The sequence below is a fragment of the Streptomyces sp. NPDC006393 genome, from assembly GCF_040628575.1.
Taxonomy (GTDB): Bacteria; Actinomycetota; Actinomycetes; order Streptomycetales; family Streptomycetaceae; genus Streptomyces.
In genome coordinates this window covers 1-56,311 of sequence record NZ_JBEXZD010000026.1, presented here as the reverse complement: position 1 = coordinate 56,311, position 56,311 = coordinate 1, and the positions used below count along the sequence as shown (strand labels likewise).

The window sequence follows — 56,311 nt, the reverse complement described above, 5'->3', positions numbered from 1 at the left end:
GGCCTGCACCGCCAGCTTCAGCGCCTCGGCCAGCGTCATCCCGTCCCGGTGGCGCTGGTCGAGATAGCTGCTGATCTGCTCGGCGTTGCCACCGACCGCGACCGAGCCGTGCTCGTCCACGATCGACCCGTCGTGCGGAAGCCGGTAGATCTGGTCACCCTCCGGGGTCTCCCCCACCTCGGCGACCACCAGCTCCACCTCGTACGGCTTCTCCGCCGCGCTGGAGAAGATCGTGCCCAGCGTCTGGGCATAGACGTTGGCAAGCCCCCGGGCCGTGACGTCGTCCCGGTCGTAGGTGTAACCCCGCAGGTCGGCGTAGCGGACACCGCCGATGCGCAGGTTCTCGTACTCGTTGTACTTGCCCGCCGCGGCGAACCCGATCCGGTCGTAGATCTCGCTGAACTTGTGCAGCGCGCGGGACGGATTCTCACCGACGAACACGATTCCGTCGGCGTACTGCAGCACGACCAGGCTGCGGCCTCGGGCGATGCCCTTGCGGGCGTACTCCGCCCGGTCGGCCATGGCCTGCTGAGGTGACACATAGAACGGCGTCGACACCGGTTATCCGTCCCTTTCTGTAGAAGTCACTCGATCACCCTGGACAAGAGCGCCCACCGGCTACAGCAGCGCCGCCCGCGGGCCGTCGGGCTGCTCCAGACGCCGCTGGAGCACCGAACGGGCGATCTCGGAGGACTCGTCCTCGGTCAGCCGGCGGAAACCGTCCTCGGTGATCACGGTGACGATCGGATAGATCCGGCGGGCGACATCGGGACCACCGGTCGCCGAGTCGTCGTCTGCCGCGTCGTACAGGGCCTGCACCACCAGCGTCGTGGCCTCGGCCTCGCTCAGGTCCTCACGGAAGAGCTTCTTCATCGCTCCGCGCGCGAAGATCGACCCGGAACCGGTCGCCGCGAAGCCGTGCTCCTCGCTGCGGCCGCCGGTGACGTCGTAGGAGAAGATCCGGCCCTTCTCGCGGTCCAGGTCGTACCCCGCGAACAGCGGAACCACGGCCAGGCCCTGCATGGCCATGCCCAGGTTGGAGCGGATCATGGTCGACAGCCGGTTCGCCTTGCCCTCCAGCGACAGCTGCGCCCCCTCGACCTTCTCGAAGTGCTCCAGCTCCAGCTGGAACAGCTTCACCATCTCCACGGCGATGCCGGCGGTGCCGGCGATACCGACGGCCGAGTACTCGTCCGCCGGGAACACCTTCTCGATGTCCCGCTGCGCGATGACGTTCCCCATGGTCGCCCGGCGGTCACCGGCCAGCACGACGCCCCCCGGGAACGTCGTGGCGACGATGGTCGTGCCGTGCGGAGCCTCGATCACGCCCTGCACGGGCGGCAGCTGCCGCTTGCCCGGCAGCAGCTCCGGCTGGTGCTCGGAGAGAAAGTCCATGAACGAGGAGGACCCAGGCGTCAGGAAGGCAGCCGGTAGACGCCCGGTGCTACGAGTGTTGGCTTCCACGCGTTTCCTTCCAGGTAGTCGGCAGCTCGGTACGCGGCTCCGGGATCGTCCCGCAACAGGCCGAGGCCGGAATTGCAGTTGAAGCACAGTACGCCACGGACCCTACCCGCCTTGTGGCGGTGATCCACATGAACGGCGGAAGCCTGCGGGCGGCTCCCACGGAGCCCTCGCCGAACCCCCGCGCACGGTGGCGCCGCCCGGAAGCGAAGGCTGCGCGCGGTGTGGCCTCACCGCACCGCACGCAGCGCTTCGCCGACCGGATCGTCCGCCGCCGCTCCGCCCACCCTCCTTCGATTCGAAGGAGGAAGCGGCCTACTGCCCGCCCTTTTGAACGAATGACCTCACGAAATCCTCTGCGTTGGACTCGAGTACATCATCGATTTCGTCGAGGACGTCGTCCACGTCGTCGCTCAGCTTCTCGTGGCGTTCCTTGAGGTCCTCGGCGGCCTGTGCGTCCTGGACCTGCTCCTCGACCTCCTCGGTCGAGTGCGTGGCCTTCTGCTGCCCGCCGCCGGTGTCCTTCGTTGCCATAACCCTCACCCCGCTCAGTTCGCCCGACATGGTCGGCATTACGGCCGATCGGTGATGATCAGACCCTACAAGCCGGGTCCGACATCGGCCCCGTGGTTTCTCCAACGTACGGGGGCCGTCTCGATGATTCCCGGCCGGAGGGATTTCCACCCCGTCCGGCCGGTCCGCCTCCGGGTACCCGCTCAGCCGCCGGACAGGACCCTGACCAGGTCCTCCGCGGTGCGGCAGCGGTCCAGGAGCTCCTTGACGTGATTACGCGTTCCGCGAAGCGGCTCCAGGGTTGGGACGCGCTGGAGCGAGTCCCGGCCCGGCAGGTCGAAGATGACCGAGTCCCAGGAGGCGGCGGCGACGTCGTCGGCGTACTGCTCCAGGCAGCGGCCGCGGAAGTAGGCGCGGGTGTCCTCCGGCGGCTTCCTGCGGGCCCGGTCGACCTCGGACTCGTCCAGCAGGCGCTTCATGCGTCCGCGGGCCACCAGACGGTTGTACAGGCCCTTCTCGGGGCGTACGTCCGCGTACTGGAGGTCCACCAGGTGCAGGCGGGCGGCGTCCCAGTCCAGGCCGTCGCGGCGCCGGTAGCCCTCCATGAGCGACCGCTTGGCGACCCAGTCCAGCTCGCCGGCCAGGCTCATGGGGTCGTTCTCCAGCCGGTTGAGGGTGTCCTCCCAGCGGGCCAGGACGTCCTTGGTCTGGTCGTCGGCGTCCGCGCCGAAGCGCTCCTCGACGTATTTGCGCGACAGCTCGTAGTACTCCATCTGGAGCTGGACCGCGGTGAGTGTGCGGCCGCTGCGGAGCGTGATCAGGCGCTTGAGGGACGGGTCGTGCGAGACCTGGTGGAGGGTGCGTACGGGCTGGTCGACGGCCAGGTCGACGGCGATGAAGCCGTCCTCGATCATGGACAGGACCAGGGCGGTCATGCCCAGCTTGAGGTAGGTCGAGATCTCGGAGAGGTTCGCGTCGCCGATGATCACGTGCAGCCGGCGGTACTTCTCCGCGTCGGCGTGCGGTTCGTCGCGGGTGTTGATGATGGGGCGCTTCAGCGTCGTCTCCAGGCCGACCTCGACCTCGAAGTAGTCCGCGCGCTGGCTGAGCTGGAAGCCGTGCTCGTGGCCGTCCTGACCGATGCCGACGCGGCCGGCGCCGGTGATGACCTGGCGGGAGACGAAGAAGGGCGTGAGGTGGCGCACGATGTCGGAGAAGGCGGTCTCCCGCTTCATCAGGTAGTTCTCGTGCGTGCCGTAGGAGGCGCCCTTGTTGTCGGTGTTGTTCTTGTAGAGGTGGATCGGCTGGGCGCCGGGCAGCTGCGCGGCGCGTTCGGCGGCCTCGGCCATGATCCGTTCGCCGGCCTTGTCCCACAGGACGGCGTCGCGCGGGTTGGTGACCTCGGGGGCGCTGTACTCGGGGTGGGCGTGGTCGACGTAGAGCCGCGCGCCGTTGGTGAGGATCACGTTGGCCAGGCCGATGTCCTCGTCCGTGAGCTGGCTGGCGTCGGCGGCCTCGCGGGCGAGGTCGAAGCCGCGGGCGTCCCGCAGCGGATTCTCCTCCTCGAAGTCCCAGCGGGCCCGGCGGGCCCGGTGCATCGCCGCCGCGTAGGCGTTGACGATCTGGGACGAGGTGAGCATGGCATTGGCGTTGGGGTGACCGGGGACGGAGATGCCGTACTCCGTCTCGATGCCCATTACTCGCCGTACGGTCATGCGGCCCTCCTTGCCCGGCGGCGCCCTCGGTCGTGGGCGGCGCTCAAGTACCGCTGGTGCTCGGGTGCCTGTGCGGTGCCCGTCCCCGCACTGCGCGACCCGGCGGTACGAAAGAGCCTAGAACGCCTTTGCGCTGGTGGGGAGATCATTTGCGTCATTGCCTGCTCCGTGCGTGGGCCCCGAAAAACAGGTCGGCTGCGGGTACCCGCCGAGGGCACCCGCAGCCGCCCTGCTTTTACAGGTACTGTCCGGTGTTCGCCACCGTGTCGATGGAGCGTCCGGTGTCCGCGCCCTGCTTTCCGGTGATGAGGGTGCGGATGTAGACGATCCGCTCGCCCTTCTTTCCGGAGATCCGGGCCCAGTCGTCCGGGTTGGTGGTGTTGGGCAGGTCCTCGTTCTCCTTGAACTCGTCCACGCAGGCCTGGAGCAGGTGGGAGACGCGGAGACCCTTCTGGTTCTTCTCGAGGAAGTCCTTGATCGCCATTTTCTTGGCGCGGCCGACGATGTTCTCGATCATGGCGCCGGAGTTGAAGTCCTTGAAGTAGAGGACTTCCTTGTCACCGTTGGCGTAGGTGACCTCCAGGAAGCGGTTCTCCTCGGTTTCGGCGTACATCTGCTCGACCGCGGTCTGGATCATGGCCTGGACCGTGGCGTCCTTGTCGCCGCCGTGTTCCGAGAGGTCGTCCGCGTGCAGCGGAAGGCGCTCGGTGAGGTACTTCCCGAAGATGTCCTGGGCCGCCTCGGCGTCCGGACGCTCGATCTTGATCTTCACGTCGAGCCGGCCGGGGCGCAGGATGGCCGGGTCGATCATGTCCTCGCGGTTGGAGGCGCCGATCACGACCACGTTCTGGAGGCCTTCCACGCCGTCGATCTCGGCGAGCAGCTGGGGGACGATGGTGTTCTCCACGTCCGAGCTGACGCCGGAGCCGCGGGTGCGGAAGAGGGATTCCATCTCGTCGAAGAAGACGATGACGGGGGTGCCCTCGCTGGCCTTCTCGCGGGCTCGCTGGAAGACCAGGCGGATCTGCCGCTCGGTCTCGCCGACGTACTTGTTCAGGAGCTCGGGGCCCTTGATGTTGAGGAAGAAGCTCTTGCCCGCGGCCTGGCCGGTGACCTCGGCGACCTTCTTGGCCAGCGAGTTGGCGACGGCCTTGGCGATGAGCGTCTTGCCGCATCCGGGGGGGCCGTAGAGCAGGACACCCTTCGGCGGGCGCAGTTCGTGCTCCTTGAACAGGTCCGGGTAGAGGTACGGCAGCTCGACGGCGTCGCGGATCATCTCGATCTGGTTGCCGAGGCCGCCGATCTGGTCGTATCCGATGTCGGGCACCTCTTCGAGGACGAGTTCTTCGACCTCGCTCTTGGGCACGACCTCGTAGACGTAGCCGGACCTGGGCTCGAGCAGGAGGGCGTCGCCGGCGCGGATGGTCACGTCCAGCAGCGGCTCGGCGAGCCGTACCACCCGTTCCTCGTCGGTGTGCCCGATGACCAGGGCGCGCTCGCCGTCCTCGAGGATCTCCTTGAGGGTGACGATGTCGCCGACGCTCTCGAACTCCATGGCCTCGACCACGTTGAGCGCCTCGTTGAGCATCACTTCCTGGCCGCGCCGGAGCTCGTCGAGCTCGACGCTGGGGCTGACGTTCACCCGCAGTTTGCGGCCGCCGGTGAAGATGTCGGCGGTGCCGTCCTCGTTGGCCTGCAGGAAGACGCCGAAGCCGGCGGGCGGCTGGGCGAGCCGGTCGACCTCTTCCTTGAGGGCCACGATCTGGTCGCGGGCCTCACGGAGGGTGTTCGCGAGGCGTTCGTTCTGCGCGGACACGCCGGCCAGGTTGGTCTGCAGCTCGACGATCCGCTCTTCGAGAATCCTCGTGTGTCGCGGAGAGTCGGCGAGCTTGCGTCGCAGGACGGCGATCTCCTGCTCAAGGTAGGCGATCTGCCCGGCCGGGTCTTCGGACCCTCGTCCCGGGCGGATGCCGCGGTTCATGTCGTCGTCGTGGGCTGCCACGGTCCTCACCTCCTCCAAGGGGAGCTGGACGCTTCCAGACCCTACCTGGGTGGGTGTCGATTGAAACCCCTAGATCACAAAGACGGTCGGGGTGTGTCCGATCTTCACCCTTGCGCTCTCCCTCACGCCAGGGGAATACCCACCGAACATGATTGGAAAGCGAACAGAGATAGGGTCGAGATGTTCAACACCCGTCAGAGCTGGCCTGATTCCCGCCGGCTCGACGAGACACGGCAGGAGAGACGAACGTGCAGCAGCGGACCGCGGACGGTGGCGAGGCACTGGAGGTCTGGATCGACCAGGACCTGTGCACCGGTGACGGCATCTGCGCACAGTATGCGCCGGAAGTCTTCGAGCTGGACATCGACGGCCTGGCCTATGTGAAGGGCGCGGACGACGAGCTCCTCCAGGAGAAAGGGGCGGCAACGCCCGTGCCGCTGCCGCTTCTCACGGACGTCGTCGACTCGGCCCGGGAATGCCCGGGCGAGTGCATCCATGTGCGGCGGGTTTCGGACAGGGTCGAGATGTACGGACCTGACGCGGGGTGACCGCGCGAGCGCCTGCCGTCACTACTGTCTGATTTCTCACACCCCTGGCGGGCCCGGTGTCAGACGCCGCGCGCCTGGGCGGGCGTGGAGCGGACGAACGCGCCGTTCTGCCACCGCCACTTCACGCCGTCCTTCACGTCGGGGCAGCAATTGGGCACGTCGGGCGAGGAGTAGCCGAGGAGGGTGGCGGTTATGTCGCCGGCCCGCACGGCGAAGTCGGTGACGGTGTACCGGTCCTTGGGGTCGACCAGGGTGGCCACCACGCGCGGGGCCTTGGCTCCTTCGGCCTGGGTGAGGACGTAGACGGCGTCGGGCGGGGTGCCCATGGAGGCGTCGCAGTGCACGACGGCCACGGTCTCCGGCCGGCCGTCGCCGTCGAGGTCCCCGGAGGCCTTCTTCGCCACGACGGCCTTCACGGGTCCGCACTGGAGCGGGAAGGTCACGCCGGTGGTGGCGGGTGTGGCGGCGCTCTTGGCCCGGGTGCCGCCGTCGGCGGTCTGGGCGGCGGTGGCGGAGCCGGGCTGGAGGGCCGAGGAAAGGGCGATGACACCGGCGACGGCCGTGGCGGTGGCCACCCAGTGGATGGGCCGGGTGTGCGTGTGTGCCAGTTCCGGAACGGCGGGGTGCTGCACTAGGAGTGTCTCCTGTGAGGGCTGTGCCGGTGGGGGTGGCCAGCATCGTGCCACACGTCACACCGCGGGGGAACGGTGGGGTGGGTACTTGTGACCGGCCCGGGCCGCCGCCGTGCGGCGGCGGCAGGTTCCCGGTGCGGGTTCAACGCGGGGGCGCCGTGGCGGAGTTCCCGGTTCGGCAGGGGGAACTGAGCCACGGCGCCCGTTCGTTGGCTGCGGCAGGGGGCCGCGTCAGCGGCCGGTGCCTCCGTCTGCGTTGGGGCCCTCGTAGTCCTCGCCGTAGGCGCCCTTGGCGGGGCGGCGGCGGCGCATGGGCGGCTCGACGCCGTCCGCGAGGCGGCGGGCGGTGAGCAGGAAGCCGGTGTGCCCGATCATCCGGTGGTCGGGGCGGACGGCGAGGCCCTCGATGTGCCAGTTGCGGATCATCGTCTCCCAGGCGGTCGGCTCGTTGAAGCAGCCGATCTCGCGGATGGACTCCACGGTCCGGGCGAGCTGGGTGGTGGTGGCGACGTAGCAGCACAGGATGCCGCCGGGGACGAGCGCCTTGGAGACGGCCTCGAGGCACTCCCAGGGGGCGAGCATGTCGAGGATGACGCGGTCGACGTCGGTGTCGGACAGGTTGTCCTGGAGGTCGCCGACGGTGAGCTGCCAGGCGGGGTGCGGGCCGCCGAAGTAGCGCTCCACGTTGGCCTGGGCGATCTCGGCGAAGTCGGCGCGGCGCTCGTAGCTGTGCAGCATGCCCTGGTCACCGATGGCGCGCAGCAGGAAGCTGCTGAGCGAGCCGGAGCCGACACCGGCCTCCACGACGCGGGCGCCGGGGAAGATGTCGGCGAAGGCGAGGATCTGCCCCGCGTCCTTGGGGTAGACGACGGCTGCCCCGCGGGGCATGGACAGGACGTAGTCGGGGAGCAGGGGACGCAGCGCGAGGTAGGCGACGTTGCCGGTGGTGCGGACAACGCTGCCCTCGGGTGCGCCGATCAGTTCGTCGTGCGGGAAGGAACCCTTGTGGGTGTGGAAGTTCTTCCCGGCCTCGAGCGTGAACGTGTAGTGGCGGCCCTTGGGGTCGGTCAGCTGTACCTGGTCCCCGACCTTGAAGGGCCCGCGGCGGCGGGCGGCACCGGTCGGTTCGGACATGTGACCAGCCTACCGGTCCCCGAGGGGGCCGCCGACCACACGAACAGCACGGTCTAGGCGGACGCGGACGGCCGGGCCATGGCCTTCACGAAGGCCCGCTCGACGTCGGCGGCGGACAGCACGCCGTAGATCTCCCCGGTCTCCTCCACCACGAGGTACTCGGTGGCCGGGGTGGCGCGCAGCACGTCCAGGAGCTCCTCTCCGGCCAGCTCGGCCGAGACGCGCATGCCGTCGGTGAGGTCCTGGGCGAGCTCGCTGGCGTAGACCCAGGGGCGGCGGTGTTCGGGTACGCCGACGATGGCGGACTCGCGGACCAGGGAGAGCGGCTCGCCGTGGCCGTCGACGACGACGAGGGCGCGGGCGCCGGCGGTGTTGGCGCGGCGCAGGGCCTCGGCGAGGGAGGTGTTGGTCTCGACGGGGACCGCGCGGCGGGTGAGGGTGCGGGCGCGCAGTTCGGGGAGGTGTTCGCGCAGGCGGGCCATGCGCAAACTGTTGCCGGCGCCGGTCCAGATGATCGCGGCGATGATGGCGGCGAGCAGGGCGTCGGTGACGGTGTCCATGCCGACGCTGTCCTCGGCGGTGGAGCCGAGGGCGCCGGACTGGGTGAGCAGGGGCAGGCCGATGAGGACGGAGACGGCGAGGAGCCGGCCGATCCAGGCGGCGGCGACGGTGCCGCTCATCGGCCGGCCGGTGATCTTCCAGACGACGGCGCGGAGCATGCGGCCGCCGTCGAGGGGCAGGCCGGGCAGCAGGTTGAAGGCGGCGACGATGAGGTTGGAGACCATCAGGGCGGCCAGCAGCACGCCGGGGACCGTGCCGCGTTGGACGGGCTGGAGGGCGAGGTAGAAGACGCCGGCGAGGACCAGGGAGAGCAGGGGGCCGACGAAGGCGAGGACGAACTCGCGGCCGGGGGTCTCGGCCTCCTTCTCGATCTCCGAGACACCGCCGAAGAACTGAAGGTGGATGCGGCGGACGGGGAGCTTGAAACGGATCGCGGCGAGGGTGTGGGCGAGCTCGTGGACGAGGACCGAGCCGTAGAAGGCGACCGCGAAGAAGAGGGAGACGAGGTAGCGGGCGGCGCCGAGTTCGGGCAGCACGCGGTCGAGCTGGCCGCCGAAGACCCAGGTGATCAGCGCGGCGACGAGGAACCAGCTGGGCCCCACGTAGACGGGTACGCCGAAGGGCCGCCCCATGAGCAGCCCGCCTCCGGGCTCCCGGGGCCGCCGGGGCGGCGGGGGCTGGCCGGCACCGCCGTGGGCGTGGGCGCGGTCGGGGTGGGTGTCGTGCTCGGCGGGGCCGTGCGCGGTCGCGGGGTCCTTACCCGTCCCGGGGCCGGCGGCGCTGTCCCGGACGGGCTCGTCGGCGGTTTCGGCCGAGTCTGCGGGATCGGCCGGGTCGGCCGGGTGGTCGCCTCGGTCGTCGGGGGCCGGGGAGTCCGCGCCGGGAGGTCCGTTCTCGTCGGGGGCGTGCTCGTCTCCCGCTCCGGGGCCGGGGTCGTGGCCGGGTGACTCCGGGCGGGCGGTGCCGTCGTGGGGTGCCGGGGCCGAGGGGCCCGTGCGGGGTTCGGTCGGCTCGTCGTTGCCGGACCGCGGCTGCCCGCTCCCGCCGCTCACGTCCACGGTGTCCCCTCGTTCGAAGCGCGTCTTCCGTGCCTGTCGGCCGGAACGTCTCGGGTCGATGGTATGCGGCCGTGGCGAACGGTTCCGCCCGGCACCCCTGTGTTCTGCCCGCTGTCGTGCCGGTCGTCACCCCGGGCGGGGGCCGCGCGGCTGGGTCACTGTCAGTGGCGGGCCGTAAGGTCTGTGGCATGGAGACGAGCACGGCGGACGGGACGGAACCCGACGGCGCCGAGACCGCACCGGCCGCTGAAGGCACCCCGGCACCGCCACCCGCCCCGGACCGGACACCGGCCGCGACGGCGGACGCCCCGATGCCCGGAGCGGTATCGGCCGCCGCCCGCCGGGCCGCGCGGTCGGCGCGGCCCGCGGCGACGGAGGCAGCGGGGACCGGCCCGGCCGCGCGCGGCACGGCGCAGGCGCCCGCCGCGGACCCGCCCGCCTCCGAGCCGGGGTCCGCCGCCGTAGCGGGCATGACCGCGGAGGGCGGCGACTCGGGCGTGGGCCCGGCGGCGGGGGCGGTCGGCGCCGTAGCCGTGATCACCGCCCACGCGGCCGGCGGCGAAGCCGCCGTGACCGCGGAGGGGACGCCCACCGGAGTCGACATGAGCGAGGACGCGGCCGGCGCGGACGCCGTCACCACGGACGGGGGCGACGCGGTCACCACGGCCGGGGCCGACGCAAGGGCCCCCGTCACCGCGCCCTCGACGGACCCGGACGCCGGTACGGACTCGGACGCCGGTACGGTCTCGCACGCCGCCGGTGCGGACACTGCCGTCGCCTCGTGCGCCGCCGGCAGGGACGGCGTCGCCCCCGCCCAGGTGGGGCGGGTGGCGGTGGCGCCGGTCTCGTTGTCGCCGTCCCGGGCCGGGGACTTCATGCAGTGTCCGTTGCTGTACCGGTTCCGGGTGATCGACCGGCTGCCGGAGAAGCCGAGTGAGGCGGCCACGCGGGGCACGCTGGTGCACGCGGTGCTCGAGCGGCTCTTCGACGCGCCGGCCGCGGAGCGGACCGCGCCCCGGGCCAAGGCGCTGATCCCCGGCCAGTGGGACCGGCTGCGGGAGTCCCGCCCGGAGCTGGTGGAGCTGTTCGCCGGTGACGTGGACGGCGAGCGGCTGGCCCGCTGGCTGGCGGAGGCGGAGCAGCTGGTGGAGCGCTGGTTCACGCTGGAGGACCCGACCCGGCTGGAGCCGGCCGAGCGGGAGCTGTTCGTCGAGACGGAGCTGGACTCGGGGCTCAGGCTGCGCGGGATCATCGACCGGGTGGACGTGGCGCCCACCGGCGAGGTGCGGATCGTCGACTACAAGACGGGCAAGGCGCCCCGGCCGGAGTACGCCGAGGGCGCGCTGTTCCAGATGAAGTTCTACGCCCTGGTGGTCTGGCGGCTGAAGAAGATCGTTCCGCGGCGGTTGCAGCTGGTGTACCTGGGCAGTGGTGACGTGCTGACGTACGACCCGGTCCCGGCCGACCTGGAGCGGGTGGAGCGCAAGCTGCTGGCGCTGTGGGAGGCGATCCGGCTGGCCACCGAGACCGGTGACTGGCGGCCGCGTCCGACCAAGCTGTGCGGCTGGTGCGACCACCGGTCCCACTGCCCGGAGTTCGGGGGCACTCCCCCGCCCTACCCCCTGCCGCTGCCCCAGGGACGGACCGCCGAGCAGGCGCAGGGCAGAATGGGGCCGGAGTAGGGCCCGAGCGAAGGAGACTCACGTGGCCATCCGCGTCCTGCTGGTCGACGACCAGCCGCTGCTGCGCACCGGGTTCCGGATGATCCTGGAGGCGGAGCAGGACATCGCGGTCGTGGGCGAGGCCGGGGACGGCCTCCAGGCCCTGGACCAGGTGCGGGCCCTGCAGCCCGATGTGGTGCTCATGGACATCCGCATGCCGCGGATGGACGGAGTCGAGGCGACCCGGCAGATCACCGGGCCCGGGCGGGACGGCCCGGCAAAGGTGCTGGTGCTGACCACCTTCGACCTCGACGAGTACGTGGTGGAGGCGCTGCGCGCGGGCGCGAGCGGCTTCCTGCTGAAGGACGCCCCGGCCAACGAGCTGGTGCAGGCGATCCGGGTGGTCGCGGCCGGCGAGGCGATGCTGGCGCCGAGCATCACGCGCCGGCTGCTGGACAAGTACGCCACGCACCTGCCGTCCGGTGAGGAGCCGGTGCCGGACACCCTGCACACCCTCACCGAGCGTGAGGTCGAGGTGCTGAAGCTGGTGGCGCGCGGGCTGTCGAACGCGGAGATCGCCGCGGACCTGTTCGTCAGCGAGACGACGGTCAAGACGCATGTCGGGCATGTGCTGACGAAGCTGGGGCTGCGCGACCGCGTGCAGGCGGCGGTGTACGCGTACGAGAGCGGTCTGGTGCGGCCCGGGGCGCAGTAGGGCGGCGCGGCAGGAACACTTCCTGCGGGCGGCACTTCCTGCGGACAACGCTTCCCGCGGACAGCACTTGTTGCGGACAGCGCTTCCCGCGAACACCTTCTACGACGCGAGGCGCCCCTCCCGAAGTTCCGGGAGGGGCGCCTCGTCGTACCGCCGGGGGCGGTGTGGCTCAGTCGCTCACGCCGCGGCCGAGCATCCACAGCTGGAGCGTGGAGGAGGAGTTGAGCGCGTACGCGGCGCCCGTGATGTCGTCGCGGGCGGCGACGTACTGCTTGCCCTGCCACAGCGGGATCACCGGGACGTCGCGGGCGACGATGTTCTGGATGGTCGTCAGGCTGGAGGAGCCTCGGTCGGACTCACGCCGGGACTGCGGGATCAGGGTGTTGCGGATCTCGCTGTTGGCGTACGGCGAGCCGAGGAAGTTGTCCTTGTCGAGGAACGGCGCGAGGAAGTTGTCGGCGTCCGGGAAGTCCGGGAACCAACCCATGCCGTAGACCTCGTACTGGCCCTTCTGCTCCGCCGGGCGGAACTTCCCCCACGGCGTTCCCTGGATGCTGACGTCGAACAGTCCGCTGGAGTTGAGCTGCTGCTGAAGGATCTCGAACTCCTTCTTGGTGGCGGAGCCGTAGTGGTCCGTCGTGTAGTGCAGCGTCAGCTTCACCGGGGTGGTGATGTCCGCCTCGTTCAGCAGGGACTTGGCCTTGGAGACGCTCGGGTCGCCGTACTTGTTGAAGAACGAGTTGGAGTGGCCGGTGATGGTGGCCGGGACCAGCGAGAACAGCGGTTCGGCCTGCGTGCCGTAGACCTTGGCGACGAGTTCGCTGCGGTTGATGACCTGGGCCATCGCCTCGCGCACGGCCTTGCTCTTCACCGACGGGGCGTCGGTGTTGAAAGCCAGGTAGCGGATCTCCAGGCCGGGCATCTCGACGAGGTCGACGCTGCCCTCACCGGCGTTGGACATCTTCTGGATCTGCTCCGGCGACATGGTGCGGGTCATGACGTCGATGTCGCCCTTGTCCAGGGCGGCGCCCATGGCATCCGCGTCGGCGAAGGAGCGGATCTCCACCTTGTCGTTGTTGAGCTCCAACGTCCCCTTGTACCGGGGGTTCTTGGTGAAGACGGCGTCGACCATCTCGCCGTTCTTGACGTCGGCCTTCATGGTGTACGGACCGGAGCCGTCCACGGCGAAGCCCTCGCGCAGCTTGTTCTTCTCGTAGTCCTTGGGGTTGACGATGCCCGCGACGGGCGTCGTCAGCTTGTACGGGAAGGTGGCGTCCGCGGTGTTGAGGTGGAAGATGACCTCGCGGTCGCCCTGCGTCTCGACGGTGTCGATGGTGCTCAGCAGGCCGGCCACACCGCTGTCGCCCTTGATGGCGCGGGCGCGGTCGATGGAGTACTTCACGTCGGCCGCGGTGACCGGGTCGCCGTTGGCGAACTTCAGGCCCTCGCGCAGGGTGCAGGCGAAGCGTTCGTTGCCGCTGTCGGTGAATCCGCACTTCTCGGCAGCCTCGGGGACGGGGTTGCCGTCGCCCTTGGGCATGATCATCAGGGTCTGCACCGTCTGGCGCAGGACGTTCCAGAGGCCGGCGTCGTAGGCCCACGCCGGGTCGAGAGGCGCGGGCGCTTCCTTGGAGGCGGCGAACCGGTCCGTGGTGCCGACGACGATGGCGTCGTCACTCTGGCTGCCGCTGTCGGACCCACCGCAGGCGGCGAGTACCGGCGCGAGCAGACCGGCCACGGCCGGCAGCACCAAAGTCTTGCGGTTCATGCTCGAGTTTCTCCAGGGCTGTCATGTCCGTGTACCCGGCATGCAGGGGTGGTGCGGCCGTTCACGGGAGTGGGGGCGATGTTCTCGCGACGAGATTAGTCCGCGCCCGCAGGAGGGTTCGCGGCCACCGGAGTTGAGTCGCCATCACGCAGCGGAATCGGGTGTGGACGCACCGAAAACGCGCCACTGGAATGATTCGTGCAGCCTCTCATCAATCGGGACACAAAGGCGCGCGGACGGCGCCCGGCGCGAGGGGGGCTGCACACGCCGACGCCCCTGTCGACCCCACATCGAGTGGCGAACGTCACACCATGAACTCGACGCGGGTGTATCAGGATCCGGCCACCGGGCGGACGGGACCCGGCCTGATCCGGCCTGATCCGAGCGGGAGTCCCTAGCCCAGGAACGTCATCAGCCCTTGCAGGAACGGCAGGTCGACCTCTTCGAGCGAGGTCACGACGGTGCGCCGGGGTGCCGGGGCGATGGGGGCCACGGAGGGCACGGCGACCACACGGCAGCCCGCGGCCTCGGCCGCGGCGACGCCGGTGGCGGTGTCCTCGACGACCGCGCACCTGGCCGGATCCACTCCCAGGCGGGTGGCGGCCAGCAGATAGGGGTCCGGGTACGGCTTGGTGCGCGCCACCTCGTCGCCGGCCACCGAGAAGGAGAAGTGCTCGGGGCCGAGAGAGGTCATGACGCGGTCGATGATGCGCCGGTGGGAGGCGGAGACCAGGGCGGTGGGGATCTCGTGCGCCGACAGCTCGGCCAGCAGCCGCGCCGCGCCCGGCATCAGCGGCAGGGCGCGGTCGATGCGGTCCTCGAAGCCCTGGTTGAGCAGCACCGTCAGCTCGGCGAGGGTGATGGCGGCGCCGGTGGCCTCGATGAGGAAGCCGGCGCTGCGGGTCATGGGGCCGCCGACGACGACATGTCTCCAGGCGTCGTCGAGCGTGTGGCCGAGGGCCGCGAACACCTCCACCTCGACGTCCCACCAGAAACCCTCCGTGTCCACCAGGGTTCCGTCCATGTCGAGGAGCACGGCTTGCAGGGCGGAGCCTTCGGCCGTGCGGGTGCCTAGCGCGGGGACCGTACTGGTCATCCGGCGTACCTCCTTGAGGGACGATCAGGCCGGTTCCCGCGCGGGGAACCGGCCTGCAGTGGACCGACCAGTGTACGACGTGGCAGGGACAAACGCCTCGTCGAGACCGCGCCAGGCCGGGACATCGCCTGTTCGGCGGCCTCAGCGTGCGTTGAAGTACTTGGCCTCCGGGTGGTGGATCACGATGGCGTCGGTGGACTGCTCGGGGTGCAGCTGGAACTCCTCGGAGAGGTGCACACCGATCCGCTCGGGCTCCAGGAGCGCGGCGATCTTGGCGCGGTCCTCCAGGTCGGGGCAGGCGCCGTAGCCGAGGGAGAAACGGGCGCCCCGGTACTTCAGGGCGAACATGTCTTCGATGTCGCTCGGGTCCTCCCCGGCGAAGCCCAGCTCGGCGCGGACGCGTGCGTGCCAGTACTCGGCGAGCGCCTCGGCCAGCTGCACGGACAGACCGTGCAGCTCCAGGTACTCACGGTAGGAGTCGGACGCGAACAGCCGGGCCGTCTCCTCACCGATCTTCGAGCCGACGGTGACGACCTGGAAGCCGACGACGTCGCGCTCCCCGGACTCCTCCGGGCGGAAGAAGTCCGCCAGGCACAGCCGGCGGCCGCGGCGCTGGCGCGGGAAGGTGAACCGGGTGCGCTCGTTGCCCTCCTCGTCCAGGACGATCAGGTCGTCGTCCTTGGACACGCACGGGAAGTAGCCGTGGACGACGGCCGCCTCCAGCAGGTTCTCCGTCTGGAGCCGGTCGAGCAGGCCGCGCAGCCGGGGCCGGCCCTCGGTCTCCACCAGCTCCTCGTACGTCGGCCCGTCGCCGGTGCGGGCCTGGCGCAGCCCCCACTGGCCCTTGAACAGGGCGCCCTCGTCCAGCCAGGACGCGTAGTCCTTCAGCGGGATGCCCTTGACCACCCGGGTGCCCCAGAACGGCGGCTGAGGGACCGGGTTGTCGGTGGCGACGTCCGAGCGGACGTGACCCTCCTGCGGCCGCTGCTCCTCCTCCACCACCGCCGCGGTGGCGCGGACGCGCCGCTGCCGCAGTTCGGGCAGCTTGGCGCCGGGCACGCCGCGCTTGACGCCGATCAGGGCGTCCATCAGGCGCAGGCCCTCGAAGGCGTCGCGGGCGTAGCGGACCTCGCCCTGGTACAGGTCGTGCAGGTCCTGCTCCACGTACGCCCGGGTCAGCGCGGCGCCGCCGAGGATGACCGGGTAGCGGGCGGCCAGCCCGCGGGCGTTGAGCTCCTCCAGGTTCTCCTTCATGATCACCGTGGACTTCACCAGCAGTCCGGACATGCCGATCACGTCCGCCTTGTGCTCGTCGGCGGCCTCCAGGATCGCCGAGACAGGCTGCTTGATGCCCAGGTTGACCACGTTGTAGCCGTTGTTGGACAGGATGATGTCGACCAGGTTCTTGCCGATGTCGTGCACGTCGCCGCGCACGGTGGCCAGCACGATGGTGCCCTTGCCGGCCTCGTCGGTCTTCTCCATGTGGGGTTCGAGGTGGGCGACGGCGGCCTTCATCACCTCGGCGGACTGGAGCACGAACGGCAGCTGCATCTGCCCGGAGCCGAACAGCTCACCGACGACCTTCATGCCGTCCAGCAGGGTGTCGTTGACGATGTCCAGTGCCTTGCGGCTCTGCAGCGCCTCGTCCAGGTCGGTTTCCAGGCCGTTGCGTTCGCCGTCGATGATCCGTCGCTTCAGCCGCTCCTCCAGCGGCAGCGCGGCCAGCTCCTCGGCCTTGCCCGCCTTCAGGGACTTGGCGGTGGCGCCCTCGAACAGCTGCATGAGCTTCTGGAGCGGGTCGTAGCCCTCGCGGCGCCGGTCGTGGATCAGGTCCAGGGCCGTGGTGACCTGCTCCTCGTCGAAGCGGGCGATCGGAAGGATCTTGCTCGCGTGGACGATCGCGGAGTCCAGGCCGGCCTTGACGCACTCGTCCAGGAAGACCGAGTTCAGCAGGATCCGGGCGGCCGGGTTCAGGCCGAAGGAGATGTTGGACAGACCGAGGGTCGTCTGCACCTTCGGGTGCCGCTTCTTCAGCTCGCGGATGCCCTCGATGGTGGCCAGGCCGTCCTTGCGGGACTCCTCCTGGCCGGTGCAGATGGTGAAGGTCAGACAGTCCACGAGGATGTCCTCCTCGCGGATGCCCCAGTTGCCGGTCAGGTCGTCGATCAGCCGCTCGGCGATCTCGACCTTCTTCTCGGCCGTACGGGCCTGGCCCTCCTCGTCGATGGTCAGCGCGATCAGCGCCGCACCGTGCTCCCGGGCGAGCTTGGTGACCTTCGCGAACCGCGACTCGGGGCCGTCACCGTCCTCGTAGTTGACGGAGTTGATGACCGCGCGGCCGCCCAGCTTCTCCAGCCCCGCCTCGATCACGTCGACCTCGGTGGAGTCCAGCACGATCGGCAGCGTGGAGGCGGTGGCGAACCGTCCGGCCAGCTCGGCCATGTCGGCGACGCCGTCCCGGCCGACGTAGTCCACGCACAGGTCGAGCATGTGCGCGCCCTCGCGGATCTGCTCCCGGGCCATCTCCACGCAGTCGTCCCAGCGGCCCTCGAGCATGGCCTCGCGGAACTTCTTCGACCCGTTGGCGTTGGTCCGCTCCCCGATCGCCAGATACGACGTGTCCTGGCGGAAGGCGACGGTCTGGTACAGGGAGGCGGCGCCCGGTTCCGGGCGCGGGCTGCGCTCCACCGGGGTCAGGTCCCGCACCCGCTCCACCAGCTGCCGCAGATGCTCCGGCGTCGTGCCGCAGCAGCCGCCCACCAGGGACAGGCCGTAGTCCCGGACGAAGTTCTCCTGCGCGTCCGCCAGACCCTCCGGGTCCAGCGGGAAGTGCGCGCCGTCCTTGGTCAGCACCGGCAGACCCGCGTTCGGCATGCACAGCAGCGGGATGCGGGAGTGCCGGGTGAGGTAGCGCAGGTGCTCGCTCATCTCCGCCGGGCCGGTGGAGCAGTTCAGGCCGATCATGTCGATGCCGAGCGGCTCCAGCGCGGTCAGCGCCGCGCCGATCTCCGAGCCCAGCAGCATCGTGCCGGTCGTCTCGAACGCCATCGACACCAGCAGCGGCACCTCGGCCCCGGTGGCTTCCATGGCCCGCCGGGCGCCCAGCACCGACGCCTTGGTCTGCAACAGGTCCTGCGTGGTCTCCACGATCAGCGCGTCCGCGCCGCCCGCGAGCAGACCCTCCGCGTTGGCCTGGTAGCCGTCGCGGATGGTGGTGTAGCCGACGTGGCCGAGGGTGGGCAGCTTGGTGCCGGGGCCGATCGAGCCGAGCACCCAGCGGGTGCGGCCGTCGCGGGCGGCGTACTCGTCGGCGACCTCGCGGGCGATGCGGGCCCCCGCCTCGGACAGCTCGTGGACCCGGTCGGAGATCTCGTACTCCGCCGCCGCCGTGTGGTTGGCGCCGAAGGTGTTGGTCTCCACGCAGTCGACGTCCGCCGCGAAGTAGGCGTCATGGACCGAACGGACGATGTCGGGCCGGGTGAGGTTCAGAATCTCGTTGCAGCCTTCCAGGTCCTGGAAGTCCTCGAGCGTGGGCTCCTGGGCCTGGAGCATGGTGCCCATCGCTCCGTCGGCCACCACCACTCGGGTGGCGAGCGCCTCGCGGAGGGCGGACACACGGGTCCGGCTGTCGGCGGAAGGGGTCGGCGGCAACGAGGCCATGAAGGGGCTCCCTTAGGTGCGACGGCTGTCGGCTTTGCGCCTTCCCTGATGGTTCGCGAGGACTCACACCGGAGCCTCCCGGGGAAGGCGCACGCGGCAAGCCTAGCCGGGTCCGGCACCCGATGGTCAGGGCGTCCACCACGCGGACGAGGATGACCGCCGGGCCACCGGCGTGAGGCCCGGCTCGTAACAGGTGTCGACCGACCATTAGCGGAGAGTCGACATGGACCGGTAGTGTTCGACATTGCCGAACGGCGGAGACCGAGATCGACCGCCGACGGTCGAAGGGGACGGAGGCAGGACGGCGATGGCACGGAACATCCAGTCGCTCGAACGGGCGGCCGCGATGCTGCGCTTGCTCGCGGGCGGCGAACGACGGCTCGGCCTGTCGGACATCGCCTCTTCTCTGGGCCTCGCCAAGGGCACCGCCCACGGCATACTGCGCACCCTCCAGCAGGAGGGGTTCGTCGAGCAGGACGACGCCTCCGGCCGCTACCAGCTCGGCGCGGAGCTGCTGCGCCTGGGCACCACGTACCTCGACGTCCACGAGCTGCGGGCACGCGCCCTGGTGTGGACGGACGACCTGGCGCGCTCCAGCGGTGAGAGCGTCTACCTGGGGGTGCTGCACCAGCACGGCGTGCTGATCGTGCACCACGTCTTCCGCCCGGACGACAGTCGGCAGGTGCTGGAGATCGGGGCGATGCAGCCCCTGCACTCCACCGCCCTGGGCAAGGTCCTGTCGGCGTACGACCCGGTCGCGCACAGCGAGGCGGTGGAGGCCGACCGCAAGGCGTTCACGGACCGGACGGTGTGCGACATGGAGGACTTCGAGCACATCCTCGACCTCACGCGCGCGCGGGGATACGCGGCCGACGTGGAGGAGACCTGGGAGGGCGTCGCGTCCATCGCGGCGCCCATCCACGACCGGCGCAGGATGCCGGTCGGGGCCGTCGGGATCACCGGCGCCGTGGAGCGGGTGCGCCGGGACGGCGAGCTGCGCCCCGAGCTCATCGCGGCCGTGCGGGACTGCGCCCGCGCGGTCTCGCGGGACCTGGGCGCCGGGCGGTTCTGAGCGCCGCGGGAAGACCTCCGAAGGCCGGTACGCCGTCGGCGTGCCGGCCTTTCGCATGCCCGCGGTGAACGGGCTCCGACCCTGCGATCAGTAACGATCGTGCTTTCGACTACAGAACTCTTGACGCCCGTGTCACAGCGAGGTGAGACTCGCGTCCATCGGTCGGCATTGTCGAACACCTTGCGGCAATACGCGTTAGAGTGTGGCAGCGCCAAGGGCCGGCATCGCTCTCACCCCCGAGGGCGCCAGACCCCCGGAGGGACCCGGGGTTCGGCTACCCCTGGACGAAGGACAAAGGAGTCGCGGGTGTCCAGCTCCGACATCTTCATCGGCGAGACCATCGGTACCGCCATACTCATCCTGCTCGGCGGCGGCGTGTGTGCCGCCGTCACCCTGAAGGCCTCCAAGGCCCGTAACGCCGGCTGGCTCGCCATCGCCTTCGGGTGGGGTTTCGCCGTGATGACGGCCGTGTACGTCTCGGGCCCGCTGTCCGGGGCCCACCTGAACCCGGCCGTGACGGTGGCCCTCGCCATCAAGGACAGCGACTGGTCGGACGTTCCGACCTACTTCGCCGGTCAGCTGCTCGGCGCCATGATCGGCGCGGCCCTGGTGTGGGTCGCCTACTACGGCCAGTTCCACGCCCACCTGACCGACAAGGAGATCGTCGGCGGTCCGGGTGCGCAGGCCACCGCCGCCAAGGCGGTCGAGGCCCAGGAGAAGGGCGCCGGCCCCGTGCTCGGCATCTTCTCGACCGGCCCGGAGATCAGAAACGCGGTGCAGAACCTCGCGACCGAGATCATCGGCACCGTCGTGCTGATCCTGGCGGTCCTCACCCAGGGCCTCAACGCCAAGGGCGACGGCCTCGGTGTCCTCGGCGGCCTGATCACGGCGCTCGTGGTGGTCTCGATCGGTCTGTCGCTCGGCGGCCCCACGGGTTACGCCATCAACCCGGCCCGTGACCTCGGCCCCCGCATCGTGCACGCGCTGCTGCCGCTGCCCAACAAGGGCGGCTCCGACTGGAGCTACGCCTGGATCCCGGTGGTCGGCCCGCTGATCGGCGGGGCGATCGGCGCCGGCATCTACAACCTCGCGTTCGCCTGACGACCGCCGCGCTCGCGGCCCCCGGGCGGCGAGCGCCGCGGCCGGCCCCACGCGTCCGCACCACCGCGCCGTACCCCAGCACCACCGACCACGGACCACGGACCTTCAGGACCTCAGGACCTCAGGACCTTCAGGAGCTCACAGTGACCGACGCCCACACCGCCGGCATCGCATCCCACGGGCACGGCCCGTTCATCGCCGCCATCGACCAGGGCACCACTTCCTCGCGCTGCATCGTCTTCGACCGGGACGGCCGGATCGTCTCCGTCGACCAGAAGGAGCACGAGCAGATCTTCCCCAAGCCGGGCTGGGTCGAGCACGACGCCGCCGAGATCTGGACCAACGTCCAGGAGGTCGTCGCCGGCGCCGTCGAGAAGGCCGGCATCACCCGCGACGACATCAAGGCCATCGGCATCACCAACCAGCGCGAGACCACCGTGCTGTGGGACAGGAACACCGGTGAGCCCGTCCACAACGCCATCGTGTGGCAGGACACCCGCACCGACGCCCTGTGCAGGGAGCTCGGCCGCAACGTCGGCCAGGACCGCTTCCGCCGCGAGACCGGCCTTCCCCTCGCCTCCTACTTCGCCGGTCCCAAGGCGCGCTGGCTGCTCGACAACGTCGAGGGCCTCAAGGAGCGCGCCGAGGCGGGCGACATCCTCTTCGGCACCATGGACTCCTGGGTCATCTGGAACCTGACCGGTGGCACCGACGGCGGCAAGCACGTCACCGACGTGACCAACGCCTCCCGCACCATGCTGATGAACCTGCACACCATGGAGTGGGACGAGAAGATCGCCGAGTCCATCGGTGTGCCGCTGCGGATCCTGCCGGAGATCCGCTCCTCCGCCGAGGTCTACGGCGAGATCAAGGGCGGCAAGCTGGGCGACCTGCTCGGCGGCATCCCGGTGGCCTCCGCGCTCGGCGACCAGCAGGCGGCCCTGTTCGGCCAGACCTGCTTCTCCGAGGGCGAGACCAAGTCCACGTACGGCACCGGCACCTTCATGGTGATGAACACCGGTGACAAGATCATCAACTCCTACGCGGGCCTGCTGACCACCGTCGGGTACAAGATCGGCGAGCAGGACACGGTCTACGCCCTGGAGGGCTCGATCGCCGTCACCGGCTCGCTGGTGCAGTGGATGCGCGACCAGATGGGCCTGATCTCCACCGCCGCCGAGATCGAGACGCTCGCGCTCTCGGTCGAGGACAACGGCGGCGCCTACTTCGTGCCGGCCTTCTCCGGCCTGTTCGCCCCGCACTGGCGCTCCGACGCCCGCGGTGTGATCGCCGGCCTGACCCGGTACGTGACCAAGGCGCACCTCGCGCGCGCCGTCCTGGAGGCCACCGCCTGGCAGACCCGGGAGATCGCCGACGCCATGACCAAGGACTCCGGCGTCGAGCTGTCCACCCTCAAGGTCGACGGCGGCATGACCGCGAACAACCTGCTGATGCAGACGCTCTCGGACGTCCTGGACGCCCCCGTGGTGCGCCCGATGGTCGCCGAGACCACCTGCCTCGGCGCCGCCTACGCCGCCGGCCTCGCCGTCGGCTTCTGGACCAGCACCGACGACCTGCGCGCCAACTGGCGCCGGGCCGCCGAGTGGACCCCCCGCATGGACGCGGAGACCCGCGACCGTGAGTACAAGAACTGGCTCAAGGCCGTCGAGCGGACCATGGGCTGGCTCGAGGACGAGGAGTAAGAAACCGCAATGACCAGTCAGTCCACCCTGCAGTCCGTGCCTGCCCTGGGGACGCGTCCGGCCTCCGGCTCGCACGCGAGCCGCGCCGAGACCCGGGAGCAGCTCTCCAAGGCGACGTACGACCTCCTCGTGATCGGCGGCGGCATCCTGGGCATCTCCACCGCCTGGCACGCCGCGCAGTCCGGGCTCAGGGTGGCCCTGGTCGACGCCGGCGACTTCGCCGGCGCCACCTCCTCCGCCTCCTCCAAGCTGCTCCACGGCGGTCTGCGCTACCTGCAGACCGGCGCGGTGAAGCTGGTGGCGGAGAACCACTTCGAGCGCCGTGCGGTCTCCCGCCAGGTGGCCCCCCATCTGGCGAACCCGCTCACCTTCTACCTCCCCGTGTACAAGGGCGGGCCGCACGGCGCGGCGAAGCTCGGGGCGGGCGTGTTCGCCTACTCCGCGCTCTCCGCGTTCGGTGACGGCGTGGGCCACCTGCTCTCCCCGGCGAAGGCCGCGCAGGACGTGCCCGAGCTGCGCACCGAGAACCTCAAGGCCGTCGCCGTGTACGGCGACGACCAGATGAACGACGCGCGCATGGCGCTGATGACGGTCCGCGCGGCCGTCGAGTCGGGCGCGGTCGTCCTCAACCACGCCGAGGTCACCGGCCTGCGCTTCACCAGGGGCCGGGTCACCGGCGCCGAGCTGAAGGACCGGCTGTCCGGTGACGAGTTCGGCGTGGACGCCCGGCTGGTGCTGAACGCGACCGGCCCGTGGGTCGACCACCTGCGCAGGATGGAGGACCCGAACGCCGCGCCGTCCATCCGGCTGTCGAAGGGCGCGCATCTGGTCCTGAAGCGCACCTCCCCCTGGAAGGCCGCCCTCGCGACCCCGATCGACAAGTACCGCATCACCTTCGCCCTGCCCTGGGAGGACATGCTCCTGCTGGGCACCACGGACGAGGAGTACGAGGGCGACCCGGCGGACGTCGCCGTCAACGACAACGACATAGCCCAGATCCTGGACGAGGCCGCGTTCTCCGTCCGGGACCAGCAGCTCAGCCGGGACCTCATCACGTACGCCTTCGCGGGTCTGCGGGTGCTGCCGGGCGGTCCCGGTGACACGGCGAAGGCCAAGCGCGAGACCGTGGTGACCGAGGGCAGGGGCGGCATGCTGTCCGTCGCGGGCGGCAAGTGGACGACCTTCCGGCACATCGGCCGTACGGTGATGAAGAAGCTGGAGGCGCTGCCGGGCCACCCGCTGGGCGACGACTTCGAGCCGATCTCCTCGCTGCCGAGGAAGCTGCCGCTGCCCGGCATCGCCAACCCGCGCGCGGTGGCGCACCGGCTGCTGGTGGACCGTCCGGCGCCCGGCCCGCGGATGGCCGCGGACACCGCCCGGCACCTGGCCACGCACTACGGCTCGCTGGCGTTCGACATCGCCCGCCTGGCCAACGAGAACCCGCAGCTGGGCGAGCGGGTCCACCCGGACGCCCCCGAGATCTGGGCGCAGGTCGTGTGGGCCCGGGACCACGAGTGGGCCGAGACGCCGGACGACGTGCTGCGCCGCCGTACGACGCTGACGATCCGCGGCCTGGCCACGGACGAGGTCCGGGCCAAGGTGCGGGACCTGCTCGACAGGAAGTGACCGTGGCCGCCACCTGACCGAGGGCCGGTTCCCGCCGCACCGGGGCCGGCCCTCGCCTTTCGCCGATCATGAGTGTTCGACCGTCCCGCACGGGGCAGTGATGCGTTCACTCCCCCGTGCAAGGGGGCTGCGGGCGCCCCCGCCGCACGCCGTAAGGTTGGTGGGTCAAGCGAGGGCACGTCGGAAGGAGGCACTGGGTGATCGAGCTCGAGGGGGTTCCCGAGCTGATCGACCCGGTCATGGTGGCCGCGTTCGAGGGCTGGAACGATGCCGGCGACGCCGCCTCCACCGCGGTCGCGCATCTCGAGAGGGAGTGGAAGGGCGAGGTGTTCGCGGCGCTGGACGCCGAGGACTACTACGACTTCCAGGTGAACCGCCCCACGGTGTTCATGGACGGCGGCGTGCGCAAGATCACCTGGCCGACGACGCGGCTGTCGGTGGTCCGGATCGGCGGCGACAAGCCGCGCGACCTGGTGCTGGTGCGCGGGATCGAACCGTCCATGCGCTGGCGCTCGTTCTGCAACGAGCTGCTCGGCTTCGCGCACGAACTGGGCGTGGAGCTGGTGGTCATCCTCGGTGCGCTGCTCGGCGACACCCCGCACACACGTCCGGTCCCGATCAGCGGGACCACGTCCGACGCGGACCTGGCCCGCCGGATGGACCTGGAGGAGACCAAGTACGAGGGGCCCACGGGCATCGTCGGCGTCCTTCAGGAGGCCTGCACACACGCGGGTGTCCCGGCGGTCTCCCTGTGGGCGGCCGTCCCGCACTACGTCTCGCAGCCGCCCAACCCGAAGGCGACGCTGGCCCTGCTCAACCGCCTGGAGGACCTGCTGGACCTGCGGATCCCGCTGGGCGAGCTGCCCGAGGACGCGCGCGCCTGGCAGGTGGGCGTGGACCAGCTGGCCGCCGAGGACAGCGAGGTCGCCGAGTACGTCCAGACGCTGGAGGAGGCCCGGGACACCGCCGAGCTGCCGGAGGCGTCGGGTGAGGCGATCGCCCGCGAGTTCGAGCGGTATCTGCGGCGCCGGGACGGCGGCGGCCCGTCGTCCGGCGGGCACGCCACGGCGGAGGGCGGCGAGGGCGGCTCCTACCTGCGGGACAGCCCCAGCGGACGGACCCGCCCGCCGAAACCCCCGAAGCCGGAGACGGGGCCGGAGACGGAGTCGGAGGCGGGGCCGGACGGCGACGACGAGGACTCCTCGGAGGACTGAGCCGGACCACGACGGACCTCACCGGACGAGGACAGGATCAGGGGCGGCGCGCTGTGCAGCGCGCCGCCCCTGATGGCGTCGCCGGCCGGGTGCCGGCTTGCCGGAGAGCCGTCAGACAGCCACGCCCAGCAGGGCGTCCACGGCTCGCGAGACCAGGCCGGGAGCACCGGTGTCGGTGCCGCCGTGCTCCTGCTGGAGCGCCGCCCAGCGGTCGACCGCGGCGAGCGCGGCCGGGGCGTTCAGATCGTCGGCGAGGGCGTCGCGGATCTCCTCGACCAGCGCGTCGGCGGACGGGCCGTCGGGCCGGGAGACGGCGGAGCGCCAGCGGCCGAGCCGGGCCACGGCGTCCTGGAGGACCTGGTCGGTCCACTCCCAGTCGGAGCGGTAGTGGTGGGCGAGGAGGGCCAGCCGGATGGCGGCCGGGTCCACGCCGTCGCGCCGCAGCCGTGAGACGAAGACCAGGTTGCCCTTGGACTTGGACATCTTCTCGCCGTCCAGCGCGACCATGCCGGCGTGGACGTAGGCCTTGGCCATGGGGAACTCGCCGGTGAGCACCTGGGCGTGCGAGGCGCCCATCTCGTGGTGCGGGAAGGCGAGGTCGGAGCCGCCGCCCTGGACGTCGAAGCCCATGCCGAGGTGGTCGAGGGCGATGGCCACGCACTCGATGTGCCAGCCGGGCCGGCCGCGGCCGAGCGAGCCGCCGTCCCAGCTGGGCTCGCCCTCACGGGCCGCCATCCACAGCATCGGGTCGAGCGGGTTCTTCTTGCCGGGGCGGTCGGGGTCGCCGCCGCGCTCGGCGGACAGCAGCCGCATCGCGGCGGCGTCCAGGCGGGAGACCTCGCCGAAGTGCGGGTCGGACTCGACGGAGAAGTAGACGTCGCCGTCGAGTTCGTACGCCGCGCCCAGGTCCCGCAGCCGTTCGACCAGCGGGACGATGCCGGGTATCGCCTCCACGGCGCCGATGTAGTGCTTCGGGGGCAGCATCCGCAGGGCGGTCATGTCCTCGCGGAACAGGGCCGTCTCCTGCTCGGCCAGCTTCACCCAGTCGACGTCGTCACGCTGTGCCCGCTCCAGCAGCGGGTCGTCGACGTCGGTGACGTTCTGGACGTAGTGAACCTGCCGCTTGGTGTCGAGCCACACGCGCTGAACGAGGTCGAACGCGTTGTAGGTCGCCGCGTGACCCATGTGGGTCGCATCGTACGGCGTGATGCCGCAGACGTAGATACGGGCGACGGGACCGGGCTGGAGGGTGACCAGACCCCCGGTCGCTGTGTCGTGGATCCTCAGGTCGCGGCCCTGACCTGGCAGGGCGGGGACCTCGGAAGCGGGCCAGGCATGCATGTCATGAGCGTAACCGGACCGCGGTCCCGTCTACGAACCGGACCGGTCCGGATGACCGGTAAGGCGCTCTTGCGGGATCCCGGCGCGTGTGCTGGGTCACGCGCCGGGGGCCCTGCTCACACCGGTGGCCAGGGGATCGCCGGCCAGTCGCCGTTCGGTCCGGGGTGGGTGCCGGAGGCGAGGAGGGTGTCCACACGCGCGCGCGTGGCGTCGATCTCGGCCGGGGTGATCAGGCCGGCCAGCCGGACGGCGAGACGGCCGCCGTCGCCCAGGGCGTCCTTGAGGCCCTTGAGGACGTCGAGGGCCTCCGGGGGCAGGGGCTCGCCGGCCCAGCCCCACAGAAGGGTGCGCAGCTTGTTCTCGACGTTGAAGGTGACGCCGTGGTCGATGCCGTACAGCCGCCCCTGCGCGGTGGGCAGCAGGTGGCCGCCCTTGCGGTCGGCGTTGTTGATCACCGCGTCGAGCACCGCCAGCCGGCGCAGCCGCTCGTCGTCGGCGTGCACGAGCAGCGCCGTGCGGCCCTCGCCTACCTCGGCGAGGGCGATCGCCTTCCAGCCGGGTCCGGGTTCCTCGGCGTCGACCAGCGCGAGCAGCCCGGTGTCGCCGCCGTCGTCCTCGCCGTCGCCCTCACCGTCGCCCTCACCGTCGGCGGCCGCCTCGATCCAGAGCTGGACCATGCCCTCGCCGTACGGGCCGTCGCGCAGCACCGTGGGCGGGACCAGGCCCCAGCCGGTCGCCTCGGAGACCTCGTAGGCCGCCACCTCGCGGCCGGCCAGGGTGCCGTCGGGGAAGTCCCACAGCGGGCGCTCCCCGGCGACCGGCTTGTACACGCAGGAGGCTTCCCGGCCGTCGTGGGCGATCGTGCAGAACAGCGCCGCGTTCGAGGCGTCGCGGATGCGGCCGCGCACGGTGAGCTCGCCGTGGGAGAGCAGCTCGACGGAGGCCGCGTGGGACGCGGGCGTCACGCTCCGCGGCGGTATCCGTTCTGGCGCGGACATACGTGTCCTTCCGGGTCCAGGGGCAGGCTGCACAGCGGGCACGGCGGCCGCCCGGCGTTGACGACGTCGAGGGCGCGTTTGGCGAAGGCCCTCGCCTGGGCTCCGGTGAGGCGGACCCGCAGCATCGGGGGGCCGTTCTCCTCGTCCTGGAGCAGCCGCTCCTCGGCCTCCGCGAGGTCCTCCTCGGACTCGGCGTCGAGCTCGACGAGGGCCTGTGCCTCGACGATCATGCGCTGCTCTTCGCCGTCCCAGGCGAGCGCCATGGTGCCGACGCGGAACTCCTCCTCGATGGGGGTGTCCAGCGGGGCGGTGTCGCTGATCTCGGTGGGCGCCATCGCGGGGACGGAGGCGTTGCCCCCGCTGCGGCGCACGACCTCGTCGAGCAGCTCGTCCATGCGTTCGGCGAGCGCGGCGACCTGGGTCTTCTCCAGGGCCACGCTGGTCACCCGGGAGCCGGCGGTGGCCTGGAGGAAGAACGTACGGCGCCCGGGCAGTCCGACCGTACCGGCCACGAAACGGTCCGGGGGGTCGTAGAGGAACACCTGACGGGACACGTCCTGTCTCCATGGGAATCGTGGGAATCGAAAGGGACGGATCGAAAGGGACGAATCGAGAGAGACGTTGCTCGGGGGTCGGAGGCCGACGGGGACCGCTTCACCCTACTGCGGCCGACGATCACGGTGCGCCCGCGCCGCCTCCGACCGGTGCGTCGTCACCGGTCGGCTCCTCGCGCGGCGCCAGGGACCCGAAGTCGCCGGTGTCGCCGAGCCGCACGAGGAAGGGCCGCAGCCGGGTGTAGCGGATCGCGGTGACGGAACAGGGTTCGACGGAGATCCGCTGGAAGAGGTCGAGATGCAGACCGAGCGCGTCCGCGACGAGGGACTTGATGATGTCACCGTGGGAGCACATCAGGTATACCGCGTCGGCGCCGTGGTCGCGCTCCACGCGCGCGTTCCACTCGCGTACGGCCTCGGCGGCGCGGGTCTGCATCGCGCGCAGGGACTCGCCGCCGGGGAAGGCCGCCGCCGAGGGGTGCGCCTGCACCACCTCCATCAGCGGCTCGTCCTTGAGCTCGCTGAGCTTGCGCCCCGACCAGTCGCCGTAGCGGCACTCACCGATCCGCTCGTCGGTGTGCGCGGCCAGGCCGGGCCGGGCGTCCAGGAGTGGCTGTACGGTTTCCTGGCAGCGTTGCAGCGGGCTGGTGACGACCTCGGCGATCGGCAGCCCGGCGAGCCGGCCGGGCAGTGCGGCGGCCTGCTCGGTGCCGCGTTCGTCGAGGGCGACGCCGGGAGTCCAGCCGGCGAGCAGGCCCGCGGTGTTGGCGGTGGAACGTCCGTGCCTGACAAGGATCAGCGTGGGCATGCGGCCAGAGTAGGCGTACGGGCGGCTCCGGCGTCGGCCGGGCGAAGGGAGAACACACTCCGTGATCGTCGACTGTGGCATCTACCGTGACGGGCACCGCGCCGAGGGTCCGCGGGACTTCTCCGACGCCCTGGCCGAGGCGCGGACGGCCGGGGGCTTTGTGTGGATGGGGCTGCATGAGCCGAGCGCGGAGGAGTTCGACCTGGTCAGCGCGGAGTTCGGACTGCATCCGCTGGCGGTGGAGGACGCGCTGAAGGCCCATCAGCGACCCAAGATGGAGATCTACGACGACTCGTTGTTCGTGGTGCTGAAGCCGGTGATGTACGAGCCGCGCAGCGACGCCGTCTCGACCGGCGAGATCATGATCTTCCTCGGTGACTCGTTCGTGGTGACGGTCCGCCACGGCGAGGGTGTCGGGCTGAGCGTCGTACGGCGCCGCCTGGAACGGGAGCCGGAGATGCTCGGCAAGGGCCCGACGGCGGTGCTGTACGCGATAGCGGACTCGGTCGTCGACCACTACCTGGACGTGGCGACCGAGTTGCAGACCGACCTGGAGGAGCTGGAGGCGGAGGTCTTCTCCCCCGACCGGGGCAGCTCCCGGCACACGGCGTCCGGGATCTACAACTTCAAGCGCCAGATCACCGAGTTCCGGCGGGCCACGGGTCCGCTGGCGCTGCCGATGTCCCGGCTCGGCGGCACGGGCCAGAGCGCCTTCGCCACGGCCGTCCCGTTCGTGGACGACAAGGCGCGGCCCTTCTTCCGGGACGTCAGCGACCACCTCACCCGCGTCAACGAGTCCGTCGAGAGCCTGGACCGGCTGGTCTCGGACATCCTGTCGGCGCATCTGGCGCAGACCAGCGTCCAGCAGAACGACGACATGCGGAAGATCTCCGCGTGGGCGGCCATGGCCGCGATCCCGACGATGATCGCCGGGATCTACGGCATGAACTTCGAGCACATGCCCGAGCTGCACTGGATCTGGGCGTATCCGGCGGTGATCGCCCTGATGGCCGTCCTGGAGGTGCTGCTGTACCAGACGTTCAAGCGGCGGGGATGGCTGTGACGGCGGGGGCGGCGGCGACGGGGGTGGTGGCGGCCGTGCTCAGGCGTACTCGGGGGCCGGGGTGCGGGGACCGCCGAGGGCATCGCGCCGCTCGGGCATCGTGAGGGTGACCATGCGGTGCCAGCCGGCGAGGCGTTCGTAGGCGTAGACCGCGTGGATGCCGGCCGCCAGAAGGGCGGAGCGCGTCCGTGACCAGCCGAGGAGGCGGCCCATGCGGGCCATGACCGCCAGGCTCACGTCGCGGTGGACGCGGATCTCGGCGAGCGCGCAGGCGCGCAGGGTCCGCTGGATGGTGCGGCCGTGTCCGGCGGCGGCGAGGCGGAGCAGTTCCTCGTGGCAGTAGGCGAGGTGGTCGTCCTCGTCGCTCGCGATCATCTTCACGGCGCGGCCCAGCTCGGGGTGGTCGCCGAAGTGCCGGCGCAGCAGGTCCATCTGCTCGGAGGCGCGCTGCTCGGTGACCCGGCTGTGCGCGAGGTAGACGATGATGTCGGTGTCGGTGAGCGGCCGGTCGGACTTCAGGCGGTCGTGCGCGAGGCCGATGCCCCGCCGTTCCAGGAGCATGGTGTAGTCGGTCTCCGGGGGCACCGCGACCAGGTCCAGGCCCCGTCTGCGCAGCAGGGCGCGGAAGATCCGGCCGTGCTTGTCCTCGTCCGCCCCGTGGCGCGCGATCTTGGCGGCGAGTTCGCGGGCACTGTCCGGTGCGAGCGCGGCGATCCGCCCGTTCTCCCAGCCGCCCTGCGCCTCTCCGCCGGAGGCGATCGAGCAGAACAGACGGAACGACTCGTCGTGCTCGAGGATCTCCTGGAACAGACCCCTGGGTGAGAGCATCGTGGGCTACCTCCCTGCCGGACCGCCGCAGCGTCGCGAAGGACGAGTCAAGGCGAGTCAAGTGGGGGTGCGGGGGTGCCGCAACAGGTGCCGCGGGCGGGCTGCGCCGAACGGAGCAGCGGCATGCCGGAGCGGCCGGGGACGACGGGAGCGTAACCGCACGGTCCCGGGCGCGTTGTTCTCGGTGACGGCCGTGGCGGGGAAGACCCCCCGAGCCCCCACCACGGCCGCGGAAAGCTCGCGAAGGCCCCGCCCACGGGCCTTTTTGTTTGTCTTGTCCGCCTACGCCAGCCCGGCGCGCTCCAGGGCCTCGGTGCCGGCGCGGAGCGCGGCGATCCGCTCCTCCAGGGTGAAGCCCGCGGGGGCCAGGGTGAGCGTGGTGACGCCGGCCGCCGCGTAGGCCTGCATCCGGTCCGCGATCCGCTCGACGGAGCCGAGCAGCGTGGTCTGGTCGATGAGCTGCTGCGGGACGGCGGCCGCGGCGCCCTCCTTGTCGCCGGCCAGGTACTTGTCCTGGATCTCGGCGGCCTCCTTCTCGTAGCCCATGCGCTGCGCGAGCTGGTTGTAGAAGTTCTGCTTGCGGCTGCCCATGCCGCCGACGTAGAGCGCGGTGTAGGGGCGGAACGTGTCGGCGAGGCGGGCCACGTCCTTGTCCTCGCCGAGGGCGAGCGGCAGGGTCGGGCAGACGTCGAAGCCGTCCATGGTCTGCCCGGCCTTCTCGCGGCCGGCGCGCAGGTGCTTGAGGGCCGTCTCCTCGAGGTGGTCGGAGGAGGGGAAGATGAGCAGCGCGCCGTCGGCGATCTCGCCGGTCTGCTGAAGGTTCTTGGGGCCGATCGCGGCGATGTAGAGCGGGATGTGCTCGCGCTGCGGGTGCACGGTCAGCTTGATCGGCTTGCCGGGGCCGCCGGGCAGCGGCAGCGTCCAGTGCTCGCCCTCGTAGGTCAGCCGCTCGCGGGTCATGGCCTTGCGGACGATCTCCACGTACTCGCGGGTGCGGGCGAGCGGCTTGTCGAACCTGACGCCGTACCAGCCCTCGGAGACCTGCGGGCCCGAGACGCCGAGGCCGAGGCGGAACCGGCCGCCGGAGAGGGAGTCGAGCGTGGCGGCGGTCATCGCGGTCATCGCGGGCTGCCGGGCGGGGATCTGGAAGATGGCCGAGCCGACGTCGATGCGCTCGGTCTGCGCCGCGACCCAGGAGAGCACGGTGGCCGCGTCCGAACCGTAGGCCTCGGCCGCCCAGCACACGGCGTAGCCGAGCCGGTCCGCCTCCCGGGCGACGGCCAGATTGTCCGCGTCCATCCCGGCGCCCCAGTAGCCGAGGTTGATCCCGAGCCGCATACCGATCCCCTTACCCGCGAGTAACGTGTCCTGTGCGCCAGACCCTAGCGCGTGACCGTGGCCCACGGCAGGCCACGACGCGGGTGTGACCGGCGCCTCCCCTCGCGCCCGCCGGGGGGAAAGTGGGTTGTCCACAGGTAACCCACGGGCCAGTCGTGGCCAGTAATCTCGGCGTTCATGGAGCAGAGGCATCTCGGCCGTACGGGCCTGCGCGTGTCCCGCATCGGCCTCGGCACCCTGACCTGGGGCCGGGACACCGACGAGCACGACGCCGCGGACATGCTGAAGGCGTTCTGGGAGGCCGGCGGCACCCTCGTCGACACGGCCGACGTGTACGGCGACGGAGAGGCCGAGTACCTGCTCGGGCGGCTCATGGAAGGCCTCGTGCCCCGCCACGACCTGGTGATCTCGACGAAGGCGGGCAGCGTCCCGGACCCGGACCGCCGCTTCGACGGCTCCCGCGGCCATCTGCTGGCGGCGCTGGACGCCTCGCTCGCCCGGCTCGGCACGGACTACATCGATGTGTGGCACGTGCACGCCTACGACCCGTGCACTCCGTTGGAGGAGACCCTCCAGGCCCTGGACCTGGCCGTGAGCAGCGGCCGGGTGCGCTACGCCGGGGTCTCCAACTTCTGCGGCTGGCAGCTGGCCAAGGCGGCGACCTGGCAGCTGGCCGCGCCGGGCACCCGTACCCGGCTGGCCAGCACCCAGATGGAGTACTCGCTGCTCCAGCGCGGAGTCGAGCGCGAGGTGCTGCCGGCCGCGCTCGACCTGGGCATCGGGCTGCTCCCCTCCTCCCCGCTGGGCCGCGGCGTACTCAGCGGCAAGTACCGCAACGGGACGCCGGCGGACTCCAGGGGCGCCTCCGAGCACCTCGCGCCGTTCGTCGAGCCGTACCTCGACGACACCGCGAGCCGCATCGTGGACGCGGTGACCACGGCGGCGGACGGGCTGGCGGTGACCCCGCTCCAGGTCGCCCTCGCCTGGGTCCGGGACCGGCCCGGCGTGGCCGCCCCGATCATCGGCGCGCGCACCGCGCAGCAGCTCACGGCGGCATTGTCAGTGGAGGCGCTTAGTCTTCCTGACGAGATCTGCCGGGCGCTCGACGACGTGTCTGCGCCCGTGCACCGCTATCCCGATCACGACTGGAGCACGCTGTGAGCACGGAGCCGGAGACCACGGAGGGCACCGAGCCGGGGACCCGTGACACCGCTGCGCAGGACGCCGCCCCGAACGACGGCCCGGCGGCGGAGAGCACCGGCCCGGCGGCGGAGAACACCGGCTCGCCGGCCGAGGCCCCGGGCGCCGGCACCAATGGCGGCAGCGGCGCCGCGGACGACGACGGCGGCACCGCGGCCGGCGACGGCGGCGCCGCGGCCGAGAAGTCCGAGGCCGAGGCCGAACTCGCCGCCCAGCGGATCGAGCGGGAGCGGATCGAGCGCCGGAAGGCGGAGAAGAAGGGGCCGATCGAGAGCGGGAGCAAGCTCAGCGGCACGGCGGCCGATCTGCTCGCGGCGGTGCGGGCCGTGGAGAGCGGCGCGAAACCCGCCGCCCCCGCCTTCGCGACGCCCGAGCCGGAGCCGGTACGCCGCAGACCCGCCCCCGAGCCGGTACGGCGACCGGGGCCGGTGTCGGCCGAGGCGGCCACCGCGCCCGCGGCCCCCGCGCCGCAGACCGTCCAGGCCGTGCGTCAGGTGCTGAGCGAGGGCGGCGCCCCGGAGACGCTCGCCCTCCCGGCCGCCGCGGCCCTCGGCGAGGGCGCCGGGGAGCAGCTGCGGGCCGACCCCTGGCAGTTGCTGCGCGTCACGGGCGTACGGCCGGAGCAGGCCGACGGCTTCGCGCGGGCCCTGCTCGGCGCGGACTGCGGCCCCGACGACGAGCGACGCGGCCGGGCGTTCACCGTCTGGCTGCTGGAGCAGGCGGCCCTTGCCGGTCATACGTCCCTGGAGGCGCAGGCCCTCACCGCCGCCCTGGCCCAGCGCGGGGTGCCCGACCCGGACGCGGCCCTTCAGGGCGCGCTCGCCGAGGGCGACGCCCTGGTGTTCCAGGACGCCCTGGACGAGCCGGGCGCGCCTGCCGCCGAGGACGGCGACGAGGACGACTCGAGGCGCCCGGTGCGGGTCCTCGTCGGCCTGGAGCGGTACGCGCTCGCCGAGGAGAGCCTCGCCGACGGGCTGGCCCGGCTGGTCGACTCGGTGCCGAAGGAGGACGGCCCGGCGGAGGACTGGGAGCGGGCCGCCGCCTCGGCCCAGGGCTCCGCCGCCGAGCTGATCCGCGCGGTCGCCGCGCACGGCCTGGTGCTGCACACCGGCGGCGAGGCGTCCCGCGTCGAACCGGCCCGCCTGCTGGACGAGGCCCACCGTCTCGGGCTGCGCGCCTGGGCCGCCACCCACAGCCCGCTCGGCCGCGACGGCTTCGCGGAGCTGACCACCCAGGAGCGTGACCCCGCGCGAGCGGACGGCCCCGCCGTCGTCACCGTGGCCGGACTGCTCTCCGGCGGCGAGGGGCCCGGTCGGGACGCCGACGGCGCGCTCGATCTGGACCTGCTCGTCGTGCTCGACGCACCGCAGCTGGACGTGGAGACGGCGGCGCTGCTCGTGGAGTCGCTGCCGGACGGGGCGCGGCTGGTGCTGGCCGGGGATCCGGCGGTGCTGTGGTCCGTGGGTCCCGGGCGGGTCTTCGCGGATCTGCTGGCGGCCCGGGTCTGCCCGCACGTCGCCTCCCGGGTGCCCGACCCCGGACCGCTGGGCGAGCTGGTCTCCGGTATCGGCGTCGGCGAGCTGAACCAGGTGGAGGCGCCGGGCAAGGAGGTCGTGATCGTGCCGGTGCGGGACGCGGCCGAGGCCGTGCACCGGAGTGTGCAGCTCGTCGCCGACTCGGTGCCCCGGGCGATCGGCGTCCCGCCCGAGCAGACCGTGGTGATCACCCCCGGTCACGGCGGTGCGGCGGGCACCCGCGCGCTCAACGCCGCGCTCAAGGAACGCCTCAACCCGGGCCCCGGCCGGTTCGGCGGCTTCGACCCGGGCGACCGGATCGTCTACTCCCCCGTCCCCGGCCGGGTGCTGCCCGGCCATGTGCTGGGAGCCGACGCCGACGGCCTGCGTCTGTCGTGCTCCGGCGCCCCCGTGATGGTGCCGAAGGAGCGCGTGGACGGCTGGGTGCGGCATGGGTGGGCGCTGACCGCGCACCAGGCCGTGGGCGGCCGGTGGCCCGCCGTGGTCGTGGTGCTGCCCGGCGACGCGGCGCAGGCGCTCAGCCGGCCGTGGGTCTACACGGCGTTCGGCCGGGCGAGCCGTCATCTGTCCGTGGTGCACGGCGTGGAGCAGGCGCTTCCGCGCGCCGTGGCCGAGGTGCCGGCCAGACCCCGCACGACGAGGCTGCCCGTCCTGCTCGGCACGCAGACGCACGCACAGGCACCGGCACCCTCACCCGCACCGGGACCGGCACCCGCAGGGGACTGAGACGCGGCAGCGCCCGGGCGGTGGTCGCGGAATCCGCCTTCCGTGACCACCCCCGGCCGACGCCGGTCTCCTCAGCGCTCTCGCGCCTCCAGCGGCTCCAGTTCCTCGTCGTCCAGGCCGTCGTCCTCGTCGTCCTCGTCCTCGTCGAGCTCGGTGTCGAGGTCGTCGTAGTCCTCGATCTCGTCGTCCTCGACGTCGTCGCCCTCGTCCGGCCCGTCCTCGTCCGGTTCGTCCTCGTCCTCGTCCTCGTCCAGTTCGTCGTCGAAGACCGCGCTGACGTCGAAGCGGCAGACCACGCGCTGGGGATCGACGTGCTCGAAGGGCGCCTCGAGCCATTCGCCCGGGTCGGCCGGCTCGTCCGAGGCCGTGACCCACAGGGTCGAGTCGCCTTCTTCCAGGCCGAACTCCTTGTGCCGGGAGGCGATCTCGTCCGGTTCGAACTCGCCGAACAGGGTGCCGAGCGCCCCGTGCACCGTGCCGGAGGCGCCCTCGCCGATGCCCGTGCCGGTCTCGACGTCCGCGGCCTCCACACGCTGGGCCTGGGACAGCAGCCGCTGCGGCTCGACCACGGCGTAGTCGCGGCGGATCAGCACGCTGATCGCGTTCGGCTCCTCCGGACCCGTGTACGGCGGCAGCGTGTCGTCACCGGGGATCTCGAAGGGTGTGACCTCGTCGTAGCGGTCGTAGAGCAGCTCGTCGTACGCCTCTGCGGCCGCGGCCAGCTGGTTGAACGCCTCGTAGACGGCCGGGTCGTCCTCCCCCGACCTGCGTTCGACCGCGGCGAGATGGCGGTCGAGCGCGGCCTTGACCGCCTCGGCGGCGGCGCGTACCTCGGCAGCGGTGGGCTGCGCAGCATCAGACATAGTGCAGACGCTATCCGTACCGGGCCCCAGCCCGCACAATAGATGCGATGCCGGAATACGAATTTGTCGACGTGTACGTACCGCGCGGGGTTTCCCGCAAGGAGACGACGCGTCTGCTGACGGACCACGCCGAGTACGGACACTGGGAGTTGTACCGCCTGAGCCTGCTGCGCGACGGCAGCCGCAGGGTGCGGTTGCGCCGGAGGATCATCCGCCAGGTGCGCGCCACGTGGTGAGCTGAGACGGACCGGACCCCAGCGGGCCCCGCCGTACGCGGGGCCCGCTGTGTCGTGCACGCGCACGATGTGGCCGTCGGACGGGTCCGGGCACCCGCCTCACCGGACCGGGCGCCCTCCCGGGATCAGGCCGAAGCCCGCGCCTTGCGGTACAGCAGGGCACCGGCCAGCAGGGCGCCGGCGCCCGCCGGCAGGGCGAGCCCCATCGGCAGGTCGCTGCCGGTGTGGGCCAGCTGGGCCCCGCTGCCGGGCGCGGTGACGGTCTGCGTGCCCGGCTGGTTGACGTGCGTCGAGCCGCCGGGCGTGTTCCCGCCCGTGGAGGGCGGCGTGCCCGGGTGACCCGGCGTGCCCGGAGTTCCGGGGTGACCCGGCGTGCCGGGGTGACCGGGCGTCCCGGGATTCCCAGGGTGGCCGGGGTGGCCGGGGTTCCCCGGGTGGCCGGGGTGCCCCGGGTGACCGGGCGGGTTGCCGTGGCCGCCTCCCGGAGGCGTGTGGTGCCCGCCGGAGCCGCCCGCGTTGCCGCACTCGTTGCCCAGGGCGGCGTTGCCCACACCGATGACGTTGACGCTGTTGCCGCACGCGTTGACCGGTACGTCGACCGGCACCTGGACGTGGTTGCCGGAACCCACGCCCGGTGAGCCACCGGTGTGTCCGCCGGCGTGCGCGCCGCCGCCCGAGCCGCTGTGACCGTGTCCGCCGTGTCCGTACCCGCCGTGGCCGTGACCGTCGTGCCCCGAGTCGCCGTACCCCCCGGACGAGCCGCTGCCACCGCCGTGGTTGACGCACGTGTTGCCCACCGCCGGGTTGAGCAGCCCGACGACGTTCACCGTGTTGCCGCAGACGTTCACCGGCACGTGCACCGGCACCTGCACGGTGTTGCCGGACAGCACGCCCGGCGAGCCGGACGCGGCACCGGCCGCGCCCGCGTCGGCGTGTGCCGCGCCGCTCGCGGCGGCGATGACGCCGGTGGCCGCGGCCACGGTCAGCAGGCCCTTGCGGGTGACCTGTCGCATTTGCTGAATCCCTGCCTTCGACTGTTCCTTGCGAACCTTCCGGAACGCGCGTTCGCGTCCGGCGGGAATCCGCCGTCGCGACCGCGCGAGAAAACCGGTCGGCCCCGGAGCGCATGGCGCGCGCTCCGGGGCCGACGGGTTCAGACCCCCCACGGAGTCGATGGAGTCAGACCCTCACGGGGCGGGCCATGACGTCACTTGTTGACGCAGGTGTTGCCGAAGGCGGGGTTCAGCAGCCCGATCACCGAGATCGTGTTGCCGCAGACGTTCACCGGCACGTGCACGGGCACCTGGATGACGTTGCCGGAGACGACGCCCGGGGACTGCACGGCGGCACCCTGGGCTCCGGAGTCGGCGGCGGCCAGGCCCGCACCCGCGAGGACCAGCCCACCGGTGGCAACCGCGGCAGCGACGACCTTCTTGATCATTATTCCTCCTAGTTGGCAATAGCGATCTCATGTTGCTGATCGCATTACCTGTAACGAGGAGGGAGTAATGGAGCTACGAGCTTATGGTCGCATTCACCCTTACCGGTCGTCGCCGCACACGCGGCCGATTATCGAGGTCAACCGCATGATGACCGGGGTCAGGACGCGTCGATGAACCGGTCCAGGACCCGCACGCCGAACTTCAGCCCGTCCACCGGCACCCGCTCGTCCACGCCGTGGAACATGCCCGCGAAGTCCAGCTCCGGCGGCAGCTTCAGCGGCGCGAACCCGAAGCCGCGGATGCCCAGGTCGTCGAAGGACTTGGCGTCGGTACCGCCGGAGAGCATGTACGGGATGGCCTTGGCGGCCGGGTCCTCGGCCAGCAGCGCGGACTGCATCGCGGCCACCAGGTCCCCGTCGAAGGTGGTCTCGACGGCCTTGTCGGAGTGCACGTCCTCGCGCTTCACCTTGGGCCCGAGGATGCGGTCCAGGTCGGCCAGGAACTCCTCCTCGTGTCCGGGCAGGAAGCGTCCGTCGACGTGGGCCGTGGCCTCGCCCGGGATGACGTTGACCTTGTAGCCGGCGCCGAGCTGGGTGGGGTTGGCGGTGTTGCTCAGGGTCGCGCCGATGAGCTTGGCGATGCCGCCGAGTTTGGCGAGGGTCCCCTCCATGTTCTCCGGGTCGAGCTCGGTGCCGAGGGCGTCGCCGAGTTCGTCGAGGAAGGCCCGGGTGGTCTTGGTCACCCGCACCGGGAACGTGTGCCGTCCGAGGCGGGCGACGGCCTCCGACAGCTCGGTGATCGCGTTGTCCCGGTGGATCATCGAGCCGTGGCCCGCCGTGCCGGCCACGGTCAGCTTCATCCAGTGCATGCCCTTCTCGGCCGTCTGGATGAGGTAGAGCCGCCGCTGCTCACTCACGGTGAAGGAGAAGCCGCCGACCTCGCTGATGCCCTCGGTGACGCCCTCGAACAGGTCCGGGTGCTTGTCGACCAGGTAGCGGGCGCCGTAGGTGCCGCCCGCCTCCTCGTCGGCGAGGAAGGCGAGCACGATGTCCCGCGGGGGCCTGCGTCCGCTGCGCAGCCGGTCGCGGACGACGGCCAGCGTCATCGCGTCCATGTCCTTCATGTCGACCGCGCCACGGCCCCATACGCAGCCGTCCGCGACCTCGCCGGAGAAGGGGTGGTGGGTCCAGTCGTCGGCGTTGGCCGGTACGACGTCGGTGTGGCCGTGGATCAGCAGCGCGGGCCGCGACGGGTCCTCGCCCTCGATGCGGGCCACGGTGGAGGCCCGGCCCGGGTGCGACTCGAAGATCTTCGGCTCCAGCCCCACCTCGGCCAGCTTCTCGGCGACGTACTCGGCGGCCTTGCGCTCGCCCGGCCCCGAGTGGTCGCCGTAGTTGCTGGTGTCGATCTGGATCAGCTCGCGGCAGAGGTCCACGACCTCGTCCTCGCCGGTGACGCCCCTGGCCGTGTCCGTCTCGCTCACGCTGCTTCCTCCCGCTGTGTACCGGTGGTCAGCCCATCCTCTCCCCTGCCCCGGTCCCAGCCCAAGAGCGGTCCCGTCCCGTCACGCGCCGTCACGCCCGTTCACAGCGGACCATGGGTTCCACCGGCGGTGATCGGTGATCGGGCACGCGCGAAAGCCTGGTAATGTTTACGTCGTCGCCGCGGGGAGAACCCGCACGGCACACACCCTGTCCGGGTGGCGGAATGGCAGACGCGCTAGCTTGAGGTGCTAGTGCCCTTTATCGGGCGTGGGGGTTCAAGTCCCCCCTCGGACACAGCGAGGAGCGGTGTCGACCGGAAACGGTCGGCACCGCTCTTTCATGTGCTCGCACGCGGCTCACACATGGGCCGGCGCCATATGGTCGGTGAACCAGTCGCGGGCCAGGTCGGTCACCTGTTCCAGTGCGCCGGGCTCCTCGAAGAGGTGGGTCGCGCCGGGCACGACGGAGAGCCGGCTCTCGCAGGTCAGCTGGGACTGGGCGGTTCGGTTGAGGTCCAGCACGGTGTGGTCGGCGCCGCCGACGATGAGCAGCGTGGGCGAGGTGACGACCGCCAGCCTGGGGCCGGCCATGTCGGGCCGGCCGCCGCGGGAGACGACGGCGGCGATGCGCGCGTCCGGTTCCGCGGCGGCCCACAGGGCCGCGGCGGCGCCGGTGCTGGCGCCGAAGTAGCCGATGGCGAGCCCTTCGGCGGCGCTCCGGCCGCGCAGCCAGCCGGTGGCGCCGGCGAGCCGGGCGGCCAGCAGCTCGGTGTCGAACACATTGGCCCGGTCGCGCGCCTCCTCCTCGGTGAGCAGGTCGAACAGCAGCGTGCCGAGGCCGGCCCGGTTCAGCCCGGCGGCCACGAACTGGTTGCGGGGGCTGTGCCGTCCGCTGCCGCTGCCGTGTGCGAAGAGCACGACGCCGGACGCGTCCGCCGGCACGGTCAGATGCCCGCCGAGCCGTACGGCGCCGGCCGCCACCTCGACCTCCTGGTCCACGGCCTCGGGGTCACCGCCGGACGCCTCCGTCACGGAAGGCCGCCGCCGCAGACAGGCGATGACGTCCTCGTCCTCGAGCTGGCCGAAGTCCTCGTAGAACTGGCCGACCGCGAAGAAGCCGGGCGGCGTGTCCAGGGAGATGAGCTCGTCGGCCTCCCCGGCGAGCCGTGCGGTCCAGTCCGGCGGTGCGACCGGCACCGCCAGCACGGTCCGCGCCGCCCCCCTGGCCCGTACCGTGCGGCAGGCGGCCCGAGCGGTCGATCCGGTGGCCACCCCGTCGTCGACCACCACGACGGTCCGGCCCTCGACGGCGAGCGGCGGGCGCCCGCCGCGGTAGCGCTCGGCGCGCCGGGCCAGCTCCTCGCGCTCGCGTTCCTCCACGCGCGACAGCGCCTCCGAGGGCACCCCCGCCTCGCGTACCACCATCTCGTCGACGACGCGCACGCCGTCCTCGCCGATCGCCCCCATGGCCAGCTCCGGCTGGGCGGGCACCCCGAGTTTCCGTACCAGGCAGAGGTCCAGTGGTGCGCCGAGCGCGGCCGCGACCGCCGCGGCGACCGGTACGCCCCCTCGGGGCAGCCCGAGCACCACGACGTCCCGGCCGGCGAGGGGCGCGAGGCGGGCGCCCAGTCGCCTGCCTGCTTCGTCACGATTCGGGAAGAGCACCGCTGAACTCCCTCACTCCCTGGGCGACCAGAGCGGAGCGGGAGGTGTCGCCTCCGGCGCTCCCATCGCCTTGATGTCGCCCGCGGCGTTGCGCAGCAGCTCGCGGCCGAGTGCGATCAGCGCCCGGCCGGCGGCGAGTTCGTCACCGATCTCGGGCACGGCCGAGTCGTAGGGGTTGCGGCGGGCCTCCGCGCAGGTCTCCACGACGTTGTCACCGGTGTCCAGGACGATCCGGGCCGTGGTCTCCGGGTCGTGCTCGGACAGGTACAGGTTCAGCCGCCACTCCTTGACGGACTGGAGCCGGCTGTCGACGGGTCGCGTCATCGTCCGTCTCCCCTCGGTTCCCGGGGCGGGACGCCGGCGCCGGTGCGGACACCGGCACACCGTTCCGCCTCTTCCACTGTGCCTCGCACGGCCGGTGACCGCACGGGTGTCCGACGTCGGCCGGGGCGGGGCGGTGTACGGCCGGGGCATGGCCGGGGCATGGCCGGGGCATGGCCGGGGCGCCGGCGGATGGCAGGCAGAATGTGGGCATGACCACGCGTTCCTGCCCGTGCGGGCTGTCCGAGCCGTACGAGAGGTGCTGCGGGCGCCACCACAGCGGTGCCGCCGCCGCGCCGACCGCCGAGGCCCTGATGCGCTCGCGGTACTCCGCCTTCGTACGAGGGGACGCGGGGTATCTGCTGCGGACCTGGCATCCGCGGACCAGGCCCGCGCGGCTCGACCTGGACCCGGGGATGCGCTGGACGGGCCTGGAGATCCTCGGCACGACGGAGGGTTCCGCGTTCCACACCACGGGCACGGTCACGTTCCGGGCGTCCTACCGGGGTGGTTCGCTGCACGAGCGCAGCCGGTTCGAGCGGGTCGACGGGGCGTGGGTGTACGTCGACGGGGACTTCCTGGAGTAGACCGCCGACCGGGGCGACAGGCAGCCGGCCGGGGCGTCGGGCAGCGGGCCGGGGCGTCGGGCAGCGGGGGGCTACGGCGCCAGGATGTCCAGTTCGTGCAGGGCGCCCACCGTGATCTCCTGGGTCAGCCGCTCCGCGCGCTCGGCGTCGCCCTCGCGGACGGCCTCGGCGACCTGGACGTGAAGGGTGACGGCGGCCGGGTCGGGGTCCTCGAACATGACCTCGTGGTGGGTGCGGCCGGCCAGGACCTCGGCGACGACGTCGCCGAGGCGGGCGAACATCTCGTTGCCGGAGGCGTTGAGGATCACGCGGTGGAAGGCCACGTCGTGGAACAGGTACTCCTCCAGCCGGTGGCCGCGTGAGTTGGCCACCATGCCGAGGGCGCACTCGGTGAGCTCGGAGCACTGCTCGGGCGTGGCGTGCTTGGCGGCCAGGCCTGCGGCGACCGGTTCGACCGCCGAGCGCAGCACGGTCAGCGAGCGCAGCTGGCGCGGCCGGTCGGCGCCGGCCAGACGCCAGCGGATCACCTGCGGGTCGTAGACGTTCCACTCCGACTGCGGGAGCACGGTCACGCCGACGCGGCGGCGGGAGGCGACCAGGTGCATGGACTCCAGGACCCGTACGGCCTCGCGCATCACGGAGCGTGACACGTCGAAACGCTGCGCCAGCTCGTCGGTACGCAGGACGCTGCCCGGCGGGTACTCGCCCGCGGTGATGGCGGGGCCGAGGGTGTCCAGTACATGGCCGTGCAGCCCCCGGCCCGGTGTGCTCATGCACTCAGCGTACGGGGTGGATCACGGATCTAAAAAGTCAGACTTATACGTCACAGACTCTTGAATTCGTCGTACCTAATGGGTTTCAGTGTGGCGACGCCGGATGTCGGCGTCCCATGTCGAGGAAGACAGCGAGGCAGTGATGCGCACCCCCCACGTCGTCGTGGTGATGGGCGTCGCCGGCACGGGCAAGACCACCATCGGTCCCCTGCTCGCCGACCGGCTCGGCGTCCCGTATGCCGAGGGCGACGACTTCCATCCGCAGGCCAACATCGACAAGATGACGGCCGGTGTTCCGCTCGACGACGACGACCGGTGGCCGTGGCTGGACGCCATCGGCGCCTGGGCGCACGGGCGGGCGGGTCTGGGCGGGGTGGTGAGCAGCTCGGCGCTGAAGCGGTCGTACCGCGACCGGCTCCGGGCGGCGGCCCCCGGCGTCGTCTTCGTCCATCTGACGGGCGACCGGAAGCTCATCGAGGACCGGATGACGCATCGTCAGGGCCACTTCATGCCGACGGCGCTGCTGGACTCCCAGTTCGCCACGCTCGAGCCGCTCCAGGCGGACGAGCGGGGCGTCGCGGTGGACGTCTCCGGGTCCCCGGAGGAGATCACCGCGCGCGCCGTGGCCGCTCTCGACGACCTCGACAGCTCCACGCGGCCGGCCCGGACCGAACCGTCCCCGCGGTAAGGCCTGTCCCCCACGGTCACCGACCGCCGCACCACCTGTCCCCACCGTCCCACTTCACCCAAGGGAAACCCGTGACCAGACTCAGCGTCGAGATGCTGGCAGCGGACGCGCCCCCGCCGATCACCTCGGCCGGACACGCTCAGCTGGGCATCGCCGTCCTGGCGGGCATCGCCGTCATCGTTCTGCTCATCACCAAGTTCAAGCTGCACGCCTTCCTTTCGCTGACCATCGGGTCACTGGTGCTCGGCGCGGTAGCCGGGGCACCGCTGGACAAGGCCATCACCAGCTTCACCACCGGCCTCGGCTCGACGGTCGCCGGCGTCGGCGTGCTGATCGCGCTGGGCGCGATACTCGGCAAGCTGCTCGCCGACTCCGGCGGCGCGGACCAGGTGGTGGACACGATCCTGGCGAAGGCCGGGGGCCGGGCGATGCCGTGGGCGATGGTCCTGATCGCCTCCGTGATCGGCCTGCCGCTGTTCTTCGAGGTCGGCATCGTGCTGCTGATCCCGGTCGTGCTGATGGTCGCCAAGCGCGGCAACTACTCCCTGATGCGCATCGGCGTCCCGGCGCTGGCCGGTCTGTCCGTGATGCACGGCCTGATCCCGCCGCACCCCGGCCCGCTGGTCGCCATCGACGCGGTCAAGGCCAACCTGGGCGTGACGCTGGCGCTGGGCATCCTGGTCGCCATCCCCACGGTGATCATCGCCGGTCCCCTGTTCTCCAAGGTGGCGGCCCGCTGGGTCGACGTTCCCGCCCCCGACCGGATGCTCCCGCAGCGCCCCTCCGAGGACCTTCAGCGGCGTCCTGGCTTCGGCGCGACGCTGGCCACCGTGCTGCTGCCGGTCGTGCTGATGCTGGCCAAGGCGCTGGTGGACATCATCTTCGACGATCCCACCAACATGACCCAGCGCGTCTTCGACGTCATCGGCTCCCCGCTGATCGCGCTGCTGGCCGCCGTGATCGTCGGCATCTTCACGCTGGGCCGCCCGGCCGGGTTCTCCAAGGAGCGGATCACCTCCACCGTCGAGAAGGGCCTGATGCCCATCGCGGGCATCCTGCTGATCGTCGGTGCGGGCGGCGGCTTCAAGCAGACGCTGATCGACTGCGGGGTGGGCCAGATGATCCTGGACATCTCCAAGGACTGGTCGATCCCGGCGCTGCTGCTGGCGTGGCTGATCGCGGTGGTGATCCGGCTCGCGACCGGTTCGGCGACCGTGGCGACCGTCTCGGCGGCCGGTCTGGTCGCCCCGCTGGCGGCCGACATGTCGACCACCCACGCCGCCCTGCTGGTCCTGGCCGTCGGCGCCGGCTCGCTCTTCTTCAGCCATGTCAACGACGCCGGCTTCTGGCTGGTGAAGGAGTACTTCGGGCTGAACGTCGGTCAGACGATCAAGACCTGGTCCGTCATGGAGACGATCATCTCGGTGGTGGCCGGCGCTCTGGTCCTGCTGCTGTCCCTGATCATCTAGAAGCAACCAGGAGCACAGCCATGACGGCTCACCCCCTCTTCGACATCGGCGGCCGTACGGCCCTGGTCACCGGCTCCTCCCGCGGGATCGGGCTGGCCCTGGCCCGCGGGCTGGCCGAGGCCGGCTGCACGGTGGTCCTGAACGGACGCGACGGCGAGGCACTCGCCAAGGCCGCCGCCGACCTGCCCGGCGACCGCGTGCACACCGCCGCGTTCGACGTGACCGACGGCGCCTCGGTGGCGGCCGGGATCACGGACGTCGAGGAGCGGGTGGGCCCGCTGGACATCCTGGTGAACAACGCGGGCATGCAACTGCGCGCGCCCCTGCTGGAGTTCACGGACGCGGACTGGCACCGGATCCTGGACACCAACCTCACCAGCGCGTTCCTGGTCGGCCGGGAGGCCGCCCGGCGGATGACGGAGCGGGGCCACGGCAAGATCATCAACATCTGCTCGTTGCAGAGCGAGGTGGTCCGCCCCGGCATCGCGCCGTACGCGGCGACCAAGGGTGCGCTGAAGATGCTCACCAAGGGCATGTGTGCCGACTGGGGCCCGTACGGGGTGCAGGTCAACGGCCTCGGGCCCGGCTACATCGAGACCGAGCTGACCCGGCCCCTCGTCGAGGACGAGGAGTTCAGCGCGTGGGTGCGCCGCCGCACCCCGGCCGGCCGCTGGGGCCGCACCGAGGACCTGGTGGGCGGGGTGCTGTTCCTCGCCTCCCCGGCCGCGGACTTCGTCTCCGGGCAGGTGCTGTACGTCGACGGCGGCATGACGAGTGTGCTGTGAAGAGGCCTGGGGAGGCGCGGGCGATGCGTGCGGTGGTGATCCACGGTCAGGGCGACCTGCGGGTCGAGGACTTGCCGGAGCCCGTGCCCGGCCCGGGCCGGGCGCTGGTCGCCGTCCGCTACGGCGGGGTGTGCGGCTCGGACCTGCACTACTGGCGGCACGGCGGGGTCGGCGACTTCCGTCTGAAGGAGCCGATGGTGCTCGGCCACGAGGTGGTGGGCACGGTCGTCTCCTACGGCCCCGGGGCCACCGGCCCGCGGCCCGGTACGGCGGTGGCCGTGCACCCGGCGACCCCGTGCGGGGCCTGCCCGGAGTGCGCGGACGGGCGGCGGAACATCTGCCGTGACACCCGCTACCTCGGCAGCGCGGCCCGCTTCCCGCACGTCCAGGGCGGTTTCGCGGCGCGAGTGACCGTGCCCGCCGAGCAGTTGAGACCGCTTCCGGCCGGACTGGCACCGCGCCGGGCCGCGCTCGCCGAGCCGCTGTCCGTGGCGCTGCACGCGCTGCGGCGGGCCGGCGAGGTGACGGGACGCCATGTGCTGGTGACCGGCGCCGGGCCGATCGGCTGCCTGGTGGTCGCGGCGGCGAAGGCGGCGGGCGCCGCCAGGGTGACCGTCACCGACCTGCTCCCGCGGGCGCTGCGGTACGCCTCGGCGGTGGGCGCCGACACGGTCGTGCGGGCCGACGACCCGGACGACGCCGGGTGGCCGCCGGAGGTGGACGTGGCCGTCGAGGCCTCCGGGGTGGCGGCCGGGCTGGACACCTGTCTGCGGCTCGTGCGGCGCGGCGGGGTGGTGGTCCAGCTGGGCATGCTGCCGCCCGGCCGGTCCCCGTTCGCCGGGAACCTGGTGGTCAGCCGGGAGATCGAGCTGCGCGGCGCGTTCCGCTTCGACACCGAGTTCGACGATGCCCTGCGGCTGCTGGCCGTCGAACCCGCCTTCGACGCGCTGCTCAGCACGGTGGTCGCGGTGGGCGACGCCGAGTCGGCGTTCGCGCTGGCGGCGGACCGCGACCGCTCGTGCAAGGTGCTGCTGGACTTCGGGGACTGAGCGGGCCTCATCCCTTCCACAGCGGGTGCTCGCTGTCCGCCCACTCCCTGCGCACCAGCCCGGTGCGCAGGCCCCGGCGGGCCTCCGGGTCGCCGAGGGCCATGCCGATGTGCCCGCCCAGGACGATGCCGATGGTCAGGGCCAGCCAGTCGTGGACGAAGGTGGCGCTGGTGCGCCACTGCAGCGGGGCCAGGTGGGTGAACCACATCAGCAGGCCCGTGCCGAGCATGACCAGGGTGGCCCCGGCGATCCAGGCGGCGTAGATCTTCTGGCCGGCGTTGAACTTGCCGGCCGGCCGTGCGGAGGGGCGCCGGTCGCGGCGCAGGGCGGCACGCAGCCACACCTTGTCGTGCGGGCCGAAGCGGTTGAGGAAGCGCAGGTCGGCGCGGAAGGCGCGGGAGGCCAGGCCCAGCAGGACCGGCACCGGCAGCGCGAGGCCGGCCCACTCGTGGACGCGGACGACCAGCTCACGGCGGCCCACGAGCACGGCGAGCTGGGGGATGTAGAGGCAGGCCGCCGTGACCACGCACACACCCATCAGCGTGGCCGTGGCGCGGTGCACCCACCGTTCGGCGGCGGTGAAGCGGCGGACGTCGGTGCCGGGCTGGGCCGCGGTCTCAGCTCGTAGGGGCATCGCCGCGTCCGTTCGAGCGGCCGACCCAGGCGTCGACGTCGTAACCGCGTTCCTCCCAGTAGCCGGGCTCGACCGCGTCGGTGACGGTGATGCCGGAGAGCCACTTGGCGGACTTGTAGAAGTACATGGGCGCGACATAGAGGCGGACGGGTCCGCCGTGGTCGTGGCCGATGTCCTTGTCCTGCATGCGCAGGGCCACCAGGACGTCGGCACGGCGGGCCTGGGCGAGGGTCAGGCTCTCGGTGTAGGCGCCGTCGAAGCAGGTGAAGCGCACCGCCTTCGCCGTGGAGCGGACCCCGGCGGCGTCCAGCAGACGGGAGAGGCGGACGCCCTCGAAGGGCGTGCCGGGCACCCGCCAGCCGGTGACGCACTGGACGTCGCGGACCATGCGGGTCTGGGGCAGGGCTCTGAGGCCGGGCAGCGTGTACGACGTCGGGTGGTCGACCAGGCCGTCGACGGTCAGCCGGTAGTCGGTGGCGTCCTTGTGCGGGACGGAGGCGGCGACCGAGTAGTAGCGGAAGCCGCCGCCGTTGGGCAGCAGGCCGGTCAGACCGGTGGGGTCCTTGCCGGAGGCGGCGCCGAGGACGCCCTCCAGTCCGCGTTGCAGGGTGGGCGCCGCGGCCACGCCGAGGGCGCCCAGGGCGAGGGTGCCGAGGAAGACGCGGCGGCCGACGGGGCGGCCCTCCGCCTCGGACGGTTCGGGGTTCACCCCTATATTCGAGCACCCGTGCCCCGTACGGGCCAGGGATCACGGGTGCCCGTCAGACTTCCGTCATCGTTTTCCGCGCCAGGGCGCCGAGCCGCCGTGCAGCCATGGCGCCACGGCGGCCTGGCACTACGAAGCCGTGGCGCCACGGCGGCCTGGCGCTACGACGCCGACTCGGCCGCCTTCTCCAGCTGGAACGCCTCGTTGCCGAGCCCGATCCCGGCGTGGGCCTCGGGGCGGCGGGCGCGCAGGACGGCGCCCTGCACGAGGCCGACCACGGCGGCCAGGCCGATGATGCCGGGCAGGACCCAGCTGAGCACCGAGTCCGGGCCGGTGCCGACCAGGACGTCGAAGTCCTTGACCGTGTAGAAGGCGATCACCAGCAGGGCGATTCCGGCCAGCGCGGAGGTGACCAGCCGCCAGGCCTGCGCGCCCGCCGCACCGCGCCGCGCGAAGAAGACGATCACCGACAGGGAGGCCGCCGCCATCAGCAGGATCACGCCGAGCGCGCCGATGTTGCCGCCCCAGGTGAACAGGCGCAGCACGGGGGCGGTCGGGTCGCCGGCCGGCTTGCCGTCGGTGACCGCGAAGGCGACCACCACGACCAGCGAGAAGACGGTCTGCGAGAGCGAGCCGATGGCGGGGGCGCCGCTGGCGCTGGAGGTCCGCCCGAACGCCGCGGGCAGCAGTCCCTCACGGCCCATGGCGAAGGCGTACCGGGCGACGACGTTGTGGAAGCTGAGCATGGCCGCGAACATGCCGGTCACGAACAGGACGTGCAGGACGTCCGTGAAGGTGCCGCCGAGGCGTGACTCGGTGAGCGAGAACAGCAGCCCGGCGCTCTCCTTCCGCGCGGTGCCGACGATCGCCGACGGGCCGGTGGCCACGGTGAGCGCCCAGCTGCTGATCGCGAAGAAGACGGCCACGCCGGCCACCGCGAGGAACATCACGCGCGGCACCAGGACGTGCGGGCGGCTGGTCTCCTCGGCGTACACGGGGGCCTGTTCGAAGCCGAGGAAGGCGGCGATGCAGAAGCACAACGCGGTGCCGATGCCGGCGCCGCTGAGGGTGTCCGGGTTGAAGGCGTGCAGCGACAGGCCCTCCTTGGCGGGGTCGCCGATCGCGGCCGCGTCGAAGATCACGACGAGTACGACCTCGATCACCAGCAGCACGCCCAGCACGCGCGCGTTGACGTCGATCTTCAGCCAGCCGAGCGCGCCGACGACGGCGACGGCCGCGAGGGCCGGTATCCACCAGGCGAGGGTGACGTCGGCGTAGGTGGCGAACAGGTTGGAGACCTCGAAGCCGAAGATGCCGTAGATGCCCGCCTGGAGGGCGTTGTAGGCGACGAGGGCGACGAGGGCCGCGCTCGCGCCGGCCGTGCCGCCCAGACCCCGCGAGATGTAGGCGTAGAAGGCGCCCGCGTTGTGGACGTGGCGGCTCATCTCGGCGTAGCCGAGGCTGAAGAGGACCAGCACCACACCCAGGATCACGAAGAGCAGCGGCTGGCCGACGATGCCCATCACCGCGAATGTGGTGGGCATGACACCGGCGACCACCATGAGCGGGGCGGTCGCGGCCAGGACGGAGAGCAGCAGGCCCCCCGTGCCGAGGCGGTCGGCGCGCAGTGCGCGCTCCTGCCCCTTGAAGGTGCTGATGCCGCCGCCGTCGGCGGTGGGTCTGCTCGTGCTCGAACTGCCCGTCGTCATCGGGGGATCGTCCTTTCGGCCTCGGGATCTCGGCTCGCGCTTCGGTCGTACTGCGTCGTGCGTACTGCGTCGTGCGTGCGGGCTTGCGGGCTTGCGGGCTTGCGGGCTACGGCTTGCGGGCTTACGACTTACCGGCGTGCGGGCTTGCGGCTTACGAGTCCGGCGCGTCACACGGCGCCGAGCGCACTGGCGCGGGCGGTGCGGAACGCGACGACCGGGTCCCGCTCGGGGTACGACCACGGTGCCGGGGTGGCGTGGTCCCCGATGCGGTGGAACAGGGCGGCGGCCTCGGCGCCCCGGCCCTCGCAGTACTTGGCGTGCGCGAGGTAGTTCAGGTCGACCATGCGCCGCGGGTGTCCCTCCTGCCCCCACTCCAGCCACCAGTCGAAGGCGGTCTTCATCACCTGCCGGGCCCGCCGGCCGGCCCAGTGCCCGGAGGAGACCGGGTCGGGCGGCGCGTGGCCGCCGGCGGCCAAGGCGCGGTACCGCTCGGCGTGGGCGACCACGGGCAGGATGGCCAGCGGCGAGTCGGCGGGCGCCTGCTCGGCGGCCCAGTTGGCGAAGTCGTAGACCTCGTGCAGCGGGTCCGGGCCCGCGGCCGCGTGGCGCTCGGCGAGCGCCGCCACCATCACATGGTGGGCGTGGTGGTGGTCGGGGTGGCGCAGGCGCACCTCGTCGAAGAGGCGGACCACGTCCTCCTCGGCGCCCAGGCTGCGCTCCAGCAGAAGCAGGCCGAGCCACGGGGTGGGGTCGTCGGGCGCGAGCGCGCTCGCCGACCGGCAGGCCTCGCGGGCCCGCTCGGGTCGCTCCTTGCCGCGCAGGGCGCTCTGGACCAGGCACAGGCCGAGCAGTGCGGAGGCGTCCGCGGACTCGGGTTCGGCGAGCAGCCAGTCGCGGACCCAGGGGGCGGCGTGCGGCTCCTGGGCGAGGACGGTGACGCGGTGGCCACGGCGGTCCCAGTCGTCACCGGTGCGGACCAGCAGCGCGCGGACCGCCTGCCACCGGCCCTGAGCCAACGCGGCGCGGGCGCCGACGAGTTCGGTGTCGTCGAGAGCGGCTTCGAAGACCTGAGCCGCACGCTTGCGGCCGCGGCCGAGGGGAGGCGGGGGTGGGGACACCGCGGGACTTCCTCACGCGCTCTTTACCTGTGCTGTGTTCAGACTGGGCTCATGTCGCCGCGGTGCCGTGGCCGTGTGGTGCGGTCGGTTCTGTTGTCCCGGCCGTCGGCCCGCCATCGACTGATCACGGAAAGCAAACCGTCAGCCCCTGCTCGGCGTCAAGGGCGATCGGCGCGTTACACGCGTCAACTGGACTAGTCCATGCGGCACTTGTGGCGGAAACCGACACCCGCGCCGTCCGGGCGGCCGCACGATCCGTCGCGGGGTCAGGTCCCGGGCCCCGCCTCACCCGTGTGGCCCACGCCATGGCGCGGGTCCGGGCCGCGTCGCACCATGGCCGTACGGCCGTGCCGTCGCCCCGGCGCGCGCGGCACCGTGGCCGGGCCGGACCGCCCGGATCCGGGTCCGCGCGGCGGCGGGCGGCGCCCCGGGACGCTACAGTCGGCCACTACGCACCCCGTGGCCCGACCGGATGATCGAGGTACGCAGCGTGTCGGTTCTGGTTCTGATTCTCGCCGTGAGCGCCGCCTGCTGCCTGGGCTTCGGTTTCGTGCTCCAGCAGAACGCGGCCCAGCGGGCGCCGCTCAGCGACTTCCTCTCCCCGCGGCTGCTGGTGGACCTGGTGAAAGTCCCCCGCTGGCTCGGCGGTCTCGGACTGATGATCGTCGGCATGGTGCTGGGCGCCATAGCGCTGGGCCGGGGCGAGATCTCGCTGGTGGAACCGCTGCTGGCGACGAACCTGCTGTTCGCGCTCGCGCTGTCCCGCAGACAGACCCGGCAACCGCTGGGCCGGCAGGGCTGGTGCGGACTCGTGCTGCTGGCGGGCGGTGTGACGGCGTTCATCCTCGGGGGCCAGCCACGCGCGGGCAGCGCGGTCACCGACCCGCTGCGCCACTGGCTGATCATCGGGATCGTGGTGGGCCTGGCCCTGCTGCTGACCACCTTCGCCAAGCGCTCCCGGCTCAGCTGGGGGCCGGTGCTGCTGGCGGTGGCCGCCGGGCTGCTGTACGGCGTGCAGGACGCGCTGACCCGGGTGAGCGGACAGCGGTTCTCGGCGGGAGGCTGGACGGGGCTGCTGACCGGCTGGCAGCCGTACGGGCTGCTGGTCATCGGCGTTCTCGGGCTGATCCTGGTGCAGAGCGCCTTCGAGACGGCGCCGCTGCGCATGTCGCTGCCCGCGCTCACCGCCGCCGAGCCCCTGGCCGGGATCGCCTGCGGAGTGGGCTTCCTCGGCGACCGGCTGCGCACCGACATCGGCGCGCTGACCTGGGAGGCGGCCGGCCTCGCCGCGATCGTCACGGGCATCGTCCTCCTCGGCATGCACCCGGCCATGCCCTGCGGCCCGGCGGTGCGCACCGAGCGGCGCGACCTCCAGCACCGCTGACCGCCGGTACCTCTGACCGCCGGCACCCCTGGCCTTCGGCCGTTCGCGGCGGCCACTGCTTGGATGTCGGTATGAACCCTACGGAAAACCCCGCGGACGAGATTCTCGACATCGTCGACGGCGACGACCGGGTCGTGGGACAGCTCCCGCGCGGCGAGGTCTACCGCAAGGGCCTGCGCCACCGCTGCGTCTTCGTGCAGGCCCGGGACGCCGGCGGCCGGCTCTTCGTGCACCGCCGCACCGCGACCAAACTGGTCTTCCCCTCCCTCTACGACATGTTCGTCGGCGGGGTCGTCGGAGCGGGCGAGAGTTATGACGACGCGGCCCTGCGCGAGGCCGAGGAGGAACTGGGGGTGACGGGGCTGCCCCGGCCGGAGTATCTGTTCAAGTTCCTGTACGACGACGGTGCCGGCCTCAGCTGGTGGTCGGCGGTGTTCGAGGTCCGCTGCGAGCTGCCGGTGCGGCCGCAGGCCGAGGAGGTCGCCTGGCACGACTTCCTGCCGGAGGACGAGGTGGAGCGCCGGCTGGGCGAGTGGGAGTGGGTGCCGGACGGTCTCGCGGCCTACGAGCGGCTCAGGGCCCACCGGTCCGCCCCGGCCGAGTAGGGTCCCTCGCGTGATCGAATTCGTACGGAACGCCCGCCTGTGGTTCGCCCCCGAGGAGGTCAGACAGGAGGGCAGCACCCCCGACTACCGCTTCTCGCTGGCCAACGAGCGCACGTTCCTGGCCTGGCTGCGCACCGCCCTCGCCCTGATCGGCGGCGGTTTCGCGGTGGACCAGTTCCTGCCGGACCTGCGCTGGGGCTGGCGCATCGGCCTGGCGCTGGCCCTGCTGGCCGTGGGCGTGCTGTGCTCCCTGCGCGCGATCAACCACTGGGTGCGCTGCGAGCGGGCCATGCGGCGCGGCGACGATCTGCCCACCTCCCGCTTCCCGGCCCTGCTGAGCCTGGTCGTCGCGTTCGTGGCCGTGGCCATGGTCGTGGTGGTCCTCGCCGGCTGGGCGGGCTGAGATGGGCGCGACGAGCGGTGCGGCGGGGGCCGGCGGGGACGCGGGAGCGGCGGGGGCGGGCGGTGACGCGGCGGACGGCGCGGGAGCGGCGGGCGCCGTGCGGGACCCCGGGCTCCAGCCGGAGCGGACGCGGCTCGCCTGGCGGCGTACGACGCTGTCCAGCACCGTGGCCGCCGTACTGGCCGTGAAGGCGGCCCTGCACGGCGGCGTGTCGAGTGCCGGTGCCGTGGTCTGCGGTCTGTGCTGTGCGCTCTGGCTGGGCTTCCTGCTGGTCGCCCAGTTCCGCATCCACTGCCTGGCGCGGACGCCCGTCCCGCCGGCCCTGCCCCCGCGGCTCGCCATGGCGGCGGTGCTGTGCACGGCCGGCGTGGCGGTGTGCGCGGTGGCCCTGATCGTCTAGATCCCGCCCCTGCCGGACGGGATCAGGGGCGCAGGGCCCTCAGCAGCAGGTCGGCCAGGTGGTCGGCGACCTCCTGCGGGGAGAGCGGGCCGTCGGGGCGGTACCAGGTGGACAGGTGGTGGACGGAGCCGAAGTGGTAGTCGACCACCAGGTCGGCGGGCGTGGCCGTGGAGAACACACCCTGTTCCTGGCCCTCCTCGATGAGCGCGCGGAAACGCTCGTGGTAGCGCCGGCGCTCGGCGCGCACCTGCTTGTTCTTCTCCGGGCTGAGGTGGTGCATGGAGCGGAAGAAGATCATCGCGTCGTCGAGGTTCTCGATGGTCGTCACCACGACGTCCGCCGCCGCGCCCCGCAGCCGCTGCTCCACGGGGGCGTCCATGCCCGCGAAGTGGTCCAGGCGCTCCTGCTGGACCCGCAGCACGCGCGCGTACACCTCGTGCAGGAGGTCGTCCTTGGAGCCGAAGTAGTGGTAGAGCGCCCCCTTGGTGACGCCGGCCGCCTCCACGATCTCCTGGACCGAGGTGCGGTCGTAGCCCTGCTCGGCGAAGAGCCGGGTGGCGGCCGCCAGGAGCCGCTGCGGCACAGGAGTCCCGGCTGAGTCCGTCGTCCTGGGCACTGCCGCCACCTGCCTTTCCGTTCTGCTGCTAGTCAGTCGTCGCTACGGGAACGCAGCTCCCGACGGAGGATCTTCCCACTCGCCGTTTTCGGCAAGTCGGGCAGTATCTCCACCTGACGCGGGTATTTGTAGGCGGCCAGTCTCTCCTTGCAGTACACCGCGAGTTCATCCGGGTCCGCCGTGGCGCCCGGACGCAGGCTGATGTAGGCCTTCACGGTCTCCCCGCGGTAGCCGTCGGGCACCCCGACGACGGCAGCCTCGCGCACCGCCGGGTGGGTGTAGAGCACGTCCTCGACCTCGCACGGCCACACCTTGAAGCCGGAGGCGTTGATCATGTCCTTCTTGCGGTCGACGACGTACAGCCAGCCCTGCTCGTCCATGAACCCGATGTCACCGGTGCGCAGCTCGCCGCCGGGGAAGGTCTCGGCGGTGGCTTCCGGACGCCGCCAGTAGCCGGGCACGACCTGCGGCCCGCTGACGACGATCTCGCCCGGCCGGCCGAAGGGCACCTCCCGCCCCTCGTCGTCGACGATCCGTACCACGGTGTCGGGGCCCGGCACGCCGACCGCGAGCGTTCCCGAGACCGGGTCCACGGGGGCCTCCCGGCCCGGCGGCACGGAGGCGCAGGGAGCGGTGCACTCGGTGAGGCCGTAGCCGTTGCGGATGTACGGCCCGAAGCCGGCCCGGAACTTCTCCACCAGCGCGGGCGGCAGGGGCGCGCCGCCGGAGGAGATGACCTCGAAGGAGGAGAAGTGGTCCGGGGCGACGGCGGGGTGGGCCGCCAGCGCCATGAAGGCGGTCGAGGGGCCGACCGTGTAGTGCGGCCGGTGCTCGGCGAACGCGTCCAGGACGACGCCCGCCTCGAAGCGGTACGCCAGCACCAGCGTGCCCGCGCTGTTCAGGCAGGCGCCGAACTGGCAGACCATGCCGGTGATGTGGAACAGCGGCGCGAGCGCGAAGTAGACCGGTGCCTCGGGCAGGCCCAGGCCGGTGCGCTGCCGTTCGGCGTTGTACATGATGTTGGCGTGCGTGTTGGTGGCGCCCTTGGGGGTGCCGCTGGTGCCCGAGGTGTAGCTGATCAGGGCGATGCCGGCGGGCACGGGGGCGCGGCCCTCGGGCGCCCGGTGGCCGGCGCGGGCGACGGTCACCAGGTCGTCGGCGTCGGCTGCCTGCGGCAGCCGTTCGAAGGTGAGCACGCGGGCGTCGTCGCGGGTCTGGAAGTCCAGCTCGCAGCCGGTGAGCACGATCCGCACCGGGGAGTCGGCGGCGGTGTCGCGCAGATACGACTCCCAGGCCCGGTCGGAGCAGATCAGCGCGGCCACCTCGGCGTCCTTCAGGACGTGGGCGACCTCGGCCGACTTGTACATCGGGTTGACCGGGACGACGGTGGCGCCCGCCTTCCAGGCGCCGAGGACGGCGAGCACGAAGTGCGGGGAGTTCTGGAGCAGGACGGCCACCCGGTCGCCCGGCCGAAGGCCGCGCGCGGCGAGGTGGCCGGCCACCGAGTCGCTGAGCTCGTCCACCTCGCGGTAGCCGAGGCGGGCGTCGAAGTAGGCGAGGAAGGTGCGGTCCGGGGCCTGGGCGGCGGACCGGCGCAGGGCGTGCACGAGCGAGTCGGCGGGGTCGACCGGGGCGCGCTGGGCCTCGTCGAGCAGGTGGAGCCAGGGCTTGGCCGCGTAGCGGGAGGCACTCGTGCCGGTCACCGGGTCTCCTCCCACCTGAGCTGGATGCGGTTCATGTTCGT

The 56,311-nt window shown here is 71.9% G+C and carries 51 protein-coding genes, 1 tRNA gene and 1 pseudogene (1 of these 53 cut by a window edge); 22 read left to right on the top strand and 31 right to left on the bottom strand.

What is annotated here, in order from left to right; genetic code table 11:
- From prcA to arc, 6 genes and pseudogenes are all read right to left on the bottom strand, one after another.
- Window positions 1-558, bottom strand: the 5' portion of a protein-coding gene (gene prcA, locus ABZ484_RS14160) for a proteasome subunit alpha (RefSeq protein WP_358866148.1). It extends 213 nt beyond the left edge of the window; the window shows 558 of its 771 coding nt (coding positions 1-558); it begins with the start codon at window positions 556-558; its stop codon lies beyond the left edge, outside the window.
- Window positions 559-618: 60 nt separating this feature from the next.
- Window positions 619-1,464, bottom strand: a complete 846-nt coding sequence (gene prcB, locus ABZ484_RS14155; RefSeq protein WP_358866147.1) for a proteasome subunit beta — start codon at window positions 1,462-1,464, stop codon at window positions 619-621.
- Window positions 1,416-1,610, bottom strand: a pseudogene (locus ABZ484_RS14150) (endonuclease domain-containing protein); the annotation flags it as partial. The gene prcB and the pseudogene ABZ484_RS14150, both read right to left, overlap by 49 nt.
- Before the next feature lie 166 nt (window positions 1,611-1,776).
- Complete coding sequence (locus ABZ484_RS14145) at window positions 1,777-1,995, bottom strand: ubiquitin-like protein Pup (RefSeq protein WP_030179596.1); 219 nt, start codon at window positions 1,993-1,995, stop codon at window positions 1,777-1,779.
- 182 nt (window positions 1,996-2,177) lie between these two features.
- The gene (dop, locus tag ABZ484_RS14140; protein WP_358866146.1) at window positions 2,178-3,689 is read right to left on the bottom strand and encodes a depupylase/deamidase Dop; all 1,512 of its coding nucleotides are present in this window, start codon (window positions 3,687-3,689) and stop codon (window positions 2,178-2,180) included.
- 235 nt (window positions 3,690-3,924) lie between these two features.
- A complete protein-coding gene (gene arc, locus ABZ484_RS14135) occupies window positions 3,925-5,691 on the bottom strand; it encodes a proteasome ATPase (protein ID WP_358866145.1) in 1,767 nt (588 codons plus the stop codon).
- A 248-nt stretch (window positions 5,692-5,939) separates the two neighbouring features.
- Here arc and ABZ484_RS14130 point away from each other — a divergent pair, with 248 nt between their 5' ends.
- On the top strand, window positions 5,940-6,239 hold the full coding sequence (locus ABZ484_RS14130; RefSeq protein WP_358866144.1) for a ferredoxin: 300 nt from the start codon (window positions 5,940-5,942) through the stop codon (window positions 6,237-6,239).
- A gap of 59 nt (window positions 6,240-6,298) precedes the next feature.
- On the opposite strand, the gene ABZ484_RS14125 is transcribed toward ABZ484_RS14130, so the two are convergent.
- The 3 genes from ABZ484_RS14125 to ABZ484_RS14115 all read right to left on the bottom strand — a co-directional run bounded on the left by ABZ484_RS14125 (window position 6,299) and on the right by ABZ484_RS14115 (window position 9,624).
- A complete protein-coding gene (locus tag ABZ484_RS14125) occupies window positions 6,299-6,871 on the bottom strand; it encodes a hypothetical protein (RefSeq protein ID WP_358866143.1) in 573 nt (190 codons plus the stop codon).
- Window positions 6,872-7,102: 231 nt separating this feature from the next.
- Window positions 7,103-8,005: a tRNA (adenine-N1)-methyltransferase gene (locus tag ABZ484_RS14120; RefSeq protein ID WP_030179604.1), complete on the bottom strand. Its 903-nt coding sequence runs from the start codon at window positions 8,003-8,005 to the stop codon at window positions 7,103-7,105.
- 53 nt (window positions 8,006-8,058) lie between these two features.
- A complete protein-coding gene (locus ABZ484_RS14115) occupies window positions 8,059-9,624 on the bottom strand; it encodes a site-2 protease family protein (protein ID WP_358866142.1) in 1,566 nt (521 codons plus the stop codon).
- A gap of 827 nt (window positions 9,625-10,451) precedes the next feature.
- Here ABZ484_RS14115 and ABZ484_RS14110 point away from each other — a divergent pair.
- Together ABZ484_RS14110 and ABZ484_RS14105 are read left to right on the top strand one after the other, a co-directional pair.
- On the top strand, window positions 10,452-11,306 hold the full coding sequence (locus tag ABZ484_RS14110) for a RecB family exonuclease (protein WP_358866166.1): 855 nt from the start codon (window positions 10,452-10,454) through the stop codon (window positions 11,304-11,306).
- Between the two features lie 22 nt (window positions 11,307-11,328).
- Window positions 11,329-12,000, top strand: coding sequence for a response regulator transcription factor (locus ABZ484_RS14105; RefSeq protein ID WP_358866141.1), 672 nt, complete (start codon window positions 11,329-11,331; stop codon window positions 11,998-12,000).
- A 169-nt stretch (window positions 12,001-12,169) separates the two neighbouring features.
- Here the strand turns inward: ABZ484_RS14105 and ABZ484_RS14100 are convergent, their stop codons facing one another.
- The 3 genes from ABZ484_RS14100 to metH all read right to left on the bottom strand — a co-directional run bounded on the left by ABZ484_RS14100 (window position 12,170) and on the right by metH (window position 18,524).
- On the bottom strand, window positions 12,170-13,768 hold the full coding sequence (locus ABZ484_RS14100) for an ABC transporter substrate-binding protein (RefSeq protein WP_358866140.1): 1,599 nt from the start codon (window positions 13,766-13,768) through the stop codon (window positions 12,170-12,172).
- 394 nt (window positions 13,769-14,162) lie between these two features.
- Entirely contained in the window at window positions 14,163-14,864 is a 702-nt protein-coding gene (locus ABZ484_RS14095) for an HAD family phosphatase (protein WP_358866139.1), read from the bottom strand.
- A 141-nt stretch (window positions 14,865-15,005) separates the two neighbouring features.
- A complete protein-coding gene (gene metH / locus ABZ484_RS14090) occupies window positions 15,006-18,524 on the bottom strand; it encodes a methionine synthase (RefSeq protein WP_358866138.1) in 3,519 nt (1,172 codons plus the stop codon).
- 307 nt (window positions 18,525-18,831) lie between these two features.
- Between metH and ABZ484_RS14085 the strand changes: the two genes are divergently transcribed.
- The 5 genes from ABZ484_RS14085 to ABZ484_RS14065 all read left to right on the top strand — a co-directional run bounded on the left by ABZ484_RS14085 (window position 18,832) and on the right by ABZ484_RS14065 (window position 25,240).
- Window positions 18,832-19,596, top strand: a complete 765-nt coding sequence (locus ABZ484_RS14085) for an IclR family transcriptional regulator (protein ID WP_358866137.1) — start codon at window positions 18,832-18,834, stop codon at window positions 19,594-19,596.
- A gap of 306 nt (window positions 19,597-19,902) precedes the next feature.
- Window positions 19,903-20,697, top strand: coding sequence for an MIP/aquaporin family protein (locus ABZ484_RS14080; protein WP_358866136.1), 795 nt, complete (start codon window positions 19,903-19,905; stop codon window positions 20,695-20,697).
- A gap of 143 nt (window positions 20,698-20,840) precedes the next feature.
- Window positions 20,841-22,400, top strand: a complete 1,560-nt coding sequence (glpK, locus tag ABZ484_RS14075) for a glycerol kinase GlpK (protein WP_358866135.1) — start codon at window positions 20,841-20,843, stop codon at window positions 22,398-22,400.
- Between the two features lie 9 nt (window positions 22,401-22,409).
- Window positions 22,410-24,026 (top strand): glycerol-3-phosphate dehydrogenase/oxidase, encoded by a 1,617-nt coding sequence (locus ABZ484_RS14070; RefSeq protein WP_358866134.1) that lies wholly within the window; start codon window positions 22,410-22,412, stop codon window positions 24,024-24,026.
- Between the two features lie 197 nt (window positions 24,027-24,223).
- Entirely contained in the window at window positions 24,224-25,240 is a 1,017-nt protein-coding gene (locus ABZ484_RS14065; RefSeq protein WP_358866133.1) for a PAC2 family protein, read from the top strand.
- A 111-nt stretch (window positions 25,241-25,351) separates the two neighbouring features.
- Here ABZ484_RS14065 and mshC read toward each other — a convergent pair whose 3' ends face one another.
- The 4 genes from mshC to ABZ484_RS14045 all read right to left on the bottom strand — a co-directional run bounded on the left by mshC (window position 25,352) and on the right by ABZ484_RS14045 (window position 28,941).
- Window positions 25,352-26,581 carry a cysteine--1-D-myo-inosityl 2-amino-2-deoxy-alpha-D-glucopyranoside ligase gene (gene mshC, locus ABZ484_RS14060; RefSeq protein WP_358866132.1) on the bottom strand — a complete coding sequence of 410 codons (1,230 nt, stop codon included), beginning with the start codon at window positions 26,579-26,581 and terminating at the stop codon, window positions 25,352-25,354.
- 116 nt (window positions 26,582-26,697) lie between these two features.
- The gene (locus tag ABZ484_RS14055; protein ID WP_358866131.1) at window positions 26,698-27,579 is read right to left on the bottom strand and encodes an SCO1664 family protein; all 882 of its coding nucleotides are present in this window, start codon (window positions 27,577-27,579) and stop codon (window positions 26,698-26,700) included.
- Window positions 27,543-28,133: a DUF3090 domain-containing protein gene (locus ABZ484_RS14050; RefSeq protein ID WP_358866130.1), complete on the bottom strand. Its 591-nt coding sequence runs from the start codon at window positions 28,131-28,133 to the stop codon at window positions 27,543-27,545. The genes ABZ484_RS14055 and ABZ484_RS14050 overlap by 37 nt, the downstream gene beginning before the upstream one ends.
- A 121-nt stretch (window positions 28,134-28,254) precedes the next feature.
- Complete coding sequence (locus tag ABZ484_RS14045) at window positions 28,255-28,941, bottom strand: histidine phosphatase family protein (protein ID WP_358866129.1); 687 nt, start codon at window positions 28,939-28,941, stop codon at window positions 28,255-28,257.
- A gap of 61 nt (window positions 28,942-29,002) precedes the next feature.
- Between ABZ484_RS14045 and corA the strand changes: the two genes are divergently transcribed.
- Window positions 29,003-30,004, top strand: a complete 1,002-nt coding sequence (gene corA / locus ABZ484_RS14040) for a magnesium/cobalt transporter CorA (RefSeq protein ID WP_358866128.1) — start codon at window positions 29,003-29,005, stop codon at window positions 30,002-30,004.
- A gap of 39 nt (window positions 30,005-30,043) precedes the next feature.
- On the opposite strand, the gene ABZ484_RS14035 is transcribed toward corA, so the two are convergent.
- Window positions 30,044-30,832, bottom strand: coding sequence for a ferritin-like domain-containing protein (locus ABZ484_RS14035; RefSeq protein WP_358866127.1), 789 nt, complete (start codon window positions 30,830-30,832; stop codon window positions 30,044-30,046).
- 282 nt (window positions 30,833-31,114) lie between these two features.
- The gene (locus tag ABZ484_RS14030) at window positions 31,115-32,170 is read right to left on the bottom strand and encodes an LLM class F420-dependent oxidoreductase (protein WP_358866126.1); all 1,056 of its coding nucleotides are present in this window, start codon (window positions 32,168-32,170) and stop codon (window positions 31,115-31,117) included.
- 177 nt (window positions 32,171-32,347) lie between these two features.
- On the opposite strand from ABZ484_RS14030, the gene ABZ484_RS14025 reads away from it, so the two are divergent.
- Both ABZ484_RS14025 and ABZ484_RS14020 read left to right on the top strand, forming a co-directional pair.
- Entirely contained in the window at window positions 32,348-33,331 is a 984-nt protein-coding gene (locus tag ABZ484_RS14025) for an aldo/keto reductase (RefSeq protein WP_358866125.1), read from the top strand.
- Window positions 33,328-35,631: a helix-hairpin-helix domain-containing protein gene (locus tag ABZ484_RS14020; protein ID WP_358866124.1), complete on the top strand. Its 2,304-nt coding sequence runs from the start codon at window positions 33,328-33,330 to the stop codon at window positions 35,629-35,631. The genes ABZ484_RS14025 and ABZ484_RS14020 overlap by 4 nt, the downstream gene beginning before the upstream one ends.
- Window positions 35,632-35,702: 71 nt before the next feature.
- Here the strand turns inward: ABZ484_RS14020 and ABZ484_RS14015 are convergent, their stop codons facing one another.
- Window positions 35,703-36,494, bottom strand: a complete 792-nt coding sequence (locus ABZ484_RS14015; protein ID WP_358866123.1) for a hypothetical protein — start codon at window positions 36,492-36,494, stop codon at window positions 35,703-35,705.
- A gap of 47 nt (window positions 36,495-36,541) precedes the next feature.
- Here ABZ484_RS14015 and ABZ484_RS14010 point away from each other — a divergent pair, with 47 nt between their 5' ends.
- Window positions 36,542-36,730: a DUF5703 family protein gene (locus ABZ484_RS14010; protein WP_027758838.1), complete on the top strand. Its 189-nt coding sequence runs from the start codon at window positions 36,542-36,544 to the stop codon at window positions 36,728-36,730.
- Window positions 36,731-36,855: 125 nt separating this feature from the next.
- On the opposite strand, the gene ABZ484_RS14005 is transcribed toward ABZ484_RS14010, so the two are convergent.
- The 3 genes from ABZ484_RS14005 to ABZ484_RS13995 all read right to left on the bottom strand — a co-directional run bounded on the left by ABZ484_RS14005 (window position 36,856) and on the right by ABZ484_RS13995 (window position 39,655).
- Window positions 36,856-37,743 carry a chaplin gene (locus tag ABZ484_RS14005; protein WP_358866122.1) on the bottom strand — a complete coding sequence of 296 codons (888 nt, stop codon included), beginning with the start codon at window positions 37,741-37,743 and terminating at the stop codon, window positions 36,856-36,858.
- A 194-nt stretch (window positions 37,744-37,937) separates the two neighbouring features.
- Window positions 37,938-38,171, bottom strand: a complete 234-nt coding sequence (gene chpH, locus ABZ484_RS14000; RefSeq protein WP_018570377.1) for a chaplin ChpH — start codon at window positions 38,169-38,171, stop codon at window positions 37,938-37,940.
- 158 nt (window positions 38,172-38,329) lie between these two features.
- Complete coding sequence (locus ABZ484_RS13995; protein ID WP_358866121.1) at window positions 38,330-39,655, bottom strand: M20/M25/M40 family metallo-hydrolase; 1,326 nt, start codon at window positions 39,653-39,655, stop codon at window positions 38,330-38,332.
- A gap of 210 nt (window positions 39,656-39,865) precedes the next feature.
- Here ABZ484_RS13995 and ABZ484_RS13990 point away from each other — a divergent pair.
- Window positions 39,866-39,950 (top strand) — tRNA-Leu (locus ABZ484_RS13990).
- A gap of 62 nt (window positions 39,951-40,012) precedes the next feature.
- Here ABZ484_RS13990 and ABZ484_RS13985 read toward each other — a convergent pair.
- Together ABZ484_RS13985 and ABZ484_RS13980 are read right to left on the bottom strand one after the other, a co-directional pair.
- Window positions 40,013-41,320, bottom strand: coding sequence for a phosphoribosyltransferase family protein (locus ABZ484_RS13985; protein ID WP_358866120.1), 1,308 nt, complete (start codon window positions 41,318-41,320; stop codon window positions 40,013-40,015).
- Between the two features lie 12 nt (window positions 41,321-41,332).
- Window positions 41,333-41,644, bottom strand: a complete 312-nt coding sequence (locus ABZ484_RS13980) for a dsRBD fold-containing protein (RefSeq protein WP_358866119.1) — start codon at window positions 41,642-41,644, stop codon at window positions 41,333-41,335.
- Between the two features lie 209 nt (window positions 41,645-41,853).
- On the opposite strand from ABZ484_RS13980, the gene ABZ484_RS13975 reads away from it, so the two are divergent.
- Window positions 41,854-42,228, top strand: a complete 375-nt coding sequence (locus ABZ484_RS13975; protein ID WP_358866118.1) for a YchJ family metal-binding protein — start codon at window positions 41,854-41,856, stop codon at window positions 42,226-42,228.
- Window positions 42,229-42,299: 71 nt separating this feature from the next.
- Here the strand turns inward: ABZ484_RS13975 and ABZ484_RS13970 are convergent, their stop codons facing one another.
- Window positions 42,300-43,001, bottom strand: a complete 702-nt coding sequence (locus tag ABZ484_RS13970) for a FadR/GntR family transcriptional regulator (protein WP_030179259.1) — start codon at window positions 42,999-43,001, stop codon at window positions 42,300-42,302.
- Window positions 43,002-43,143: 142 nt separating this feature from the next.
- On the opposite strand from ABZ484_RS13970, the gene ABZ484_RS13965 reads away from it, so the two are divergent.
- The 4 genes from ABZ484_RS13965 to ABZ484_RS13950 all read left to right on the top strand — a co-directional run bounded on the left by ABZ484_RS13965 (window position 43,144) and on the right by ABZ484_RS13950 (window position 46,992).
- Window positions 43,144-43,689, top strand: a complete 546-nt coding sequence (locus ABZ484_RS13965) for a gluconokinase (protein ID WP_358866117.1) — start codon at window positions 43,144-43,146, stop codon at window positions 43,687-43,689.
- A 71-nt stretch (window positions 43,690-43,760) separates the two neighbouring features.
- On the top strand, window positions 43,761-45,158 hold the full coding sequence (locus ABZ484_RS13960; protein ID WP_358866116.1) for a gluconate:H+ symporter: 1,398 nt from the start codon (window positions 43,761-43,763) through the stop codon (window positions 45,156-45,158).
- 20 nt (window positions 45,159-45,178) lie between these two features.
- Window positions 45,179-45,943: an SDR family oxidoreductase gene (locus ABZ484_RS13955; RefSeq protein WP_358866115.1), complete on the top strand. Its 765-nt coding sequence runs from the start codon at window positions 45,179-45,181 to the stop codon at window positions 45,941-45,943.
- A 23-nt stretch (window positions 45,944-45,966) separates the two neighbouring features.
- Window positions 45,967-46,992 carry an L-idonate 5-dehydrogenase gene (locus tag ABZ484_RS13950; protein ID WP_358866114.1) on the top strand — a complete coding sequence of 342 codons (1,026 nt, stop codon included), beginning with the start codon at window positions 45,967-45,969 and terminating at the stop codon, window positions 46,990-46,992.
- 7 nt (window positions 46,993-46,999) lie between these two features.
- On the opposite strand, the gene ABZ484_RS13945 is transcribed toward ABZ484_RS13950, so the two are convergent.
- The 4 genes from ABZ484_RS13945 to ABZ484_RS13930 form a co-directional block, all read right to left on the bottom strand.
- Window positions 47,000-47,626: a cytochrome b/b6 domain-containing protein gene (locus ABZ484_RS13945; RefSeq protein ID WP_358866113.1), complete on the bottom strand. Its 627-nt coding sequence runs from the start codon at window positions 47,624-47,626 to the stop codon at window positions 47,000-47,002.
- Window positions 47,610-48,335 carry a molybdopterin-dependent oxidoreductase gene (locus ABZ484_RS13940; protein WP_358866112.1) on the bottom strand — a complete coding sequence of 242 codons (726 nt, stop codon included), beginning with the start codon at window positions 48,333-48,335 and terminating at the stop codon, window positions 47,610-47,612. Before ABZ484_RS13940 ends, ABZ484_RS13945 begins: the two co-directional genes overlap by 17 nt.
- A gap of 158 nt (window positions 48,336-48,493) precedes the next feature.
- Window positions 48,494-50,041 carry an APC family permease gene (locus ABZ484_RS13935; RefSeq protein WP_358866111.1) on the bottom strand — a complete coding sequence of 516 codons (1,548 nt, stop codon included), beginning with the start codon at window positions 50,039-50,041 and terminating at the stop codon, window positions 48,494-48,496.
- A 167-nt stretch (window positions 50,042-50,208) separates the two neighbouring features.
- Entirely contained in the window at window positions 50,209-51,159 is a 951-nt protein-coding gene (locus tag ABZ484_RS13930) for a hypothetical protein (protein ID WP_358866110.1), read from the bottom strand.
- Between the two features lie 490 nt (window positions 51,160-51,649).
- On the opposite strand from ABZ484_RS13930, the gene ABZ484_RS13925 reads away from it, so the two are divergent.
- The 4 genes from ABZ484_RS13925 (at window position 51,650) to ABZ484_RS13910 (ending at window position 53,951) form a co-directional block, all read left to right on the top strand.
- The gene (locus tag ABZ484_RS13925; protein ID WP_358866109.1) at window positions 51,650-52,543 is read left to right on the top strand and encodes a DMT family transporter; all 894 of its coding nucleotides are present in this window, start codon (window positions 51,650-51,652) and stop codon (window positions 52,541-52,543) included.
- Between the two features lie 71 nt (window positions 52,544-52,614).
- Entirely contained in the window at window positions 52,615-53,148 is a 534-nt protein-coding gene (locus ABZ484_RS13920; RefSeq protein ID WP_358866108.1) for an NUDIX domain-containing protein, read from the top strand.
- Window positions 53,149-53,158: 10 nt separating this feature from the next.
- Window positions 53,159-53,551 carry a DUF202 domain-containing protein gene (locus tag ABZ484_RS13915; RefSeq protein WP_358866107.1) on the top strand — a complete coding sequence of 131 codons (393 nt, stop codon included), beginning with the start codon at window positions 53,159-53,161 and terminating at the stop codon, window positions 53,549-53,551.
- Between the two features lies 1 nt (window position 53,552).
- On the top strand, window positions 53,553-53,951 hold the full coding sequence (locus tag ABZ484_RS13910; RefSeq protein WP_358866106.1) for a DUF202 domain-containing protein: 399 nt from the start codon (window positions 53,553-53,555) through the stop codon (window positions 53,949-53,951).
- A 22-nt stretch (window positions 53,952-53,973) separates the two neighbouring features.
- Here the strand turns inward: ABZ484_RS13910 and ABZ484_RS13905 are convergent, their stop codons facing one another.
- Both ABZ484_RS13905 and ABZ484_RS13900 read right to left on the bottom strand, forming a co-directional pair.
- Window positions 53,974-54,567 (bottom strand): TetR/AcrR family transcriptional regulator, encoded by a 594-nt coding sequence (locus ABZ484_RS13905; RefSeq protein ID WP_358866105.1) that lies wholly within the window; start codon window positions 54,565-54,567, stop codon window positions 53,974-53,976.
- A gap of 32 nt (window positions 54,568-54,599) precedes the next feature.
- A complete protein-coding gene (locus ABZ484_RS13900) occupies window positions 54,600-56,270 on the bottom strand; it encodes an AMP-binding protein (RefSeq protein WP_358866104.1) in 1,671 nt (556 codons plus the stop codon).
- Window positions 56,271-56,311 lie beyond the last annotated feature (41 nt).

Excerpts from the sequence above, each read along its gene's own strand:
- ABZ484_RS14145 (WP_030179596.1), bottom strand. The coding sequence starts at position 1,995 with ATGGCAACGAAGGACACCGGCGGCGGGCAGCAGAAGGCCACGCACTCG.
- dop (WP_358866146.1), bottom strand. The coding sequence starts at position 3,689 with ATGACCGTACGGCGAGTAATGGGCATCGAGACGGAGTACGGCATCTCC.
- ABZ484_RS14120 (WP_030179604.1), bottom strand. The coding sequence starts at position 8,005 with ATGTCCGAACCGACCGGTGCCGCCCGCCGCCGCGGGCCCTTCAAGGTC.
- ABZ484_RS14100 (WP_358866140.1), bottom strand. The coding sequence starts at position 13,768 with ATGAACCGCAAGACTTTGGTGCTGCCGGCCGTGGCCGGTCTGCTCGCG.
- ABZ484_RS14095 (WP_358866139.1), bottom strand. The coding sequence starts at position 14,864 with ATGACCAGTACGGTCCCCGCGCTAGGCACCCGCACGGCCGAAGGCTCC.
- metH (WP_358866138.1), bottom strand. The coding sequence starts at position 18,524 with ATGGCCTCGTTGCCGCCGACCCCTTCCGCCGACAGCCGGACCCGTGTG.
- ABZ484_RS14085 (WP_358866137.1), top strand. The coding sequence starts at position 18,832 with ATGGCACGGAACATCCAGTCGCTCGAACGGGCGGCCGCGATGCTGCGC.
- ABZ484_RS14070 (WP_358866134.1), top strand. The coding sequence starts at position 22,410 with ATGACCAGTCAGTCCACCCTGCAGTCCGTGCCTGCCCTGGGGACGCGT.
- mshC (WP_358866132.1), bottom strand. The coding sequence starts at position 26,581 with ATGCATGCCTGGCCCGCTTCCGAGGTCCCCGCCCTGCCAGGTCAGGGC.
- ABZ484_RS14055 (WP_358866131.1), bottom strand. The coding sequence starts at position 27,579 with ATGTCCGCGCCAGAACGGATACCGCCGCGGAGCGTGACGCCCGCGTCC.
- ABZ484_RS14045 (WP_358866129.1), bottom strand. The coding sequence starts at position 28,941 with ATGCCCACGCTGATCCTTGTCAGGCACGGACGTTCCACCGCCAACACC.
- ABZ484_RS14035 (WP_358866127.1), bottom strand. The coding sequence starts at position 30,832 with ATGCTCTCACCCAGGGGTCTGTTCCAGGAGATCCTCGAGCACGACGAG.
- ABZ484_RS14030 (WP_358866126.1), bottom strand. The coding sequence starts at position 32,170 with ATGCGGCTCGGGATCAACCTCGGCTACTGGGGCGCCGGGATGGACGCG.
- ABZ484_RS14025 (WP_358866125.1), top strand. The coding sequence starts at position 32,348 with ATGGAGCAGAGGCATCTCGGCCGTACGGGCCTGCGCGTGTCCCGCATC.
- ABZ484_RS14015 (WP_358866123.1), bottom strand. The coding sequence starts at position 36,494 with ATGTCTGATGCTGCGCAGCCCACCGCTGCCGAGGTACGCGCCGCCGCC.
- ABZ484_RS14010 (WP_027758838.1), top strand. The coding sequence starts at position 36,542 with ATGCCGGAATACGAATTTGTCGACGTGTACGTACCGCGCGGGGTTTCC.
- ABZ484_RS14005 (WP_358866122.1), bottom strand. The coding sequence starts at position 37,743 with ATGCGACAGGTCACCCGCAAGGGCCTGCTGACCGTGGCCGCGGCCACC.
- chpH (WP_018570377.1), bottom strand. The coding sequence starts at position 38,171 with ATGATCAAGAAGGTCGTCGCTGCCGCGGTTGCCACCGGTGGGCTGGTC.
- ABZ484_RS13980 (WP_358866119.1), bottom strand. The coding sequence starts at position 41,644 with ATGACGCGACCCGTCGACAGCCGGCTCCAGTCCGTCAAGGAGTGGCGG.
- ABZ484_RS13975 (WP_358866118.1), top strand. The coding sequence starts at position 41,854 with ATGACCACGCGTTCCTGCCCGTGCGGGCTGTCCGAGCCGTACGAGAGG.
- ABZ484_RS13970 (WP_030179259.1), bottom strand. The coding sequence starts at position 43,001 with ATGAGCACACCGGGCCGGGGGCTGCACGGCCATGTACTGGACACCCTC.
- ABZ484_RS13965 (WP_358866117.1), top strand. The coding sequence starts at position 43,144 with ATGCGCACCCCCCACGTCGTCGTGGTGATGGGCGTCGCCGGCACGGGC.
- ABZ484_RS13955 (WP_358866115.1), top strand. The coding sequence starts at position 45,179 with ATGACGGCTCACCCCCTCTTCGACATCGGCGGCCGTACGGCCCTGGTC.
- ABZ484_RS13950 (WP_358866114.1), top strand. The coding sequence starts at position 45,967 with ATGCGTGCGGTGGTGATCCACGGTCAGGGCGACCTGCGGGTCGAGGAC.
- ABZ484_RS13945 (WP_358866113.1), bottom strand. The coding sequence starts at position 47,626 with ATGCCCCTACGAGCTGAGACCGCGGCCCAGCCCGGCACCGACGTCCGC.
- ABZ484_RS13935 (WP_358866111.1), bottom strand. The coding sequence starts at position 50,041 with ATGACGACGGGCAGTTCGAGCACGAGCAGACCCACCGCCGACGGCGGC.
- ABZ484_RS13920 (WP_358866108.1), top strand. The coding sequence starts at position 52,615 with ATGAACCCTACGGAAAACCCCGCGGACGAGATTCTCGACATCGTCGAC.
- ABZ484_RS13910 (WP_358866106.1), top strand. The coding sequence starts at position 53,553 with ATGGGCGCGACGAGCGGTGCGGCGGGGGCCGGCGGGGACGCGGGAGCG.